40 protein-coding genes and 4 pseudogenes are annotated in these 44,734 nt (G+C 70.7%); 18 read left to right on the top strand and 26 right to left on the bottom strand.

What is annotated here, in order from left to right:
* Positions 1 to 665 precede the first annotated feature (665 nt).
* Positions 666 to 1,691, top strand: a complete 1,026-nt coding sequence (gene trpS / locus AC067M_RS35555) for a tryptophan--tRNA ligase (RefSeq protein ID WP_478701165.1) — start codon at positions 666 to 668, stop codon at positions 1,689 to 1,691.
* Here the strand turns inward: trpS and AC067M_RS35550 are convergent.
* Positions 1,631 to 1,831, bottom strand: a pseudogene (locus AC067M_RS35550) (helix-turn-helix domain-containing protein); the annotation flags it as partial. The gene trpS and the pseudogene AC067M_RS35550 overlap by 61 nt on opposite strands.
* On the opposite strand from AC067M_RS35550, the pseudogene AC067M_RS35545 reads away from it, so the two are divergent.
* A pseudogene (locus tag AC067M_RS35545) lies at positions 1,831 to 2,324 on the top strand (isochorismatase family protein); the annotation flags it as partial. The pseudogenes AC067M_RS35550 and AC067M_RS35545 overlap by 1 nt on opposite strands.
* A 16-nt stretch (positions 2,325 to 2,340) precedes the next feature.
* On the opposite strand, the gene proC reads toward AC067M_RS35545, so the two are convergent.
* From proC to AC067M_RS35530, 3 genes are all read right to left on the bottom strand, one after another.
* A complete protein-coding gene (gene proC / locus AC067M_RS35540; protein WP_478701161.1) occupies positions 2,341 to 3,153 on the bottom strand; it encodes a pyrroline-5-carboxylate reductase in 813 nt (270 codons plus the stop codon).
* 189 nt (positions 3,154 to 3,342) lie between these two features.
* Positions 3,343 to 4,116, bottom strand: a complete 774-nt coding sequence (locus AC067M_RS35535) for an ABC transporter permease (protein ID WP_478701160.1) — start codon at positions 4,114 to 4,116, stop codon at positions 3,343 to 3,345.
* Positions 4,113 to 4,997, bottom strand: a complete 885-nt coding sequence (locus AC067M_RS35530) for an ABC transporter ATP-binding protein (RefSeq protein WP_478701159.1) — start codon at positions 4,995 to 4,997, stop codon at positions 4,113 to 4,115. Before AC067M_RS35530 ends, AC067M_RS35535 begins: the two co-directional genes overlap by 4 nt.
* Positions 4,998 to 5,026: 29 nt before the next feature.
* Between AC067M_RS35530 and AC067M_RS35525 the strand changes: the two are divergent.
* Positions 5,027 to 5,591 (top strand): annotated as a pseudogene (locus AC067M_RS35525) (SulP family inorganic anion transporter); the annotation flags it as partial.
* Here AC067M_RS35525 and AC067M_RS35520 read toward each other — a convergent pair.
* From AC067M_RS35520 to AC067M_RS35510, 3 genes are all read right to left on the bottom strand, one after another.
* Complete coding sequence (locus AC067M_RS35520) at positions 5,589 to 6,362, bottom strand: class I SAM-dependent methyltransferase (RefSeq protein ID WP_478701158.1); 774 nt, start codon at positions 6,360 to 6,362, stop codon at positions 5,589 to 5,591. The pseudogene AC067M_RS35525 and the gene AC067M_RS35520 sit on opposite strands and share 3 nt — an antisense overlap.
* An 81-nt stretch (positions 6,363 to 6,443) precedes the next feature.
* Positions 6,444 to 6,959, bottom strand: coding sequence for an EamA/RhaT family transporter (locus AC067M_RS35515; protein ID WP_478701157.1), 516 nt, complete (start codon positions 6,957 to 6,959; stop codon positions 6,444 to 6,446).
* Between the two features lie 96 nt (positions 6,960 to 7,055).
* On the bottom strand, positions 7,056 to 7,370 hold the full coding sequence (locus AC067M_RS35510; protein ID WP_478701156.1) for an SH3 domain-containing protein: 315 nt from the start codon (positions 7,368 to 7,370) through the stop codon (positions 7,056 to 7,058).
* Positions 7,371 to 7,551: 181 nt separating this feature from the next.
* Here AC067M_RS35510 and AC067M_RS35505 point away from each other — a divergent pair, with 181 nt between their 5' ends.
* The gene (locus AC067M_RS35505; RefSeq protein ID WP_478701155.1) at positions 7,552 to 9,666 is read left to right on the top strand and encodes a serine/threonine-protein kinase; all 2,115 of its coding nucleotides are present in this window, start codon (positions 7,552 to 7,554) and stop codon (positions 9,664 to 9,666) included.
* 55 nt (positions 9,667 to 9,721) lie between these two features.
* Here AC067M_RS35505 and ilvD read toward each other — a convergent pair whose 3' ends face one another.
* From ilvD to AC067M_RS35480, 5 genes are all read right to left on the bottom strand, one after another.
* Entirely contained in the window at positions 9,722 to 11,575 is a 1,854-nt protein-coding gene (gene ilvD / locus AC067M_RS35500) for a dihydroxy-acid dehydratase (protein WP_478701154.1), read from the bottom strand.
* A 150-nt stretch (positions 11,576 to 11,725) separates the two neighbouring features.
* Positions 11,726 to 12,331: a TetR/AcrR family transcriptional regulator gene (locus tag AC067M_RS35495; protein ID WP_478701153.1), complete on the bottom strand. Its 606-nt coding sequence runs from the start codon at positions 12,329 to 12,331 to the stop codon at positions 11,726 to 11,728.
* 40 nt (positions 12,332 to 12,371) lie between these two features.
* Complete coding sequence (locus tag AC067M_RS35490; protein WP_478701152.1) at positions 12,372 to 13,202, bottom strand: sugar phosphate isomerase/epimerase family protein; 831 nt, start codon at positions 13,200 to 13,202, stop codon at positions 12,372 to 12,374.
* Between the two features lie 314 nt (positions 13,203 to 13,516).
* Positions 13,517 to 13,750: a hypothetical protein gene (locus AC067M_RS35485; RefSeq protein ID WP_478701151.1), complete on the bottom strand. Its 234-nt coding sequence runs from the start codon at positions 13,748 to 13,750 to the stop codon at positions 13,517 to 13,519.
* Positions 13,751 to 13,774: 24 nt separating this feature from the next.
* A complete protein-coding gene (locus AC067M_RS35480; protein WP_478701150.1) occupies positions 13,775 to 14,707 on the bottom strand; it encodes a Ppx/GppA family phosphatase in 933 nt (310 codons plus the stop codon).
* Positions 14,708 to 14,778: 71 nt separating this feature from the next.
* On the opposite strand from AC067M_RS35480, the gene AC067M_RS35475 reads away from it, so the two are divergent.
* Positions 14,779 to 15,672, top strand: a complete 894-nt coding sequence (locus AC067M_RS35475) for a DUF3109 family protein (protein ID WP_478701149.1) — start codon at positions 14,779 to 14,781, stop codon at positions 15,670 to 15,672.
* 92 nt (positions 15,673 to 15,764) lie between these two features.
* Here AC067M_RS35475 and AC067M_RS35470 read toward each other — a convergent pair whose 3' ends face one another.
* On the bottom strand, positions 15,765 to 17,465 hold the full coding sequence (locus AC067M_RS35470) for a BACON domain-containing protein (protein WP_478701148.1): 1,701 nt from the start codon (positions 17,463 to 17,465) through the stop codon (positions 15,765 to 15,767).
* Between the two features lie 244 nt (positions 17,466 to 17,709).
* Here AC067M_RS35470 and radA point away from each other — a divergent pair, with 244 nt between their 5' ends.
* Positions 17,710 to 19,119: a DNA repair protein RadA gene (gene radA / locus AC067M_RS35465; protein ID WP_478701147.1), complete on the top strand. Its 1,410-nt coding sequence runs from the start codon at positions 17,710 to 17,712 to the stop codon at positions 19,117 to 19,119.
* A gap of 81 nt (positions 19,120 to 19,200) precedes the next feature.
* Positions 19,201 to 20,325 carry a DNA integrity scanning diadenylate cyclase DisA gene (gene disA, locus AC067M_RS35460; RefSeq protein WP_478701146.1) on the top strand — a complete coding sequence of 375 codons (1,125 nt, stop codon included), beginning with the start codon at positions 19,201 to 19,203 and terminating at the stop codon, positions 20,323 to 20,325.
* 264 nt (positions 20,326 to 20,589) lie between these two features.
* Here disA and AC067M_RS35455 read toward each other — a convergent pair whose 3' ends face one another.
* Positions 20,590 to 21,462: a hypothetical protein gene (locus AC067M_RS35455; RefSeq protein ID WP_478701145.1), complete on the bottom strand. Its 873-nt coding sequence runs from the start codon at positions 21,460 to 21,462 to the stop codon at positions 20,590 to 20,592.
* 175 nt (positions 21,463 to 21,637) lie between these two features.
* On the opposite strand from AC067M_RS35455, the gene AC067M_RS35450 reads away from it, so the two are divergent.
* Positions 21,638 to 22,285, top strand: coding sequence for a phosphatase PAP2 family protein (locus tag AC067M_RS35450; RefSeq protein ID WP_478701144.1), 648 nt, complete (start codon positions 21,638 to 21,640; stop codon positions 22,283 to 22,285).
* A gap of 23 nt (positions 22,286 to 22,308) precedes the next feature.
* Here AC067M_RS35450 and AC067M_RS35445 read toward each other — a convergent pair whose 3' ends face one another.
* Positions 22,309 to 22,962 (bottom strand): response regulator transcription factor, encoded by a 654-nt coding sequence (locus AC067M_RS35445; RefSeq protein WP_478701143.1) that lies wholly within the window; start codon positions 22,960 to 22,962, stop codon positions 22,309 to 22,311.
* A complete protein-coding gene (locus AC067M_RS35440) occupies positions 22,959 to 24,521 on the bottom strand; it encodes a sensor histidine kinase (RefSeq protein ID WP_478701142.1) in 1,563 nt (520 codons plus the stop codon). The genes AC067M_RS35445 and AC067M_RS35440 overlap by 4 nt, the downstream gene beginning before the upstream one ends.
* Before the next feature lie 176 nt (positions 24,522 to 24,697).
* Here AC067M_RS35440 and AC067M_RS35435 point away from each other — a divergent pair, with 176 nt between their 5' ends.
* The 5 genes from AC067M_RS35435 to cseC all read left to right on the top strand — a co-directional run bounded on the left by AC067M_RS35435 (position 24,698) and on the right by cseC (position 29,357).
* A complete protein-coding gene (locus tag AC067M_RS35435; RefSeq protein ID WP_478701141.1) occupies positions 24,698 to 25,651 on the top strand; it encodes an HhH-GPD family protein in 954 nt (317 codons plus the stop codon).
* 326 nt (positions 25,652 to 25,977) lie between these two features.
* The gene (locus AC067M_RS35430) at positions 25,978 to 26,520 is read left to right on the top strand and encodes a SigE family RNA polymerase sigma factor (protein WP_069773156.1); all 543 of its coding nucleotides are present in this window, start codon (positions 25,978 to 25,980) and stop codon (positions 26,518 to 26,520) included.
* On the top strand, positions 26,505 to 27,164 hold the full coding sequence (locus AC067M_RS35425) for a hypothetical protein (protein ID WP_478701140.1): 660 nt from the start codon (positions 26,505 to 26,507) through the stop codon (positions 27,162 to 27,164). Before AC067M_RS35430 ends, AC067M_RS35425 begins: the two co-directional genes overlap by 16 nt.
* A 125-nt stretch (positions 27,165 to 27,289) precedes the next feature.
* Positions 27,290 to 27,994 (top strand): two-component system response regulator CseB, encoded by a 705-nt coding sequence (gene cseB, locus AC067M_RS35420; RefSeq protein WP_478701139.1) that lies wholly within the window; start codon positions 27,290 to 27,292, stop codon positions 27,992 to 27,994.
* Positions 27,995 to 28,064: 70 nt separating this feature from the next.
* Positions 28,065 to 29,357, top strand: a complete 1,293-nt coding sequence (cseC, locus tag AC067M_RS35415) for a two-component system sensor histidine kinase CseC (protein WP_478701138.1) — start codon at positions 28,065 to 28,067, stop codon at positions 29,355 to 29,357.
* A gap of 31 nt (positions 29,358 to 29,388) precedes the next feature.
* On the opposite strand, the gene AC067M_RS35410 is transcribed toward cseC, so the two are convergent.
* From AC067M_RS35410 to AC067M_RS35400, 3 genes are all read right to left on the bottom strand, one after another.
* Positions 29,389 to 29,823, bottom strand: coding sequence for a VOC family protein (locus AC067M_RS35410; protein ID WP_478701137.1), 435 nt, complete (start codon positions 29,821 to 29,823; stop codon positions 29,389 to 29,391).
* A complete protein-coding gene (locus tag AC067M_RS35405) occupies positions 29,820 to 30,332 on the bottom strand; it encodes an AraC family transcriptional regulator (RefSeq protein ID WP_478701136.1) in 513 nt (170 codons plus the stop codon). The genes AC067M_RS35410 and AC067M_RS35405 overlap by 4 nt, the downstream gene beginning before the upstream one ends.
* A gap of 142 nt (positions 30,333 to 30,474) precedes the next feature.
* Positions 30,475 to 32,073 carry an MDR family MFS transporter gene (locus tag AC067M_RS35400; protein WP_478701135.1) on the bottom strand — a complete coding sequence of 533 codons (1,599 nt, stop codon included), beginning with the start codon at positions 32,071 to 32,073 and terminating at the stop codon, positions 30,475 to 30,477.
* A 127-nt stretch (positions 32,074 to 32,200) separates the two neighbouring features.
* On the opposite strand from AC067M_RS35400, the gene AC067M_RS35395 reads away from it, so the two are divergent.
* Positions 32,201 to 32,788: a TetR/AcrR family transcriptional regulator gene (locus AC067M_RS35395; protein ID WP_478701134.1), complete on the top strand. Its 588-nt coding sequence runs from the start codon at positions 32,201 to 32,203 to the stop codon at positions 32,786 to 32,788.
* Between the two features lie 23 nt (positions 32,789 to 32,811).
* Here AC067M_RS35395 and AC067M_RS35390 read toward each other — a convergent pair whose 3' ends face one another.
* Positions 32,812 to 33,366, bottom strand: a complete 555-nt coding sequence (locus AC067M_RS35390; protein ID WP_478701133.1) for a M23 family metallopeptidase — start codon at positions 33,364 to 33,366, stop codon at positions 32,812 to 32,814.
* A gap of 345 nt (positions 33,367 to 33,711) precedes the next feature.
* On the opposite strand from AC067M_RS35390, the gene AC067M_RS35385 reads away from it, so the two are divergent.
* A complete protein-coding gene (locus AC067M_RS35385; RefSeq protein WP_478701132.1) occupies positions 33,712 to 36,657 on the top strand; it encodes an NACHT domain-containing protein in 2,946 nt (981 codons plus the stop codon).
* A 164-nt stretch (positions 36,658 to 36,821) separates the two neighbouring features.
* Positions 36,822 to 37,475 carry an HAD family acid phosphatase gene (locus AC067M_RS35380; protein ID WP_478701131.1) on the top strand — a complete coding sequence of 218 codons (654 nt, stop codon included), beginning with the start codon at positions 36,822 to 36,824 and terminating at the stop codon, positions 37,473 to 37,475.
* Positions 37,476 to 37,553: 78 nt separating this feature from the next.
* Here the strand turns inward: AC067M_RS35380 and AC067M_RS35375 are convergent, their stop codons facing one another.
* Positions 37,554 to 40,079 carry an ATP-dependent Clp protease ATP-binding subunit gene (locus AC067M_RS35375; protein ID WP_478701130.1) on the bottom strand — a complete coding sequence of 842 codons (2,526 nt, stop codon included), beginning with the start codon at positions 40,077 to 40,079 and terminating at the stop codon, positions 37,554 to 37,556.
* A 430-nt stretch (positions 40,080 to 40,509) separates the two neighbouring features.
* Here AC067M_RS35375 and AC067M_RS35370 point away from each other — a divergent pair, with 430 nt between their 5' ends.
* The gene (locus tag AC067M_RS35370) at positions 40,510 to 41,181 is read left to right on the top strand and encodes an SCO3374 family protein (protein ID WP_478701129.1); all 672 of its coding nucleotides are present in this window, start codon (positions 40,510 to 40,512) and stop codon (positions 41,179 to 41,181) included.
* Here the strand turns inward: AC067M_RS35370 and AC067M_RS35365 are convergent.
* The 4 genes from AC067M_RS35365 to AC067M_RS35350 all read right to left on the bottom strand — a co-directional run bounded on the left by AC067M_RS35365 (position 41,160) and on the right by AC067M_RS35350 (position 43,063).
* Complete coding sequence (locus AC067M_RS35365) at positions 41,160 to 41,495, bottom strand: histone-like nucleoid-structuring protein Lsr2 (RefSeq protein ID WP_133933351.1); 336 nt, start codon at positions 41,493 to 41,495, stop codon at positions 41,160 to 41,162. The two genes, AC067M_RS35370 and AC067M_RS35365, sit on opposite strands and share 22 nt — an antisense overlap.
* A gap of 266 nt (positions 41,496 to 41,761) precedes the next feature.
* Positions 41,762 to 42,295, bottom strand: coding sequence for an amino-acid N-acetyltransferase (locus tag AC067M_RS35360; protein ID WP_133933350.1), 534 nt, complete (start codon positions 42,293 to 42,295; stop codon positions 41,762 to 41,764).
* Positions 42,296 to 42,304: 9 nt separating this feature from the next.
* Entirely contained in the window at positions 42,305 to 42,730 is a 426-nt protein-coding gene (locus tag AC067M_RS35355) for a BlaI/MecI/CopY family transcriptional regulator (RefSeq protein WP_478701128.1), read from the bottom strand.
* A 153-nt stretch (positions 42,731 to 42,883) separates the two neighbouring features.
* Positions 42,884 to 43,063 carry a hypothetical protein gene (locus AC067M_RS35350; RefSeq protein ID WP_478701127.1) on the bottom strand — a complete coding sequence of 60 codons (180 nt, stop codon included), beginning with the start codon at positions 43,061 to 43,063 and terminating at the stop codon, positions 42,884 to 42,886.
* A 523-nt stretch (positions 43,064 to 43,586) separates the two neighbouring features.
* On the opposite strand from AC067M_RS35350, the gene AC067M_RS35345 reads away from it, so the two are divergent.
* A complete protein-coding gene (locus tag AC067M_RS35345) occupies positions 43,587 to 43,859 on the top strand; it encodes a hypothetical protein (protein WP_478701126.1) in 273 nt (90 codons plus the stop codon).
* On the opposite strand, the pseudogene AC067M_RS35340 reads toward AC067M_RS35345, so the two are convergent.
* Positions 43,852 to 44,552 (bottom strand): annotated as a pseudogene (locus AC067M_RS35340) (hypothetical protein). The gene AC067M_RS35345 and the pseudogene AC067M_RS35340 overlap by 8 nt on opposite strands.
* Positions 44,553 to 44,734 lie beyond the last annotated feature (182 nt).

Raw genomic sequence — 44,734 nt, 5'->3', positions numbered from 1 at the left:
GCTTCCTTTGTACTCACCCGAGAGACTCTCTCAGGCTTTCCTCCGGGCGCTTCCCTTCGGTCTTGCGTTTCCGACTCTATCAGATCTTTTCTCGATCCGATTTCCTCGGTGCTTTCCAGGTTCCCGCTCTCGCGTTTCCCTTTCCGGCGCTTCCGACTCTATCAGATCCTTTCGGCCCTGATTCCCCGTCAGAGGGGGGTTGTCTTCCCGGCTGTTGGGCCGTTCCGACGAGTGAGACTTTAGCGGATTCCCTGCTCCCGAAGCCAATCGGGGCTGCGTCCTTTCGAACGCGGATTCCTCATTCCGTAAATACGCATGCCAATCAAGCGACGACAGACAGAAGTGACTGTTCGTCGAGTGGTGGTTTGTACTTGCGGAGTGGCTGTCCGGGGACCGACCGGGGTCGGCGCTCACGTCGGACAACCCGGAGAACACTACGTATGGGCAGGGGGTGTGTCAACTCCCGTACGGACGGCACTCTCGGGGCGTACGGTGGAGGCATGACTACGCGTACGTGCACCCAGCTGTGGTGGGCCGCCTGACGGCGGCCGTACTCACGTATGCATGAAACGGCCGCCGCTTCGGCGGCCGTTGGTGTTTCTCCCTCCGCAGCTCCAGAGGGTCGGCCGCCCGGGCGGTGGCCACGACCAGGAGGTGGAGTGGAGATGAAGCGGGTCTTCAGCGGGATCAAGCCGACCGGGCATCTGACGCTGGGGAACTACCTGGGGGCCATGCGGCGGTGGGTCGCGGTCGACCAGCACCAGGCGGACGCGCTGTTCTGCGTCGTCGATCTGCACGCGCTGACCGTGAACCACGATCCCGCGCGGGTGCGCAGGCTCAGTCGGCAGACGGCGACGCTGTTGCTCGCGGCGGGGCTGGATCCGGAGCTGTGCACCGTGTTCGTACAGAGTCATGTGGACGAGCACACGCGGCTGTCGTACGTGCTGGAGTGCGTGGCGACCGACGGTGAGATGCGGCGGATGATCCAGTACAAGGAGAAGGCCGCGCGGGAGCGGGCGCGGGGCGGGAGTGTCCGGTTGTCGTTGCTGACGTATCCCGCACTGATGGCGGCGGACATCCTGGCCTACGGGAGTGAAGAGGTGCCGGTCGGGGACGATCAGACGCAGCATGTGGAGCTGACGCGGGATCTGGCGGTGCGGTTCAACCAGCGGTACGGGCAGACGTTCGTGGTGCCTCGGGCGACGCATCCGGGGGTGGCGGCGAGGGTGATGAATCTGCAGGAGCCGGCGTCGAAGATGGGGAAGAGCGACGACGTGGGACCCGGGGTCGTCTATCTGCTGGATGAGCCGGATGTGGTGCGCAAGAAGGTCATGCGTGCCGTCACGGACAGCGGGCGGGAGGTCGTCTACGACCGGGACGGGCGGCCCGGACTCGCGAATCTGCTGGAGATTCTCGCGGCTTGTACCGGTGGGGAGCCGGAGGAGCTGAGCCGCGCCTACACGTCGTACGGCGCTCTCAAGAAGGACACCGCCGAGGCCGTGGTCGAGGTGCTTCAGCCGCTGCGGGAGCGGCACCGGGAGTTGTGTGCGGACCCCTCTTATGTGGACGGGGTGCTGGGGGCGGGTGCCGAGAAGGCGCGGGGGATGGCTCGGCCGGTCGTGGACGCTGCTTATCGCGCGATCGGACTGCTGCCGCCGGTCGTGGAGCCGGTGCTGAACGTGGCTCGGTAGGCGCGCGGGCTGGTGGCGAGGCGCGAGGCGAAGTGCTGGCGCATCGTGACCTCGCTGCCGAAGCCGGCGCGGCGTGCGACCTCGGGCATGGGGAGGTCGGTGAGTTCGAGGAGCTTCTGGGCGGCGGCGAGGCACTGGTTCCGCCCTCATCGACGTATGGCAGACGACGGGGCGGCCGGTCGTCTTCGTGCGGCACGACTCGCTGAAGCCGGGGTCGCCGCTGCGGCTGGGGTACGAGGGGAACGACTTCAAGGAGTACGTGGAGCAGCGGCGCGGAAAGGGCGCGGGGCCGGAACTGTTCGTCACGAAGACCGTGAACTCGGCGTTTCTCGGGACGCCGGATCCGGGTGCCTGGCTGAAGGCGGAGGGATCTCGCAGGTCGTGATCGCCGGGATCCAGACCGACATGTGCGTGGAGACGACCGCGCGGATGGGCGGGAACCTGGGGTACGACGTCGTGGTCGCGTACGACGCCACGTACACGTTCGGCCTGGAAGGGCCGTTCGGCTGGCGGCGGAGTGCGGAGGAGATCGCGCAGGCCTCGGCGGTGTCCCTGCACGGGGGTGGCTTCGCGCGGAGTGGCTTCGCGCGGGTGGTGACGACGGAGGAGGCCGTGGGCGCGGCGGGCGTCTGACCGCGCCCGGCGGGCGTCAGTCCTTCTTGCCGGAGGCCAGCTCGCGGCTGCGGTCGCGGGCGGCCTCCAGGGCGGCGATCAGGGCGGCCCGTACGCCGTGGTTCTCGAGTTCGCGGATGGCGTTGATGGTCGTGCCCGCGGGGGACGTGACGTTCTCGCGGAGCTTGACCGGGTGTTCGCCGCTGTCGCGGAGCATCGTCGCGGCGCCGATGGCGGACTGGACGATCAGGTCGTGGGCCTTGTCGCGGGGCAGGCCCAGCAGGATGCCGGCGTCGGTCATGGCTTCGACCAGGTAGAAGAAGTACGCCGGGCCGGAGCCGGAGAGGGCGGTGCAGGCGTCCTGCTGGGACTCGGGGACGCGGAGCGTCTTGCCGACGGCGCCGAAGATCTCCTCCGCGTGGGCGAGGTGGTCGGCAGTGGCGTGGCTGCCGGCGGAGATGACCGACATCGCCTCGTCGACCAGGGCGGGGGTGTTCGTCATGACGCGGACGACGGGGGTACCGGCGGCGAGGCGCTCCTCGAAGAAGGCGGTGGGGATGCCTGCCGCGCCGCTGATGACCAGGCGGTCGGCGGGGACGTGGGGGACGAGTTCGTCGAGGAGGGTGCCCATGTCCTGCGGCTTGACCGTGAGGATCAGGGTGTCGGCGGTCTTGGCGGCTTCCGGGTTGGTCACCGGGGTGACTCCGTAGCGGGCGCGGAGTTCTTCGGCTCGTTCGGGGCGGCGGGCGGTGACGAGGAGGTCGGCGGGGGGCCAGCCGCCGCGGAGCATGCCGCTGAGGAGGGCTTCGCCGATCTTGCCGGTGCCTAGGACTGCGACTTTCTGGGTCATGTGGTTCATCCTCGCACCGGGGGTGGGGGATGCGAGGGGGTGTCCGGTGGGCGGAACTGGGCTGGTGGGCGTGGGGTGAGGCCGGGGTGAGGAGGTCGCGCAGCCCGGCGCTTGCGGGGGCCGTCGCGCCCGCCCGTGCCGCCTTGCGGCACGACTGTCGGCGACTGAGCGCGTCAGGCGGGCAGGCGGCTAGGCAGTCCTGCGCCTCAAGGTTGCCGCGCCCAGGGCCAGGACCAGCAGGGCGCAGCCCGCGACGATCAAGGCGTCTCGTACGAATGTGGCTGTCATGTCCGTGTGCCTCAGGACCTCGTTCATGCCGTCCACGGCGTAGGACATGGGGAGGACGTCGGAGATGGTTTCCAGGGCGGGGTGCATGGTGTCGCGGGGGGTGAAGAGGCCGCAGAGGAGGAGTTGGGGGAAGATCACGGCCGGCATGAACTGGACGGCCTGGAATTCGGAGGCCGCGAAGGCGGAGACGAAGAGGCCGAGGGCGGTGCCGAGGAGGGCGTCGAGCAGGGCTACCAGCAGCAAGAGCCAGGGGCTGCCCGTGACGTCCAGGCCCAGGATCCAGACCGCGAGGCCCGTGGCCAGTGCCGACTGGACGATGGCGAGGGTGCCGAAGGCGAGGGCGTAGCCGGCGATGAGGTCGCCCTTGCCGAGGGGCATGGCGAGGAGGCGTTCGAGGGTGCCCGAGGTGCGTTCGCGCAGGGTGGCGATGGAGGTCACCAGGAACATCGTGATCAGGGGGAAGATCCCGAGGAGTGACGCGCCGATGCTGTCGAAGGTGCGCGGGCTGCCGTCGAAGACGTAGCGGAGCAGGAACAGCATCACGCAGGGGATGAGGAGCATCAGCGCGATCGTGCGCGGGTCGTGGCGGAGTTGGCGCAGGACGCGGGCGGCGGTGGCTGCGGTGCGGGAGGCGTTCAGCGCGCCGGTGGGGGCGGGCGGGGTCGTCGTACTCATCGCGTGTGCTCCTTCGTGTGGCTCGCCTCGGCCGCTTCGGTCGTTCCAGTCGCTTCGGTCGTTCCAGTCGCTTCGGTCGTTCCAGTCGCTCCGGTCGCTCCGGTCGCTTCGTCCACGAGGTGCAGGAACGCCTCCTCGACGGAATCGGAGTGCGTACGGCTGCGGAGGGCGTCCGGTGTGCCGTCGGCGAGGATCTCGCCCTGGCGCATGAGGAGGAGGCGGTGGCAGCGCTCGGCCTCGTCCATGACGTGGGAGGAGACGAGGAGGGTCGCTCCGCGGGTGGTCGCGAGGTCGTGGAAGAGGTTCCAGAGGTCGCGGCGCAGGACGGGGTCGAGGCCGACGGTGGGTTCGTCGAGGACGAGGAGTTCGGGGGTGCCGAGGAGAGCTACAGCCAGGGAGACACGGCCTCGCTGGCCGCCGGAGAGGTTGCCGGCGAGGGCGTCGGCGTGGGTGGTGAGGTCGACGTCGGCGATGGCCCGGGTGACGTCTTCGGCGCGGCGGTCGGCTGCTGCCCGGCCGGGGTTCAGGATCGCGGCGAAGTAGTCCAGGTTCTGTCGGACCGTCAGGTCGTCGTAGACGGAGGGGGCCTGGGTGACGTAGCCGATGCGGGTGCGGAGGGTGGGGTGGCCGGCAGGGCGGCCGAGGACGTCGAGGGTGCCGGTGACCTTGGCCTGGGTGCCGACGACGGAGCGCATGAGGGTGCTCTTGCCGCAGCCGGAGGGGCCGAGGAGGCCGGTGATCTGGCCGCGCGGGACGGTGAAGTCGAGGTTGCGCAGGACGGTTCGGGGGCCGCGGACGACGGTGAGGTTCTCGGCGTGTACGGCGGGTGCTTCCGGGGGCTCCGAGCGTGCGGAGGACGCTCCGGGAGAGTAATTCATCATGTGGTGAATAATGCGCTCGGAGCGGAACGCCGTCAAGGCGTCGGGGGGCTCGGCTGGTGCCGGCCGTTGGTCGCGTGGCGTTGACGGCGGCGGTGACCGGTGTGTTCGACCTGGAGGTGCGGCGGGTCGAGGTGCTCGGGCTGCTGGATGCCGTGCGGGTGCCGGAGTTGGCGGATGTCGGGCGGCTGACGGAAGTGCGGGTGATCGGGACGGTCGTGGCGTTCACGCTGATCGCGTCGGCGGAGTCGCTGTTCAGTGCGGCGGCGTGGACCGGCTGCACGAAGGGCCGCGGACGGACCGAGACCGGGAGTTGATGGCACAGGGGGCGGGGAACGCCCTGGCGCTGGCGGTGGCGAAGACCGCGTGAGACACCAGCCATGTGCATATGGAGACCGAGGACCAGGGGGGAGGCCGGGATCGTCGTACGGGTGCTTTGGCCACGCGACGTTCCTGCGGCTGCCGAAGCTGCTGGACGCGTTGGACGCGCTGCCGGGTGACCGGGAGGTGCGGCTGGAGCAGGGCGGGCTGCGGCATGTCGACCACGTGTGCGCGGCGGCCCTGGAGGGGTGGGCCGCCGCGCGGCGCGGGTCGTCAGGGGGTGGCGACGATCAGCAGGACGTCGTAGACCTCCTCGACCTGGCCGTTCGGGAACACCTTCAGGAGGTGTTCGCGCTCGCGGGCGAGGAAGTCCTTCGTGGCCGGCTCGCCCTGCACGAGGAAGATCGAGTGGCTGCCTATGTTGGCGAGGTGCCGGTCGACGGGGACGCTGCGGCTCCAGCGGACGACGCGGTGCTGGTGGGCGGGGACGGTCGGCGCGCCTTCGAATGCCTGTGCCGTTCTGCTCGTGGAGGCGCCCTGCATGTTGCTGTACTCGCCGTTGAAGTGGTGCCTGATGCGCTCCGCCTGCTCGCTGATCCACGGCACGTCGACCGGGCCCATGTTCCACCACAGGGCCAGCGCGCCACCCGGGCGCAGCACGCGCTGCGCCTCCGGCACCGAGCGGGACGGGTCGGTCCAGTGCCAGGCCTGGGCGTAGGTGAGGAAGTCGGCGGAGGCGGTGGCGAGCGGGAGGGCGTTGCCGTCGCCGCGGACGAGCGGTACGTGCGGGAGGGAGCAGTGCAGCTGGGCCGCCATGCCGTCACCGGGCTCCACGGCGATCACGTCGGCGCCCCGGGCGTGCAGCAGGGCGGTCGCGATACCCGTACCGGCGCCGATGTCCGCGACTCGGGCGCCTTCGAGGGGGCGGCCGGCCAGGTCCTCGATCGCGTCGAAGAGGACGGAGGGGTAGGAGGGGCGGTTCGCGGCGTACTGCGCTGCGGCGGCGTTGAAGGAGTGGGCTCGGGTGGTGTGGGAGCTGGCCGTCATGGGGCCATGGTGGCCTCAGTCGACGGCCGGGGAGGTGGGATTTCGGTGAGAAGGCCGGAGCGGGGACGGGCGCGGGGGCTCCTACTGGCGTCCGCGCTTCTTCGACGGGTTGCCCGAGCGGCGGGTGGAGCGGCGTTCGTGCTCCGTGCGTGCCGTCTCGTACTCCTCGCGGAGGAGTTTCTCGCCGGGGGCCTCGGTGAGGGAGCGGAAGAAGTGGGCGAGGAGGGAGCCGACGAAGCCGATCGCGAGCAGGCCGCGCAGGGAGGCCTGGCGGTCGGGGTCGGGACGCTTGCTGAAGCCGCCCCACGTGTGGGCGAAGGCGAGGGAGCTGCAGACCGCGAACATCACGACGACGAGGAGCGTGACCAGGCTGCCGGTGCCGGCGATGCTCAGGCCTTCGAAGGCGAAGCGAAGGACCAGGCAGGAGGCGACGGCCGCGGCGAGGGAGCCCACGGCCACGCCGACACGGCGGACGGTGTAGCCGTTGTCGTGGTTCACCCAGGTGGTGCCGAAGAAGCGCAGGGGCTCGGGGCGGGGGCCGGTGGGGGCGGCCGGAGAGCCCGCGCGGGTGTCCGGGGTGCCGGTTTCGTCGCTCACGGGTCGATTATGGCTCTGGTGTGCGAGCCGCCGTGGCGCAGGCTCCCCTGTCGGCCCGAGGGCCGGCCCGGGGTTGCCTGCGCCCGCGTGCGTGGGTCAGCCGCAGCGCGACGTCACGTAACCGTCGGCGCCCGTCTTGACGTACGCGTCGGAGACGAACTGGCCACTGCCGATGTTGTCCCAGATGTTCGAGGTGCCGTACGGGCCGGCGACGGTCGTGCCCGGGGTCTGGCAGTAGATCGGGACGTAGGCGCCCTCGGCGAGGGTGCGGACGATGCCGTACTGGGTGCCGGGGCCGCTGCGGACGTTGAGGTGGATGCCGGGGGCCACCGGGTAGTAGTGGACGGCCGCCGCCGCGACCGCCGTGGCACCCTCGACGCCTTCTCTCTCTTCCACGTGCTCGACCGACATGAAGATCTCCCCCCGTTGAACCCATGACCGACATGGGATCCCGTTGATTCCCCTGAAACGCGACATGAAACACATGTGCGTAACTCGTACGCGGAGGCTAGCAAGCCGTCTCGGTCTCATACGAGTCATCGACTAGGCTCCGTGCGTCGCGCGCGCGGACGAACAGCACGGGGGTGGTCCCATGGCGCCACGGCAGGACAGCGGAGCGGGCGCGGAAGCGGAACTTCCCGAATACGCCGGTCACTACCGTCTGGATTCGTGTCTGGGCTCCGGTGGCATGGGGGTCGTCCACCTGGCCCGCAGCACCTCGGGCCTGAAGCTCGCGGTGAAGGTCGTACACGCCCAGTTCGCCAAGGACCCCGAGTTCAGGGGGCGGTTCCGGCAGGAGGTCGGCGCCGCGCGGAGGGTCAGCGGCGCCTTCACCGCGCCCGTCGTCGACGCCGACCCGGACGCCGAACGGCCCTGGATGGCGACGCTGTTCATCCCGGGGCCGACCCTCTCCGAGCATGTGAAGCGGAACGGGCCCATGGCGCCCGCCCAGTTGCGCCGGCTGATGGCCGGACTCGCCGAGGCGCTGCGGGACATCCACCGGGTCGGTGTCGTGCACCGGGACCTCAAGCCCAGCAACGTGCTGCTCGCCGAGGACGGGCCGAAGGTCATCGACTTCGGCATCTCGCGGCCCAAGGACAGTGAACTGCGCACGGAGACCGGGAAGTTGATCGGCACTCCGCCGTTCATGGCGCCGGAGCAGTTCCGGCGGCCGAGGGAGGTCGGGCCGGCCGCCGACATCTTCGCGCTCGGGTCGGTGCTGGTGCACGCGGCGACGGGACGCGGGCCGTTCGACTCCGACAGCCCGTACGTCGTCGCCTACCAGGTCGTGCACGACGAGCCGGACCTCACCGGCGTCCCGGAGAGTCTCGCGCCACTGGTGCTGCGCTGCCTCGCCAAGGAGCCCGAGGACCGGCCCACGCCGGACGAGCTGATGCGCGAACTGCGGTCGGTGGCGGCGTCCTACGACACGCAGGCGTTCATACCGGGACAGCGGTCTGTCCACATCGAGGCCGAGGGCGAGATCGACGCGCCGGGGCCGCCCGAGCCCGAGGAGCGACGCCGGGGTGCGGGAGGGCGGCTGCGCAGGAAGGCGGTGCTCGCCGCCGGTGCGGCTGTGCTCGTCGTGATCGGTGTGCTCGGCTCGGTGCTGTGGTTCGGTGCGGAGGCGAGCGCGCCGAAGCCCGCCGCGCCGAAGGCGGTGGCGGCCGCGTTCCAGGCATGGGAGGCGAAGCCGATCTCCGCGGCTCGCGGTCTGCGGCAGTGCTCCCACGGCGCCGGAAAGCTGCTGTGCGCGCAGCCCGGGCTGGTCTTCGCACTCGATCCGGCCGACGGTTCCCTGCTGTGGAAGCACTCCTCCGCCACGTCCCGCTACGACGGGCCGCCGGTCGTGGCGGGCGGGCTCGTACAGCCCTCGGTGGAACACGGGCAGCGGCTGGAGGCGCTCGATCCGGCGTCGGGCAGGCCGCGGTGGCAGCGGAAGGTGCCCGCGTACAACGGGATGCGGGTGGTGGGAGACATGCTGCTGCTCACCGGCGCCGACGGGACGGTCATCGGCGTGGACGCCGCTTCGGGTGACACGAAGTGGAAGCGGGCGGTGCCGGGGCAGGCGACGCCGTCGTTCGTCTCCTTCGCCGGGGATCCGCTCGCCTACACGGTGAGCGCCACCGCCGACGATAAGCGGACGCGGGTCTCGGCGCTGGATCCGGCCACCGGGGACGTGCGCTGGGAGGCGCAGCTCAAGGGGACGCTGAATCCGATCGGCTCGCAGGACGGGTCGGTGTTCTTCCTGTCCATCGACAACGTGTTCCAGCGTGCGGACGCCGTCGTGCGCTACACCCCTGGGACGAAGGCCTCACGCCGGGTGAAGCTGCCGGTCCCCCGCCCGGACGCCCATGCGAGCGTGCGCGGGAACGTGGTGCACATCCTGTCGTTCGGTGGCTCGCTCGAGGCCGTGGACGTCGACTCGGGCAAGCAGCGGTGGCTTCTGGAGACATCCATGAGCCGTGGCTCGGCCCCGGTCGCCGACGCCGCGCATGTGTACGTCGCGGCGGCCGACGGGCGACTGCTCGCCGTCGACGCCCGCACCGGCAGGCTCGTCGGGCAGACGCCGCCCCGGCTGGCCGCCGACGCCGACTCGGTCGCGGCCACGCTGCCCGAGCCGGTGCTCTCCGGGGGACGCGTCTTCGCGAGCGCGCCGGACGGCACGGTGTTCGGGGTGGACGCGCGGGATCCGGCGGGGTGGTGACGTGGGTGAGGGCCGACCCCGGTGGGGACGGCCCTCACGATGCGCTTACGGTGCCTCAGCCCAGCATGCTGACGTCCCGCACCGCGCCCTTGTCGGCGCTGGTCGCCATGGCGGCGTAGGCGCGCAGGGCGGCGGAGACCTTGCGGTCGCGGTTCTTCGGGGCGTAGACGCCGTTCAGGGCCTGCTCACGGCGGGCCAGTTCCGCGTCGTCCACGAGCAGCTCGATCGAGCGGTTCGGGATGTCGATGCGGATGCGGTCGCCGTCCTCGACGAGGGCGATGGTGCCGCCACCGGCCGCCTCGGGCGAGGCGTGGCCGATGGAGAGGCCGGACGTACCGCCGGAGAAGCGGCCGTCGGTGATCAGCGCGCAGGTCTTGCCGAGGCCGCGGCCCTTCAGGTACGAGGTCGGGTAGAGCATCTCCTGCATACCCGGACCGCCCTTGGGGCCCTCGTAGCGGATGACGACGACGTCGCCGTCGGTGATCTGCTTCAGCAGGATCTTCTCGACGGCCTCCTCCTGCGACTCGCAGACGACCGCCGGGCCCTCGAAGGTCCAGATCGACTCGTCGACGCCGGCCGTCTTCACCACACAGCCGTCGACCGCGAGGTTGCCCTTGAGGACCGCGAGGCCGCCGTCCTTGGAGTACGCGTGCTCGACGGAGCGGATGCAGCCGCCCTCGGCGTCCTCGTCGAGGGCCTCCCAGCGCTCGGACTGGGAGAAGGCCTCGGCGGAGCGGACGCAGCCCGGGGCGGCGTGCCACAGCTCGATCGCCTCCGGGGAGGGGGAGCCGCCGCGCACGTCCCAGGTCTTCAGCCAGTCGGCCAGGGACGGGCTGTGGACCGAGTGCACGTCCTCGTTCAGCAGGCCCGCGCGGTGCAGCTCGCCGAGGAGGGCGGGGATGCCGCCGGCGCGGTGCACGTCCTCCATGTAGTACGTGCGGTCCTTCGCGATGTTCGGAGCCACCTTGGCCAGGCAGGGGACCCGGCGGGAGACCGCGTCGATCTCGCCCAGGCCGAAGGGGACGCCCGCCTCCTGGGCCGCCGCCAGCAGGTGCAGGATCGTGTTGGTCGAGCCGCCCATCGCGATGTCGAGGGCCATCGCGTTCTCGAACGCCGCGAAGGTGGCGACGTTGCGCGGCAGGACCGTCTCGTCGTCCTGCTCGTAGTAGCGGCGGGTGATGTCCATCACCGTGTTGGCGGCGTCGACGTACAGCCGCTTGCGGGCCGTGTGGGTGGCCAGGACCGAGCCGTTGCCGGGGAGGGAGAGGCCGATGGCCTCGGTGAGGCAGTTCATCGAGTTGGCGGTGAACATGCCGGAACACGAGCCGCAGGTCGGACAGGCGTTCTCCTCGATACGGAGGATGTCCTCGTCCGAGATCTTTTCGTTCACGGCCTCGGACATCGCGTCGACCAGGTCGAGCGTACGGACCGTGCCGTCGACCAGCGTGGCCCGGCCGGACTCCATCGGGCCGCCGGAGACGAACACCGTGGGGATGTTCAGCCGCAGGGCCGCGTTGAGCATGCCCGGGGTGATCTTGTCGCAGTTGGAGATGCAGATCAGGGCGTCGGCGCAGTGGGCCTCGACCATGTACTCCACGCTGTCCGCGATCAGGTCGCGGGAGGGCAGGGAGTAGAGCATGCCGCCATGGCCCATGGCGATGCCGTCGTCGACGGCGATCGTGTTGAACTCGCGCGGGATGCCGCCGGCCTCGACGATCGCCTCGCTGACGATCCGGCCGACCGGCTGGAGATGGGTGTGGCCCGGGACGAACTCGGTGAAGCTGTTGGCGACCGCGATGATCGGCTTGCGGCCGATGTCCGCACCGGGTACACCGGAGGCGCGCATAAGGGCGCGGGCGCCCGCCATGTTGCGGCCGTGGGTGACTGTGCGGGACCTCAGCTCGGGCATCGTCGCTCGCTCCTTAGGGACTGCAGATTTCCAGGACTGCAGAGACTGCGATCAGAGACTTCTGACTCGTATCGAGCGTACGCCGGTCATCCAGAGGGCGGACAGCTTGTCCGGAATGCGGGATGTACGTCTCACGGTAGCCCGCAGGGCTCAAGGCGCGGTCAGGTGTCCCTGGACCACCGGTGCCACCCGCGCGACGATCTGCTCCAGGTCCGCCGAAGCCAGCGGCTCCACCTTGATCACGTACCGGAGCATCGCGCATCCCACGAGCTGCGCGGCCGCGAGCTCGGCGCGCAGCTCCGCGTCGGGGAGGTCGAGCTGGGTGGCGATGCGGCGCAGCAGCTGGGTGCCGACCAGGCGACGGAAGACGGCGGCCGCGGTCTCGTTGTTGACCGCGGACCGGACGATCGCCAGCAGGGGCTTACGGGTGGTGGGGTTCTCCCAGACGCCGAGGACGAAGCGGGTGAGCCGCTCCCCCACCCCCTCCAGCGGGCCGTCGGCGACCGCCTCGGGCGCGTTGAGGGCGGGCGCGAAGGCGACCTCGATCGCCGCCTCGAAGACCTGCTCCTTGGTGCCGAAGTAGTGGTGCACCAGCGCGGAGTCCACGCCGGCCGCCTTGGCGATGCCGCGCACGGACGTCTTGTCGTACCCACGCTCGGCGAACTCCTCGCGGGCCGCCGTCAGGATACGGTCACGGGTGTCGGCGGCCTCCGTACGCGGGGGGCGACCGCGGCGCCGGGCGGTGGCTCCGGTCATGACCGCGCACCTTCGCGCGGCGCTGCGGATGCGTTGCCGTTCATCGCCGGGGCACCTTCGCTCCCGCGGCCAGGTGGAGGCGGGTGAAGGCCAGGGCCTCGGCGAGGTCGGCCTCGCGCTCCGCGCTGGACATGGCGCGGCGGGTGTTGACCTCGATGACCACGTGGCCGTCGAAACCGGTCACGGCGAGACGTTCCAGCAGCTCCGCGCAGGGCTGGTTGCCGCGGCCGGGGACGAGGTGCTCGTCCTTCGCCGACCCCTTGCCGTCCGCGAGGTGGACGTGTCCGAGACGGTCACCCATGCGGTCGACCATCTGGAGGGCGTCGGCGCGGGCCGTGGAGGAATGACTGAGGTCGATCGTGAAGTGCCGGTAGTCGTCCTTCGTCACGTCCCAGTCGGGGGCGTAGGCAAGCATCTCCCGGTCGCGGTAGCGCCAGGGGTACATGTTCTCGACAGCGAACCGTACGTCCGTCTCGTTCGCCATCCGCCAGATCCCGGCGACGAAGTCACGCGCGTACTGGCGCTGCCAGCGGAACGGCGGATGTACGACGACCGTGGACGCGCCGAGCTTCTCCGCCGCCGTGCGGGCGCGCTGGAGTTTGACCCAGGGGTCGGTGGACCAGACGCGCTGCGTGATGAGCAGGCAGGGGGCGTGCACGGCGAGGATCGGGACCTGGTGGTAGTCGCTGAGTCTGCGCAGCGCGTCGATGTCCTGGCTGACCGGGTCGTTCCACACCATGATCTCGACGCCGTCGTAGCCCAGGCGCGCGGCGATCTCGAAGGCCGTCGCCGTCGACTCCGGGTAGACGGAAGCCGTCGACAGGGCGACCTTCGCATCCGGGATCCGGACCACGTCCCTTGGTTCTGCCACGAGGGACAGCGTACGGGGTGGGGCCCGGGTGAGGCCGTGCTCCAGAGCGCCGTTGTGGCCCGACGCACACACCGGCCGGCCACGGGAGCCCTCCACCGGACGCACGGAAAACGGCAGACGCGCGGCGAAACGGAGCGCATCGGGTGGATGCTTGATGTCGATCACGCCATTTTGTCGGCAAGGCCGATTGACCGCCGCCGACTTGCGGGTCGAGACCGCTCAGCCGATGGACGACCAGGCCCCCGGGCCGGCGACGTGTGGGACCGCTGGTCGGTGAACAACGACTTCGACGGCGTCATGAACGGTGACCCGTATCACTCGATCCTGGCGAGCATGTACGCCTTCGGGGCCACCGGTTTCGACGCGAAGGACGCGCTCGCCTCGAAGGACGCGCTCGCCTCGATGGTGAAGGGCGCTACGACCGTCCAGCCGTCCGGCGCACGGTCCGGACTGGCGACCACGTGGAGGCGACCTCGGGGGCGCGGGAGCGCCCGTTCGCCGTCGTGACCTCTGCCGTCGGCGAGTGCGAGTGGTTTGTGCTCGCTCACGCAGTTCCCCGCGCCCCTGAGGGTCTACAGCGAGCCCATGTGATCAAGGCGCCGCAGGATCACGCCCTCGCGCAGAGCCCACGGGCAGATCTCCAGCGTTTCTATGCCGAAGAGGTCCATCGCGCCCTCGGCCACCAGGGCGCCCGCGAGGAGTTGGCCCGCGCGGCCCTCCGAGACGCCCGGCAGCTCCGCGCGCTGGGCGGTCGTCATGGCGGACAGGCGCGGTACCCAGGCCTCCAGGGACTCCCGCTTGAGATCGCGCTGGACGTAGAGGCCCTCGGTGGAGCGGGCGGCGCCGGCGAGGCGGGCGAGTTGCTTGAAGGTCTTCGACGTGGCGACCACGTGGTCGGGCGCGCCGAAGCGGCTGAACTCACCGACCGTACGAGCGATCTCGGTGCGTGCGTGCCGGCGCAGCGCCCGTATGTCCTCGGGGTCGGGCGGGTCGCCGGGCAGCCAGCCGGCTGTGAGCCGGCCAGCGCCCAGGGGCAGGGAGACCGCGGTGTCGGGCTCCTCGTCGATGCCGTACGCGATCTCCAGGGAACCCCCGCCGATGTCCAGCACCAACAGCTTCCCGACCGACCAGCCGAACCAGCGGCGGGCCGCGAGGAAGGTGAGCCGGGCCTCCTCCGCGCCGGTGAGGACCTGGAGCTCGACGCCGGTCTCGTCCTGCACGCGCGCGAGGACGTCGTCGGCGTTGCTGGCCTCGCGCACGGCGGAGGTCGCGAACGGCAGCAGATCCTCGACGCCCTTGTCCTCGGCGGCCTGGAGCGACTCCTGAACGACCGAGATCAGTTTGTCGATCCCCTCGGGGCCGATGGCTCCGTCCCCGTCGAGGAGTTGGGCGAGGCGAAGTTCAGCCTTGTGCGAGTGTGCGGGCAACGGGCGTGCACCGGGGTGTGCGTCCACCACCAGCAGATGCACCGTGTTCGATCCCACGTCGAGGACACCGAGTCTCATGGAGGGCACGCTACTGCCCGCGAGGCCGTGGACCGTCCCCACTGCGGCCTTCGGCGACTTACCCTGGACGGGTGCCAAAGACGAAAAAGGCGAAGCCTGACAAATCCACCGGCGGTGCTGACGGTTCCGCTCGGGGGAAGTCGACGAAGTCACCGAAGATGTCGAAGAAGGCCGCGGCAGCGAAGGCCCTGGCAGCGGACGAGAAGGGCCTCGACTTCGCGCGCGCGTGGGTGGAGTTCCCGGATCCTGCGGACGACGAGCAGGTCTTCCGCTGCGATCTGACATGGCTGACCTCTCGGTGGACCTGCATCTTCGGAAGCGGCTGCCAGGGCATCCAGGCGGGCCGCGCCGACGACGGCTGCTGCACGCTGGGTGCCCACTTCTCCGACGAGGACGACGAGAAACGCGTCGCCGAACATGTGGCGAGGCTCACTCCGGAGATCTGGCAGCACCACGACGAGGGCACGGAGAACGGCTGGGTCTCGAAGGACGACGAGGGTTCCCGGCAGACGCGTCCGTTCAACGGCTCGTGCATCTTCCAGAACCGGCCCGGCTTCGCCGGCGGCGCGGGCTGCTCGCTGCACATCCTGGCGCTGCGGGAGGGTCGAGAGCCGCTCGAGACCAAGCCGGACGTGTGCTGGCAGCTGCCGATCCGGCGCACCTACGACTGGATCGACCGGCCCGACGACACGCGGGTGCTCCAGGTGTCGATCGGTGAGTACGACCGCCGCGGCTGGGGCCCCGGCGGCCACGACCTCCACTGGTGGTGCACCTCAGCGACTTCGGCACACGGCGCCGGCGACCCGGTCTACGTGTCCTACCGCGCCGAACTGACCGAACTGATGGGCAAGGCCGGCTACGACCGTCTCGTGGAGCTGTGCGAGGCGCGACTGGCGTCGCAGCTGCCGCTGATGGCACCGCATCCGGCGGATCCGGTGGGACCTGAGGGGCCTGCCGGCGTGTAGGGCCGGCAGGCGGTGAGGGGGCGTCGGGGTGAAGGGGGCGTTCCTCAGCCTCTCCCCTGCGCCTGTCCGCCAAGGGACGGACTCGTCCCAGGTCAGGCTCCGGGCGGGCCCGGCTGGTCGCTCTCGCTGGGGGAGGGCGTGGGGTCTGCCGTGGTGGGTGGGGTCGAGGTGTCGGGGGTGGGCTCCGGGGACTGTGGTGGGGGCGTCGGGGTGGGGTCCGTGGTGGGTGGGGTCGTGGGGGTCGGGTCCGGGTGGGGTGGGGGTGGATCGCCGGGGTCCGCGGGGGCGGGGTGGGGGCCGGGGGCGGTGCCGTAGCCCTCGATGGACACGACGGCGCCCGCCGGGGAGATCGCCACGCGCGCGCTCCAGTGCCCGGAGGGCTCGCGCAGGGCGTCGACGTAGACCCTGACCGTCAACGATTCGCCGGGCTGGAGCGTCCCCGAGGACCGGCTCAGGTAGAGCCAGGGCGCCGAGGTGGACGCGGACCAGCGCACCGGCCCGTCACCGCTCGCGGTGAGGGTGACGAGCGTGGTGTCGCCGCTGGTGCCGGCCTCCACCGAGAGGTGCCCCGCTCCCTTCCGGCCCGCGCCCGTGACGCTGATCACCTCTACGGATACGTCGGGCTCGTCGCCCTTGCCGAGGCGACGGTCGGGCTGGGTGCTGACGTTGCCGGCGTTCTCGTAGCCGCCCACCGCCTCGCCGTCGAGGCTGTCGGGCCCCTGGAGCTCGCTCGCGCTGGCCGCGCGGCCGTCCGCCTCGGAGGTCGGCGTGCCCCGGTAGGCGGCCCACAGAGCGAGCACGGGGGCGGCGACGACCGTGGCCACCACGGTCGTCGTGACGGCACGCGCGCGTAGGCGGTCCCTTCGGGCGGCGCGGTCCTTGGGGTCCATCGGGAAGCCGCGCCGGTCGAAGCGGGGGACGGCGGTGCCCCGCGCGCGCGGGTGGTGGGCCAGGGCGCGGTGCAGCGCCGCGCGGGGCGCCGCCAGGACGGGCAGTTCGGCGGGCGTGACGGTGGCGCCGGGCCAGCGGCCCGGGACCGCGCGCTCGGCGGTACGGCGACAGCGCGGACAGTCGTCGACGTGCCGGACGAGTTCGCGGCGCAGGGCCGAGCCGAGCACCGGCTGGTTGTCGCCGGTGAGGCGGGCCACGCTCGGACAGGTGCCGGTCTCGACGACGGCGAGGGCCGCGCGGGTGCGCTCGACCTCGCAGGCGGCGGAGGCCAGCAGGTCACGGGCGGCGGCGAGGTCCATGCCGAGGACGGCGGCGACCTCGTGGGCGGCCAGATGGTGGCGCACGGCGAGTTCGAGCGCCTCACGCTGCTCGGGGGTCGTCCCCGCGGCCTCCGGCCAGGCGAGCTGGGCGAGTTCGCGCCGCCGCTCCTCCTGGACCTCGTCGGGGACGGACGGTCTCGCGGATTGCGCGGCGGGCAGCCGGTGGACGCCGTGGCGTCCCGCCGCGTGTGTGGCCTGACGTTTCTGCTTGGCCTCGGCCAGCTTGCGCAGACACGCCCAGCGGGCCAGCGCGTACAGCCAGGCCCTGCGGTCGCCGGCGGCTTCCGGGAAACGCTGCCCGCGGCGCTCGGCGAGCGCGAGGACGTCACCGAGGGCCGCGGTCGCCGCCTCGTGGTCGCACAGCACGGACAGGCAGTAGGTGAACAGGCCGTCCAGGTACGGCTCGTAACGCGCGGGCGGCCACTGTGCCACGGTGCGCGCCGCACCCCGATCGCGCGCCTCGCGGTGCGCCCGGTGTGCGCCTGTGGTGCGGGTCGAGGTTTCCGGACTGCTGCTCATCACCCGTGCGACCGTAGGTGGCGGGAGATGTCCCGTTCTCGCCCCTTGAGCACTTTTAATTCGTACGGGTGAAACGATCCCTCGTACGGGGAGCGGAACGGTTTATTCCGCGGCTCGGGGTCTCGGAGAGGGTCCGGTCGGGGGTCGGGTGGGGGTCGGGTGGGTCTCCGGGCGGTGGCCGGGTGGGTCTCCGGGCGGGTGGCCGGGTGCCGCCCGCGTTGTCAGTGGTGGCGGCTACGGTTCGTCCATGGCTGCCCGTACGAAGACCACCAAGGACCGCCCGTCCTACCGCTGCACGGAGTGCGGCTGGCAGACGGCCAAGTGGCTCGGTCGCTGCCCCGAGTGCCAGGCCTGGGGGACGATCGAGGAGTACGGCGCGCCCGCGGTCCGTACGACGGCGCCCGGGCGGGTCACCAACTCCGCCCTGCCCATCGGCCAGGTCGACGGCCGTCAGGCCACCGCCCGCTCCACGGGTGTGCCGGAGCTGGACCGGGTGCTCGGCGGCGGCCTGGTGCCCGGCGCGGTGGTGCTGCTCGCGGGCGAGCCCGGCGTCGGCAAGTCGACGCTGCTGCTCGACGTGGCGGCCAAGGCGGCGAGTGACGAACATCGCACGCTGTATGTGACGGGCGAGGAGTCGGCGAGCCAGGTGCGGCTGCGCGCCGACCGCATCAAGGCCCTCCACGACCACCTGTATCTCGCCGCCGAGACCGATCTCTCCGCCGTGCTGGGCCACTTGGACGCGGTGAAGCCGTCGCTGCTGATCCTCGACTCCGTGCAGACGGTGGCCTCCCCGGAGATCGACGGCGCCCCGGGCGGCATGGCGCAGGTGCGGGAGGTCGCGGGCGCCCTGATCCGGGCCTCCAAGGAACGCGGGATGTCCACGCTCCTTGTGGGGCATGTCACCAAGGACGGCGCCATCGCCGGACCGCGCCTCCTCGAACACCTCGTGGACGTCGTCCTGCACTTCGAGGGCGACCGGCACGCGCGCCTGCGTCTCGTGCGAGGCGTCAAGAACCGCTACGGCGCGACGGACGAGGTCGGCTGCTTCGAACTGCACGACGAGGGCATCACGGGCCTGGCCGACCCAAGTGGACTTTTCCTGACTCGTCGTGATGAACCGGTCCCCGGTACCTGCCTGACGGTCACCCTGGAAGGCCGCCGCCCCCTGGTCGCCGAGGTCCAGGCGCTCACGGTCGACTCACAGATCCCCTCCCCCCGGCGCACGACGTCCGGCCTGGAGACCTCCCGTGTCTCGATGATGCTCGCGGTGCTGGAGCAGCGGGGCCGGATCAGCGCTCTCGGCAAGCGGGACATCTATTCGGCGACGGTCGGCGGTGTGAAGCTCTCGGAGCCGGCCGCGGACCTGGCGATCGCCCTCGCCCTGGCCTCCGCCGCCAGTGACACCCCCCTGCCGAAGAACCTCGTCGCGATCGGCGAGGTGGGCCTCGCGGGCGAGGTCAGACGGGTCACGGGCGTCCAGCGCCGGCTCGCGGAAGCGCACCGTCTGGGCTTCACGCACGCGCTCGTGCCGGGCGATCCCGGCAAGATCCCCGCCGGCATGAAGGTCCTGGAAGTCGCGGACATGGGGGACGCCCTGCGGGTGCTGCCGCGCTCCCGTCGACGAGAGGCCCCACGGGACGCGGAGGAGCGCCGGTAGACTTTGCCCAGGTCTCGCCCGTCCGTACGAACCGAGTGCGCGAAACGGGAGCGCCCCAGAACCTGCGACCGGAGGAGTGCAGTGGCAGCCAACGACCGGGCGGCAGCTCCCGGAAAGTCCGGTGGGAGCTCCGGTGCCGACGGCCTGATGCGCGCCTCGCTGAGCGCGGTCGCTCCCGGCACGGCGCTGCGTGACGGCCTCGAGCGGGTCCTGCGCGGCAACACCGGCGGTCTCATCGTGCTCGGCTTCGACAAGACGGTCGAGACGATGTGCACGGGCGGTTTCGTCCTGGACGTCGAGTTCGCGGCGACCCGGCTGCGCGAGCTGTGCAAGCTCGACGGTGGCATCGTGCTCTCCTCCGACCTGTCGAAGATCCTCCGCGCGGGCGTGCAGTTCGTGCCCGACGCGACGATCCCCACGGAGGAGACGGGCACCCGGCACCGTACGGCGGACCGCGTCTCCAAGCAGGTCGGCTTCCCGGTGGTCTCGGTCTCGCAGTCCATGCGACTGATCGCCCTGTACGTCGGCGGCCAGCGCCGTGTCCTGGAGGACTCGGCGGCGATCCTCTCCCGTGCCAACCAGGCCCTGGCGACCCTGGAGCGCTACAAGCTCCGCCTGGACGAGGTCGCGGGCACGCTGTCGGCGCTGGAGATCGAGGACCTGGTGACGGTCCGGGACGTCTCCGCAGTGGCCCAGCGGCTGGAGATGGTGCGCCGCATCGCCACCGAAATCGCCGAATACGTGGTCGAACTGGGCACGGACGGTCGGCTGCTCGCCCTCCAGCTCGACGAGCTGATCGCGGGCGTGGAGCCCGAGCGTGAGCTGGTCGTACGGGACTACGTCCCCGAGCCGACGGCGAAGCGCTCCCGCACGGTCGACGAGGCCCTGTACGAGCTGGACGCCCTCTCCCATGCCGAGCTCCTCGAACTGTCCACGGTGGCCCGCGCGTTGGGCTACACGGGCTCCCCCGAGGCTCTCGACTCGGCGGTCTCCCCCCGCGGTTTCCGCCTCCTCGCCAAGGTCCCCCGCCTCCCCGGCGCCATCATCGACCGGCTGGTGGAGCACTTCGGCGGCCTGCAGAAGCTGCTCGCCGCGAGTGTCGACGACCTCCAGACGGTGGACGGCGTCGGCGAGGCCCGCGCACGCAGCGTCCGCGAGGGGCTGTCGCGTCTGGCGGAGTCGTCGATCCTGGAGCGGTACGTCTGACACAGGAGCGCGCGAGGCCTGTGGCCCCGGCGCCCCTCTCCCCGTGGTCGCGTGGCCGCGCACGCCGCCGGTCGGCTCGCCGACCAGGGCGTGTTGCGCTTAGGGGTCCTTGCACTATGAGCGCCCGATGAGGTCACGTGGTCTGGTGCCGTGCATCGCAAGGCGCCGGAAAGTCCTCGTAGCGGAGCTACTAGGGCTTTCCGGCAACGCGGCGAGGTGCGGTGCCAGACCACGCGACCCGGGCGGGCATAGTGCAAGGACCCCTTAGTCGGCCGACAGCACGAAGGACGCCTGTGCCTTTGCGAACCCCGGCGCCTTCGCCTCCAGGAGGTACGTCCCCGCGCCCGCCGTACCGGACGGCGGCGTCGCGCACTCCGGGGCACTCGGCTTGCGGTCCCACTTCACGGTGTAGGTGATGCTGGTGCCCGCGGGCACCCGGTACAGCAGGCTGCCGGTGACCTCGGGGCAGTCCGCCGAGGACCAGTAGTCGTCCTCGCTGCCCGCCTGAGTAACCGTCAACACCGCCTTCTTCGGGCCGAGATCGACCTTGCAGTCATGTGCGGAGGAGTTCTTCGCGATCAGCTGGAAGGCCGGCGTCTGGTCGGGCGAGTACGTGTTGTGGACGCTGCGCAGGGTCAACGTGACCACGCCGGCGGTGCAGTTGGGCAGGGTCGAGCCGGCCGGCAACGCGGTCCCCGTGCCGCCGGAGCCGACGGTGACCTCGCCCGCCCCGCCGGACCCCGCGGAGCCCGACCCGCTCCCGCCGGCCCCACCGGAACCTCCCGAGCCGGTGCCCGACCCGCTTCCGGAACCGTCGTCGGAGCCAGAGCCAGAGCCGGAGCCGGACCCCGAGCCGGAGCCCGAACCGGATCCGCTGGAGTCCCCGCCGCCCGACTCGTCGCGTCCGCCCGGTGCTTGGCTGATCGCGGGACCGGAGCTGGAGGGGCCCGGCGTGATCGTGGGCGCTGGATTCTTGCCGTTGGAGCCGTCGCCCTGGTTCTTCCCGCCCCCTCCGCCCGCGAGGACGACCCAGGCGACCAACAGCGTCAACAGGGCTACCACGGACAGCAGTACGGCCCTCCGTCGCCAGTAGATGGAGGAGGGAAGCGGCCCGACCGGATTGCGCAGAGATCCCACGGCGCAAACTGTACGAGAGATCACCCGGTTCGCTCGCCTCACCCGCCGCCGGAGAGCACAACTTTTCACGATCATCATTCCGCGAACTGTCGCCCCACCCCTGTCTTTCGTCAGGTGCGGCACGCGACGATCGCAGGGTGTGACGGCGACGACCGGTCGCCTACCGTCCGTGACCATGAACTCCGAGGACGCCGGGCTCTACCGCGACATCACCGCCTTCGCCCATGACACCCCTGTGTGGGTACAGCACTTGACCGAGACCTGGACGGAGGCAGGCCTGCTGCTGTTCGCCGCGCTGTTCGTCACGACGTGGTGGCGGTCCCGCCGCGCCACACCCCACGCCTTCGCGATCGCGGTCCTTGCACCTCTGGCCACTGCTGTGGCGTACGTCTGCAGTGAGGTGCTGAAGTCGGCCGTCACCGAGGAACGTCCGTGCCGAGCGGTCGCCGACGCGGCGGCCTCCCTCACGCCCTGCCCGCCGCACGGCGACTGGTCCTTCCCCAGCAACCACGCCACGATCGCGGGCGCCGCCGCCGTCGCCCTGGCGCTCGCCCGACGCGCACTGTTGTGGCTGACGGCCCCTATGGCCCTCCTCATGGCCTTCTCCCGGGTCTACGTCGGCGTGCACTACCCGCACGACGTCGCTGCGGGGCTCCTGCTCGGCGCGGTCGTCGCCGCCATGGCCGTACGCCTGTGCACACGTCCGGCAGCGCGGGCGGCGGAGGCGATGCGGGGATCGTCGGCGGGCCTCGTACGGTGGCTCACCGGGCCCGGACCGGTGCCGTCCCGCCCCGCCGCGTACGCGTCGGTGGAGCACCCCTGAACCTGGGCCCTGGGCCTCCACCCTCAGCCCTCCACCAGCCCCGCCTCGTACGCCACGATCGCCGCCTGCACCCGGTTGCGGACGTCGAGCCGATCGAGGACCGCGCTCACGTACGCCTTCACGGTGCCCTCGACAAGGTGCAGCCGGGCGGCGATCTCCGGGTTGGACAGCCCCGCGCCGACCAGCGTGAGGACCTCACGCTCGCGCGGGCTGAGCCGTCCCACACGCGCGCGTGCGGCCGACTCACGGGCGAGCCGTCCGCCGCCCAGGCCGTCCACGACGTAGCGGGCCACCTTCGGCGACAGGAAGGCGCCGCCGCCGGCGACCGCCCGTACGCCCGCGATCAGCTCGTACGGGTCGCCGGACTTGAGCAGGAACCCGGTGGCGCCGCCGCCGAGCGCCCGGGCCACGTATGCCTGTTCGGAGAAGGTGGTCAGCATCGCCACGGCGGTCCCCGGCACGGTCCGTACGATCTCCTCCGCGGCGGCGAGCCCGTCCAGGCGCGGCATACGGATGTCCAGCAGGGCCACGTCCGGGCGGTGGGCGCGGGCCAGTTCGACCGCCTCGCGTCCGTCGCCGGCCTCGGCGACGACCTCCGTCTCCCCACCGCTCGCGAGGATGGCGCGCACCCCCGCCCGTACCATCGCCTCGTCGTCGGCCAGCAGTACGCGGATCATCCTGCGAACTCCCTGTACTCCTCGCGCCCCTCGCCGGACAGACCGGCTCTGGGGACCACGTCCTTGGCGACCAGGCGCCCCTCGTCGTCGAAGCACAGTCTGAAGTGGTCGACGGAGACGAAGAGTTCGCCGCTCGCCCGGTAGTAGCGGCAGTGGGTGCCCTTCGGCGGCGTCGGCGCCCGTTCCGTGGGCGGGTCCGTGACGGCTCGCTCCGGCAGTAGGCGCGTGACCTCTCCGGCCGACGCGCCGAGGCGCAGCTTCGCGTACGCGGCGGGAGCCAGTACGGAATGCGTCTTCGTGTAGGCGTACCAGCCGAAGCCGCCACCGAGCAGGACGACACCCGCGCAGGCGGCGCCCGCGAGGGCGAGGACGAAGCGGCGGCGGGCCCGGGTGAAGGGGGCCGAGGGGGCGGGGCGGGTCGTGGGCGGCGCGGGTTGTGCGGGGACGTGGGCCCGCACCCGGAAGCCGTCCTCGTGCGGACCGGCCTCGAAGTCGCCGCCCAGCGCGGTCACCGCGGCGCGCAGGCCGCGCAGGCCCGAGCCGCCGGAGGACGCCGAACGTTCCTGTGTGGCAGACCCGTTGGTGACCGTGACGGTCGTGCCGTCGGCGCCCTCGGCCGCCGCCACGGTGACCGGGGCGCCCGGGGCGTGGCGGGCCGCGTTGGTCAGTGCCTCGCGGACCACTCGGTACAGGATCCGCTCGGTGGTCCCGCCGGGTGTCACGGCCGGGGCGGCTCCCGTCGGCTCCCAGCGCACCGGCAGTCCCGACTCGGCGGCGCGGGCCACGAGTTGTTCGACGCTCTCGCCCGCGGGGGTCAGCGGCGCCGGCTCGTCGTCCTCCCGCAGAACGCCGATGATGCGGTGGAGGCGGTCCGTGGCGTCGGCGGCGGCCGCGCGCAGGTCGGCCACGGCGGCGCGGTGGTGCTCGGGGAGGTCCGCGGCGACCTGGAGGGCACCCGCGCGCAGGGCGATCAGGCTCAGTTCGTGTCCCAGGGAGTCGTGCATGTCCTGGGCGATCCGCGCGCGTTCCCGCAGCCGGGCGCGCTCCTCGGCGCCGCGCCGCTCGTCCTCCAGCCGGGCAGCCCGGTTCCAGCCCGCCTCGGCCAGCTCACGGCTCTGCCGCCAGTAGCGGCCGCCCAGCCACGGGAAGACGCAGCCGAAGAGCAGTGTGGCCATCAGGACCACCCATTCCGGCGCCGGGTCGACCCCGACGAGGGCGATCTTCGCGACGCCCGCACAGGCGACGGCGGCGAAGACGAGGGCCGCCGGGCGCGGGCGGTCCGCGCGCAGGCCGAGCAGCAGGGCGAGGACGCCCAGGGCGGGGCCGTAGGACACGTCGAACAGGGCGGGGGAGGCGGCCAGGTTCAGCGCTGCCGTCAGGGCGAAGGCCGCCAGGGGCCGGCACCGCGACACGGCGACGGCCACGGCCAGCGAACCGAGCCCGGCCGCCTGCTGCCAGGCCGGGCGCGGCTCGTTCAGCCCGAGGCGGTCCGCGCCGAGCGCCGGGAGCGCGAGGGCGGCCCACAGGAGGGCGACGCCACGCGGGCGAGGTCGTTCCATCCGCCCGACGCTACAAGCGGGGGGCGGGGCAGCACTGCTGTCGATCGTCAGGTGCTGCGAGGGGTGGCCGTGGGGCGCGGGGTGTGACGTACGGGCGCGTGCGGTCGACCGCGAACCGCGGGAGCGGGTGGCGGTGCACGCGCGTGTGCCTGTCGTCGTGGGAGGATCGGAGGGTCATGACTGCGCCCACGAAGCCCCCGTACAGCAGCCCCGCCGACGCCGTCTCCGGCCCGCGCCGCGGCGAGGACCCGTCCCCCGGAGAGAGCCTGCACGCCCCTGTCATCGACTGGTTCGAGGAGCACGCCCGCGATCTGCCGTGGCGGCGTCCCGAGGCCGGTGCCTGGGGTGTGATGGTCAGTGAGTTCATGTTGCAGCAGACGCCGGTGAGCCGCGTCCTGCCGGTCTACGAGCAGTGGATGGCCCGCTGGCCCCGCCCCGCCGACCTGGCCCAGGAGGCGCCCGGCGAGGCGGTGCGCGCCTGGGGCCGGCTCGGCTACCCGCGCCGTGCCCTGCGCCTGCACGGCGCCGCGGTCGCCATAACGGAGCGGCACGGCGGTGACGTACCGGCCGACCACGCGCAGCTCCTGGCGCTGCCCGGCATCGGCGAGTACACGGCCGCGGCCGTCGCCTCCTTCGCCCACGGGCAGCGGCACGCCGTCCTGGACACCAACGTGCGGCGCGTCTTCGCGCGCGCGGTCAGCGGTGTGCAGTACCCGCCGAACGCCACCACCGCAGCCGAACGCAGGCTCGCGCGCGCGTTGCTGCCCGAGGACGAGAAGACCGCGGCGCGCTGGGCCGCCGCCTCCATGGAGCTCGGCGCCCTGGTGTGCACGGCGAAGAGCGAGACGTGTCACCGCTGTCCGATCGCCGCGCTGTGTGCCTGGCGGCTCGCGGGCAAGCCGGAGCACGAGGGCCCGCCGCGGCGCGGGCAGACGTACGCGGGCACGGACCGGCAGGTCCGCGGCAAGCTGCTCGCCGTACTCAGGGAGGCCCACGCGCCGGTGCGGCAGGCCGCGCTCGACCGGGTGTGGCACGAGCCGGTGCAGCGCGCCCGGGCCCTGGACGGGCTCGTCGCGGACGGTTTGGTGGAGCCGCTGCCGGGCGGGTTCTATCGGCTGCCGCTGAGCTGACGCACAGACACATCACAGGCGTACGGGCCGTCGTCACGGCGACCCGGACCGCCAAATCACCCATAAACACTCGAAACGGTGTGGCGCCTTACCCGTTTCGTGCTTTCGTTACACAACCGACGGACAGCCGAGCGCTGTCCGCAGGCTGCTTCGGACAGCGCCGTGACAACCGCTCCGTAACTTCTTCCTCGTGCCCGACGGGCACGGGACGGTTGCGGACCACACGGCCACACCGGCAGACCACACGCACCGCGAGCCGTCCCCCAAGAAGTGAGAAACCGGCCCGACGAACAGGCCGGGAAAACGGGGAGCGGAGGCGGTTGATCATGGCGCAGGGCGAGGTGCTCGAATTCGAGGAGTACGTGCGCACCCGGCAGGACGCGCTGCTGCGCAGCGCCCGCCGGCTGGTCCCGGACCCGGTCGACGCCCAGGACCTCCTCCAGACGGCGCTGGCGCGGACGTACGGCCGCTGGGACGGCATAGCGGACAAGCGGCTGGCGGACGCCTACCTGCGCCGCGTGATGATCAACACGCGGACCGAGTGGTGGCGAGCCCGCAAGCTGGAGGAGGTGCCGACCGAGCAGCTCCCGGACGCCTGCGTGGACGACTCCACCGAGCAGCACGCGGACCGCGCCCTGCTGATGGACGCCATGAAGGTGCTCGCTCCGAAGCAGCGCAGTGTCGTGGTGCTGCGACACTGGGAGCAGATGTCCACGGAGGAGACGGCCGCCGCCCTCGGCATGTCGGCCGGAACGGTCAAGAGCACGCTGCACCGGGCGCTCGCCCGGCTCCGCGAGGAGCTGGAAGCCCGCGATCTGGACGCACGCGCGCTGGAGCGTGAGGAGCGGGAGCGTTGCGCGGCGGCCTGACCGGGGCCGGGCCCACACCGGCCCGAGGAACCTTCCAGGCGGCGATCACGGCGGTGGCCGTGCTCGCCGCCCTCGCCCTTTTCGTCGCCGCGTGCGCCACCGGCGGCACCGGAGCCCGTGACGAGGGACCGGCGGACGCGGTGGCGGGCGGCGCGGCGTCGCCCGCCGCGGCGCCCTCCCCCACCACCAGCCCCGACCGGGCGGAGGCGGTCCGGCTCGTCAAGGGCGACCCGCGGGTCTCGGCGGAGGTCAAGCGCGAGCTGAAGCCGTGCGTCGCCGACGAGTACCCGGTCGAGGTGTCCTACGGCGAGCTCACCGGAGGAGCCGCCGAGGACATCGTGGTCAACGTGCTCACGTGCAGCGACGCCGTCGGCGTCGGTTCGTACGTGTACCGCGAGGCCGACGGCCGGTACCAGAACGTCTTCAAGGCCGAGGCACCCCCGGTCTACGCCGAGATCGACCGCGGCGACCTGGTCGTGACCAAGCAGGTGTACGAGAGGGGCGACCCGGTGTCGAATCCCTCCGGCGAGAACGTGATCACGTACCACTGGGCGGCGGGCCGCTTCGCCGAGAGGTACCGCGCGCACAACGACTACAGCAACGCCGTCGACGGGGGTCCCACGGTGGCGCCCGAGAGCAGTTGAGCAACAATTTCCCGACTGAGTGAACCGATCGGCCCACTCGATCCGATGCATGGGTGAAGGCAGGCGACACGAGGGTCCGCACCGAGACCGACACCAAGACCGACACGAGGACTGAGAGCACCGGGATGGCAGACCAGACCCACGTCCTGTTCGTCGAGGACGACGACGTCATCCGCGAGGCCACCCAGCTCGCCCTGGAGCGGGACGGCTTCGTCGTCACCGCCATGCCCGACGGGCTGTCGGGCCTGGAGGCGTTCCGGGCGGACCGGCCCGACATCGCGCTGCTGGACGTCATGGTCCCCGGCCTGGACGGGGTGAGCCTGTGCCGGCGCATCAGGGACGAGTCCACCGTGCCGGTGATCATGCTGTCGGCGCGCGCGGACTCCATCGACGTCGTGCTGGGCCTGGAGGCGGGCGCCGACGACTATGTGACCAAGCCGTTCGACGGCGCCGTCCTGGTGGCCCGGATCCGCGCGGTGCTGCGCCGCTTCGGGCACGCGACCGGCGGCGAGAGGGCGGACGAGGGCGGCTCGGCGGCGCACGGCGGTGTGCTGACCTTCGGCGAGCTGGAGATCGACACCGAGGGCATGGAGGTGCGCCGCGCCGGCCAGCCGGTGGGCCTGACGCCCACCGAGATGCGGCTGCTGCTGGAGTTCTCCTCCGCGCCGGGGACGGTCCTGTCGCGCGACAAGCTCCTGGAGCGGGTGTGGGACTACGGCTGGGGCGGGGACACCCGTGTGGTCGACGTCCATGTGCAGCGGCTGCGGACGAAGATCGGCCAGGACCGTATCGAGACGGTCCGTGGCTTCGGCTACAAGTTGAAGGCCTGAGCGGGGCGTCATGCGGGGGATCTTCCGACACCTGAGTCCGACGCGCGGGGGGCGCGTGGAGCACGCGGGCATGCGTACGGGCCTGAGGTGGAAGCTGAGCGCGGCGATCGCGCTGGTCGGTGCGCTGGTGGCGATCGCGCTCAGTCTGGTCGTGCACAACGCCGCGCGCGTGTCGATGCTGGACAACGCGCGTGATCTCGCCGACGAGCGGGTCCGGATCGCCCAGCGCAACTACGAGCTGTCGGGGCGGCCCAACTTCCCCAGCATCAAGATCGACGACCCGGATCTGCCGTCCGCGCTGCGACAGAAGGTCGAGGAGGGGCGCCGGGCGACGTTCGTGTCCGACCGGACGGGCGGTGTTCCGGACATCTGGGCTGCCGTGCCGGTCAAGGACGGTCATGTGCTGTCCCTGCACACCGGGTTCACCGACCGCAGCATCGACATCCTCAAGGACCTCGACCAGGCCCTGGTGATCGGGTCCATCGCGGTGGTCTTCGGCGGCAGCGCGCTGGGGGTGCTCATCGGCGGGCAGTTGTCGCGCCGGCTGCGCAAGGCGGCCGCCGCGGCAAACCAGGTCGCCCGGGGCGAGACGGACGTGCGGGTGCGGGACGCGATCGGCGGGGTCGTGCGGGACGAGACCGACGACCTCGCGAGCGCGGTGGACGCGATGGCGGACGCGTTGCAGCTGCGTCTGGAGGCGGAGCGCCGGGTCACCGCCGACATCGCCCATGAGCTGCGCACTCCGGTGACGGGTCTGCTGACGGCGGCCGAGCTGCTGCCGCCCGGCCGGCCGACGGAGCTGGTGCTGGACCGGGCGAAGGCGATGCGCACGCTCGTGGAGGACGTTCTGGAGGTGGCCCGGCTGGACGGCGCGTCCGAGCGGGCCGAACTGCAGGACATCGTGCTGGGCGAGTTCGTGGCGCGCCGGGTGGCGGCGAAGGACCCCGCCATCGAGGTGCGCGTGGTGCACGAGTCGGAGGTCACCACCGACCCGCGGCGCCTGGAGCGGGTGCTGTTCAACCTGTTGGCCAATGCCGCTCGGCACGGCAAGCCCCCCATCCAGGTCACCGTGGAGGGCCGGGTCATCCGGGTCCGCGACCACGGCCCCGGTTTCCCCGAGGACCTCCTCGCCGACGGCCCGAGCCGCTTCCGTACCGGCAGGAGCGACCGCTCCGGCGCGGGCCACGGCCTCGGCCTGACCATCGCGGCGGGTCAGGCGCGGGTGCTGGGCGCCCGGCTGACGTTTCGCAACATCCGGCCGGTCGGCGCGCCCGAGCACATACCCGCGGAGGGCGCGGTCGCCGTCCTGTGGCTGCCGGAGCACGCGCCGACGAACACGGGCAGCTATCAGATGCTGCCGTGAGGACCCGCCAGGTCCGGGCGAGGGGCCGGGTTCAGCCGAAGTCCTTGGAGAAGTCGAGTTCCTCACTGCGCTCGGTCAGCGAGAACCAGTTGCCGTTGTCGTCGCGGAAGATGGCCTCGACGCCGTAGGGGCGCTCGGCCGGTTCCTGGATGAACTCGACACCGCGCGCCTTGAAGGTCTCGTAGTCGCCACGGCAGTCGTCCGAGTGGAATGCTCCCCCGCCGATGACCCCCTTGCCGACGAGCTTCTTCAGCGCCTCCGCGGACTCGGGGTCGAGGCCCGGGCCGTCCAGGCTCATCAGGGCGAGCTCGACGTCCGGCTGGTCCTTGGCGCCCACGGTGATCCACGTCATGTCGCCCAGGGCGAGCTCGGTGCGCACCTCGAAGTCGAGCTTGTCGGTGAAGAAGGCCTTGGTGCGCTGCTGGTCGAAGGTCCACACGGTGGTGATGCCCAGTCCCTTGATCATGGCTCTGCGCTCTCCTCTGGTGCTTGCTCTGGTGCTTGCTCTGGTGCTTGCTCTGCGGCTTGCGGTTCCTGTTCATCACCGTAGACAGCAGGGAAGTCGGGGCGCTTCTTCAAAGTTGCCCTCCTGAATCCCCCGGCCCAGAGCATCGCGTAGCACCCGGGAATGAGGGAGGCGCCGCGGCCCACATGCTTGATCCGGTACTCGCTCGGCGTGAGTCCGGTCCGTGCCTTGAAGCGGGTCGAAAAGGTTCCGAGGCTGCTGAAGCCGACCAGGTGGCAGATCTCGGTGACCGTCAGGTTGGCGCCGCGCAGCATCTCCTCGGCACGCTCGATGCGGCGGTGCGTGAGGTACTGGCCCGGGGTCTCGCCGTACGCCTCCTTGAAGGCCCGTACGAAGTGGAAGCGCGAGTACCCCGCGTGCGCGGCCACCGCGTTCAGGTCGAGCTCGGGGTCAGCCCAGTCGCGGTCCATGGCGTCCTTGGCGAGCCGCAACTGCCGCACTTTGTCCATACGGCCGATGGTGGCACGCGGGACTGACACCGGCACCGGCCTCGTACCGGGCATCGGGACCGACACCGGAACCGGCACCGGCCCGGCACCGGGCACGACGAAGGCCCCCGACACGCGCCGGGGGCCTTCGGGGTTCGGTCGGTCAGACGGTCTCGGCCACGGGCGGCTGTGCCGGGGCCGCGCCGTCCGCCGGTCCCTCGTCAGCCTTCTGGGGTCCCGCCCCCTTGAGCGGGACCTCCTTCACGAACACGGCCGCCACCAGCGCGCCCACCGCCACGATCGCTCCCAACAGGAACGCCGAGTGGGTACCGGCCGACACCGCGTGCTGGTACGCCTCCCGCGCCGCCACCGGCAGCATCTTCAGGCTCGCCGCGTCCAGCTGGGCGGACTGCTCGGTCACCTTCGAGCCCAGCGCGCCGGCCCGCTCGGCCATGACGTCCTGGACTCGGTTGTTGAACAGCGCGCCCATGATCGCGACGCCGAAGGAGGAGCCGAGCGTACGGAACAGGGTGGTGGACGAGGAGGCGACGCCCATGTCCTTCATCTCGACGCTGTTCTGCGCGACGAGCATCGTGATCTGCATCAGGCAGCCCATGCCGAGACCGACGACCGCCATGTACACACCGGACGTGAGGCGGCTCGTGTCGGTGTCCATGAGCGACAGCAGGTACAGACCGACGATCATCAGCGTGCTGCCGATCAACGGGAAGACCTTGTACTTGCCGGTGTTCGTGGTCACCCGGCCCGCGATCATCGAGGTGACGAGCATCGCGCCGAGCATCGGCAGGAGAAGCAGCCCGGAGTTGGTCGCGGACGCGCCCTGCACGGACTGCTGGTACAGCGGCAGGAAGAGCGTCGCGCCGAACATCACGAAGCCGGTGATGAAGCCGATGATCGACATCAGCGTGAAGTTGCGGCTGCGGAAGATGTGCAGCGGCACGACCGGCTCGGCGGCGCGGGTCTGCCAGAACACGAAGCCGACGAGGGCGGCCACGCCGATCCCGATGAGCTCCATGATCCGCGCGGAGCTCCACGCGTACTCCGAGCCGCCCCAGGTGGTGACGAGGACGATGGCGGTGATGCCGATGGTCAGCAGCGCGGCGCCCAGGTAGTCGATCCGCGCCTTGGCCCGCTTCTTCGGCAGGTGCAGCACCGCGCTGATGGCGAGCAGCGACACCACGCCGAGCGGCAGGTTGATGTAGAACGCCCAGCGCCAGCCCCAGTGGTCGGTGATGGTGCCACCGACCAGCGGGCCGCCGATCATCGCCAGCGCCATGACGCCGGCCATCATGCCCTGGTACTTGCCGCGCTCCCGGGGCGGGATCAGGTCACCGATGATCGCCATGACGCCGACCATCAGCCCACCGGCGCCGAGCCCCTGAACGGCACGGAAACCGATGAGCTGCCCCATGTTCTGCGCCATGCCGCTGAGCGCGGAGCCGAGCAGGAAGATCACGATCGACGTCATGAAGGAGCCCTTGCGGCCGTACATGTCGCCGAGCTTGCCCCACAGCGGGGTGGAGGCCGCCGTCGCCAGGGTGTACGCCGTGACCACCCAGGACAGGTGCTCGAGCCCGCCGAGCTCGCCCACGATCGTCGGCATCGCGGTGCCCACGATCATGTTGTCGAGCATCGCCAGCATCATGGTGATCATGAGCGCGAGCAGGACCACCCGCACGCTCTTGGGCTGTTTGCCCGGTTCTTCTTCTGTCTTCGTGTCCACAGCCTGTGTGTCCGCCATCGCCTTCTACTCCCCCCGGGACACGGCCTACTTACTTGCCGCCCGGCTAGTTCAGTACACTCAGAAAAGTAGCCCCGTAACTAGCCGGGCGTCAAGTAAGTTTTGAGTGGGGTACGGGAGCACCAGAATGGGCGGCACGATGGACGGCACCAAGCGACAGCGGCGCGGCAACACGCGCCAGCGCATCCAGGACGTGGCGCTGGAACTCTTCGCCGAACAGGGCTACGAGAAGACCTCGCTGCGCGAGATCGCCGAGCACCTGGACGTCACCAAGGCGGCGCTCTACTACCACTTCAAGACGAAGGAAGAGATCATTGTCAGCATATTCCAGGACCTGACGAAGCCGATCGAGGATCTGATCGAGTGGGGAGCGGCCCAGCCCCACACCCTGGAGACCAAGCACGAGATCGTACGGCGTTACAGCGAACACCTCGCCGGCGCGACCCCGCTCTTCCGCTTCATGCAGGAGAACCAGGCGACGGTGCGGGAACTGCAGATCGGCGACTCGTTCAAGGACCGCATGCGCAGCCTGCGCGACATCATCATCGACCCGGACGCCCCCCTGGTCGACCAGGTCCGCTGCGTCAGTGCCCTCTTCACGCTGCACGCCGGCATGCACTTCCTGAACGACCTCGAAGGCGACCCGGAGGACAAGCGCAGGGCCGTCCTCGAGGTCGCCGTCGATCTGGTGACCCAGGCACATCAGGGCACCTGATCAGCTGGGGCCGGTCAGGCCGGTCAGACCTTCACGCCCTTGGAGTGCAGGAACGCGACCGGGTTTATCGCCGAGCCGTAGTTCGGGGACGTACGGATCTCGAAGTGCAGGTGCGGGCCGCTGGAGTTGCCGGTGTTGCCGGACCGCGCGATCTCCTGACCGGTCTTCACGATCTGGCCGACCTTCACCTCGATGCGGGAGAGGTGGGCGTACTGGGAGTACGTCTTGTTGCCGTGCTTGATGACGATGGCGTTGCCGTAGGCGGGGCCGTCACCGGCGCCGTTGCCGCCGGCCTTGACGACCGTACCGCCGTGCGCGGCCATGACCTTGGTGCCGCTCGGCACGGCGAAGTCCTGCCCGGAGTGCTTGTGCGCCCACATGCCGCCGGCCTGGTTGAAGCTCGCGCTGAGCTTGTACTTCGCCACGGGGTCGATCCACGAGGCGGCCGACGGGGCCCCCGCGGCCGACGCGACCCCGGTTCCCAGCACGACGGACACACCGACGGCGGCGGTCACACCGGCCACCCGGGTGCGGAGCGTGGACGTACGAGCAGAACGGGACGAGACGCGCTGGAACATCGAGACCTCATGGGGAAGGGGACAGAGGAAACCACGCGGCGGACGGACATCCGCCGAATGGGCCATCCCTTGGTAACCCCGGGGCGTGAATACGCCCAAATGTGTGACCTACGACGAAATCTAGTACTAAACGTCTAGATCACACCTTTATTGACATAAGGCCTATCCGGCACCGAGCCGCTCAGGGCACGGGAATTGCGGCATGGGACCTATGCATAAAGTCCGTTTTGCCCTTATTTTCGCCATCACTATTCCGCGTAGTACCGGACAAATCGGCTGTGCGGCATGTCACCGGTGCACCGAATCGAAAGACTCCTGAATGTGACGGGGACTACGCTGCACGGCATGGATCCCGCGGTCATCGGCACGCGCCTGGCATCGAGCGTGATGGGCCCGCTGGTGAAGCGGCTGTTCGTACGCCAGGACCCCGGGGCAGGGCTGGTCGACCGGCCCGTACGACTGTCCTCGCTGGTGTCCTTCCGGGGCGAGAAACGGGCGCTGACCGAAACGGACGTACGGAAGATCGCCGCCGTACTGGTCCGGCAGGCGGTGGAGTCGCCGGGCGAACCGCCCTTCCCCGCGGACGAGGTGACGGCCGTCACGGACGCCCTCACCGCCAAGCTGCTCGCACTGGGCGACCTCGACATGGACGACGTACAGGCCGTCCGCCTGGGCCATCGCGAGCTGGCCCGCGAACTCCACCGCCGCTCACCCACGCGCGATCTGACCGCCGACGCCTCCCTGTTCCTCGACTCCCTCACCGAGTGGGCCTGCGCCCACGTCGTGAACTTCTTCACCCAGCGGTCCACCTTCGTGGCGCGCACGCTGGTCGAGCAGAGCCGTGGACAGGCCGAACTCATCGCCAAGCTCGACGAGTTGATCACCCGCACACCCCGCCGGGACACCCGCGACACGGCCTTCGAACGGCAGTACCTCGCGTACGTCGGCCGCAAGCACGGCAAGTTGCTGATCTACGGGGTGGACCTGGTGAACTCGCCGGGGAAGTGGCCGTTGGACGTGGCGTATCTGAGCCTGGAGACGCGCGGCACGTGGTGGACCATGTCCTCGCCGATGCAGTGGGAAGACTTTCTCCCGCCTCAGCGCATCGTCGTCGAAGAGGTCGACCCCGCCGACCCGTGCCACGCGGTGATCCCCGTCGAGGATCTCCCCCTGGGCTCACTTCCGCCGGAGACCGCCCCCCGCCCCGCCGACGAGGCCCTTGCCGCTCACGACCGCGTCCTCCTGCGCGGCGAGGCCGGGTCCGGCAAGACGACCCTGGTGCAGTGGCTCGCCCTCTCCACCGCCCGCCAGGACACCGATGGCCGTATGGCCTACCTGCGCGACCGGATCCCCTTCGTGCTGCCGCTGCGCACCCTGACCCGGCACGGCGAACGCCTGCCCGCCCCGCGGGACTTCCTCACCGCCGTCGGCGCCCCGCTCGCCGGGGAGCAGCCGGACGGCTGGGAGTCACGCGTGCTCGGCGCCCGACGCGGACTCGTCCTGGTCGACGGCCTCGACGAGATACCCGAAGGCGAACGGGCCCTCGCCCGCACCTGGTTGGCCGACCTGATCGAGGCCTATCCGGGCAACCGATGGCTGGTCACCTCCCGCCCGTCGGCCGTGCGCGAGGACTGGCTCGCGAACGAGGGGTTCACCGAGCTCACGCTTTCCCCGATGCGGGCGCAGGACGTGGCGTCGTTCATCAGCCGCTGGCACGCGGCCGCGCGGACGGGCGGCGGCCCCGAGGAGGACGCCGCCCTCACGGTGTACGAGAACCAGCTCCTGCACGCCGTCCGGGCCAAGCCGGACCTCGGGCGGCTCGCCACCAACCCGCTGATGTGCGGCCTGCTCTGCGCCCTGCACCGCGACCGGCGCGGTTTCCTGCCCATCGGCCGCAAGGAGTTGTACGAGGCCGCGCTCACCATGCTGCTCGCCCGACGCGACCGCGAGCGCGGCCTGCCGGGCCCCGAGCTGCGGGAGGAACCGCAGTTGCAGATCCTGCAGCGCCTGGCCTACTGGCTGATCAAGGACGGCCGTACGGAGATGGCCCGCGACCGCGCGCTCGCCGAGATCGGCAAGGCGCTGCCGGCGCTGCCCGAGATGGCGGCGCTCGGCGATCCGGGTGCCGTCCTCGCCCATCTCCTCGCCCGCAGCGGCCTGTTGCGCGAGCCCTCAGGCGACACGATCGACTTCTGCCACCGCACGTTCCAGGACTTCCTCGGGGCCCGCGCGCTGCTCGACGAGGGCACCTTCGGGATGGTCCACAAGCACGCGGCGGACGACCAGTGGGAGGACGTCATCCGCATGGCGGTGGCCCAGGGCCGTCCCCGCGACCGGGTGGAGATCCTGCGCCAGCTGCTGCGCGACGACTCCCCGCGCGCGCTGCTGCTGGCCGCGTCCTGCCTGGAGCAGGCCACTGAGCTGGACCCGTCGGTACGGGCCGAGATAGAGAACGGTGTCGGGCGCCTGGTTCCGCCGCGCACGGCGGAGGCGGCCTACGAACTGGCCTCCGCCGGGCCCCTCATCCTCGACCTCCTCCCGGGCCCCGAGGAACTGGCTGCGCCGCAGGCCGACGACGCCGATCCGGCGCGCCTGTGCGTTCTGACGGCGTCCCTGATCGGAACCGACGCGGCCATCCCGTACCTGGCACGTTTCTGCGACCACCCTTCCTGGCGAGCGCGCAAGCAACTGTCCGGGAGCTGGCACCGGTTCGACACCGAGGTATACGGCCGCGAGGTCATCGCCCGCCTCCGCCATGACGACCTGTACCTGGTCGCGCACTCTCCCGCGGAGCTCGCCTGCCTCCACGGCATGGGCGGCCGCCCCTGGCTGCAACTGGAGGGGGACTTTCCGGCCGAGGCCCTCACCGCCCACCTGGAACCGGCCCAGCTCACCCGTCTCGACCTGCGGGGCAGCATCACGGACATGTCCGTGCTGGGGCGGTACACCCGCCTGGTGGCCGCGTACGTCACCAACTGCGCGAGCGACGCCCCGCTGACCGCCCTTGAGCGGCTTCCCCGGCTGCTCCAGCTGGGCCTGTCCGCCGAGCACGCCACCGAGGCCGCCCACGCGGGGCTCTGTCTTCCCCAGGTCCGCACCCTTTACCTCTATGACCTTTCCTCGGGCGGTCAACTGGCTTCCTTGCCCGGCGCCTTCCCGTCCCTGGACGTCCTCAGCGTCTTCGCCCGGGACGGATACGAACCCCGGGGGGAGCGCGCCCTCCTGGCCGAACTCTTTCCGGGCACGTCCGTGCGCGTCACTGAGGCCGCGCACCGCAGGACGTACGAGTGAGGCCCAAACCCTTTGTGAGCCTCACCACAAACGCTGACCGACCCATGTGAGCGCTCTCCGACCTGCCGCTACCGTCCAGTAACCCGCTGGTTCCCCTCAAGCCATTCCCATCCACCAGCATGCCCACGACATCGGCAGCGCACGGACGCGAGAGGACCCCCACCATGACCAGAGGCACCTGGACGCGCAGAATTGGCATGACCGCGATAAGTGCGGTGGCCGTCACGGCGATGGCCGTCCCCACCGCCGCCCAGGCCGCGACGACCACCGGCACCTCCACGGTCGCCGCCACCACCACCACCGCCACCACCGCCGCCGCTGAGGACGTCGACTACGACACCTGGCAGAAGGACTGCCAGGCCGTCATGGGCCAGGCCCTGCCGTACCTCAAGCAGCGCATCGCCGCCACCAAGCCCGGCGAGAAGCAGGCGATCGTCCTCGACATCGACAACACGACCCTGGAGACCGACTTCGGCTTCAGCTACCCGCAGCCGGCCAACAAGCCGGTCCTCGACGTCGCCCAGTACGCCCAGGATCACGGCGTCTCGCTGTTCTTCGTCACCGCCCGCCCCGGCATCATCTCCGGCGTGACCGACTACAACCTCAAGTACGTCGGCTACAAGGTCTCCGGCCTCTACGTCCGCGGCTTCCTCGATCTCTTCAAGGACGTCGCCGCCTACAAGACAGCCCAGCGCGTCAACATCGAGAACAAGGGCTACACGATCATCGCGAACATCGGCAACAGCGCCACCGACCTCTCGGGTGGCCACGCCGAGAAGACGTTCAAGCTGCCGGACTACGACGGACAGCTGTCGTAACGCGGGCTGTCGCCACTCTGGGCACGCGAAGGGGGCCGGTGCTCGAAAGCACCGGCCCCCTTCGGGCGTTCGGACCGCTTACACGTCCTTGCTCAGGTTCGGCCCGGCACCGCCGGCCGCCTGCTCGATCGGCGGGACGTCGGGCAGCGCCGACTTCTCCTCACCCCGGAAGGTGAAGGTCTTGGCGTCGCCGTCGCCCTCGGTGTCCACGACCACGATGTGACCGGGGCGCAGCTCGCCGAAGAGGATCTTCTCCGAGAGCGTGTCCTCGATCTCGCGCTGGATGGTGCGGCGCAGTGGACGCGCACCCAGCACCGGGTCGTAGCCCTTCTTGGACAGCAGCTCCTTGGCGGTCTGGGAGAGCTCGATGCCCATGTCCCGGTCCTTGAGGCGCTCGTCCACCTTGCTGATCATCAGGTCGACGATCCGCAGGATGTCCTCCTGCGTCAGCTGCGGGAAGACGACCACGTCGTCGACGCGGTTGAGGAACTCGGGGCGGAAGTGCTGCTTGAGCTCGTCCGACACCTTGTTCTTCATGCGCTCGTAGTTGGACTTCGTGTCGCCCTGGGCGGCGAAGCCCAGGTTGAAGCCCTTGGAGATGTCCCGGGTGCCGAGGTTGGTCGTCATGATGATGACCGTGTTCTTGAAGTCCACGACCCGGCCCTGGGAGTCGGTCAGGCGACCGTCCTCCAGGATCTGCAGCAGCGAGTTGAAGATGTCCGGGTGGGCCTTCTCGACCTCGTCGAAGAGGACGACGGAGAACGGCTTGCGGCGGACCTTCTCGGTCAGCTGACCGCCCTCTTCGTAGCCCACGTATCCGGGGGGCGAACCGAAGAGACGCGACACCGTGTGCTTCTCGCTGAACTCCGACATGTCGAGGGAGATCAGCGCGTCCTCGTCGCCGAAGAGGAACTCGGCGAGCGCCTTGGACAGCTCGGTCTTACCGACACCGGAGGGGCCGGCGAAGATGAACGAGCCACCGGGACGCTTCGGGTCCTTCAGACCGGCGCGCGTACGGCGGATCGCCTTCGACAGCGCCTTGACGGCGTCGACCTGGCCGATGACCCGCTTGTGGAGCTCGTCCTCCATGCGCAGCAGGCGGCTCGACTCCTCCTCGGTCAGCTTGAAGACCGGGATACCGGTCGCCGTGGCGAGGACCTCGGCGATCAGCTCGCCGTCGACCTCGGCGACGACGTCCATGTCGCCGGCCTTCCACTCCTTCTCCCGCTTGGCCTTGGCGGCCAGGAGCTGCTTCTCCTTGTCGCGGAGGGAGGCGGCCTTCTCGAAGTCCTGCGAGTCGATCGCGGACTCCTTGTCACGGCGGACGCCGGCGATCTTCTCGTCGAACTCGCGCAGGTCCGGCGGCGCGGTCATCCGGCGGATACGCATCCTGGAGCCGGCCTCGTCGATCAGGTCGATCGCCTTGTCCGGCAGGAAGCGGTCCGAGATGTACCGGTCGGCCAGGGTGGCGGCCTGGACCAGTGCCTCGTCCGTGATGGAGACGCGGTGGTGGGCCTCGTACCGGTCACGCAGACCCTTGAGGATCTCGATCGTGTGCGGCAGGGACGGCTCGGCGACCTGGATGGGCTGGAAGCGGCGCTCGAGGGCCGCGTCCTTCTCCAGGTGCTTGCGGTACTCGTCCAGCGTGGTCGCACCGATGGTCTGCAGCTCACCACGGGCCAGCATCGGCTTCAGGATCGAAGCCGCGTCGATGGCGCCCTCGGCGGCACCCGCACCGACCAGCGTGTGCAGCTCGTCGATGAACAGGATGATGTCGCCGCGGGTGCGGATCTCCTTGAGCACCTTCTTCAGGCGCTCCTCGAAGTCACCGCGGTAGCGGGAGCCGGCGACCAGCGCGCCGAGGTCCAGGGTGTAGAGGTGCTTGTCCTTGAGGGTCTCGGGCACCTCGCCCTTGACGATGGCCTGGGCGAGGCCCTCGACGACGGCGGTCTTGCCGACGCCGGGCTCACCGATCAGGACCGGGTTGTTCTTCGTACGGCGGGACAGCACCTGCATGACCCGCTCGATCTCCTTCTCGCGCCCGATGACCGGGTCGAGCTTGGACTCACGAGCGGCCTGGGTGAGGTTCCGGCCGAACTGGTCGAGGACCAGGGACGTCGAGGGCGTGCCCTCGGCAGGCCCGCCGGCGGTGGCGGTCTCCTTGCCCTGGTAACCGGAGAGCAGCTGGATGACCTGCTGCCGCACCCGGTTGAGATCTGCGCCCAGCTTGACGAGGACCTGGGCGGCGACGCCCTCGCCCTCGCGGATCAGGCCGAGCAGGATGTGCTCCGTGCCGATGTAGTTGTGGCCCAGCTGAAGGGCCTCGCGGAGCGACAGCTCCAGGACCTTCTTGGCACGGGGGGTGAAGGGGATGTGCCCGGACGGGGCCTGCTGGCCCTGGCCGATGATCTCCTCCACCTGCTGGCGGACCGCCTCGAGCGAAATCCCGAGGCTCTCAAGGGCCTTGGCGGCGACACCCTCACCCTCGTGGATCAGGCCCAGGAGGATGTGCTCGGTGCCGATGTAGTTGTGGTTGAGCATCCGGGCTTCTTCCTGAGCCAGGACGACAACCCGCCGCGCGCGGTCGGTGAACCTCTCGAACATCGTTAATCGCTCCTCAGAGCGGTCAGGCAGTGGGGGGAACTTCCCCTCCCTGTCCTTCCGCAGCTTAGTCCCGCAAGCGGGGACCGCTCATTCCAACTGCCGACACCGTCGATGGCCTCCTGACCCCGAACGCCGACATCTGCTCCAACCCGATGGTGCGAGACGATGTTCCCGCAGGCCAGACAGTTACCCCAGTCGCCAGTACGCCGATGGCGAACGTGAGACGTCCTTTCCTGCATGTCGCCCCCTCCCACTAGGGATGTCTTACCCGCTGGGACTGACACTCCATGCCGCACGCCCCGGTTCCCTCCGCTATGGGCGAACAACCTTGCGTCCCCTCACGCCCCCGCGGGCCGCCCCGTTCGACACGCTGCGCATCCTTGTGAACACCCAGCGTAACTTCGAGGCTCTTTCGACGGTTGGACTTGGCATGACTGGTTCAGTCCCCACGCTCTCCACCACCTCTCTCCCCGTCCCTCTTCCCCGTCGGCCGCTCGACCCGACCGACAGAATCCGGCGGTGGTACGAGAACGAACTGGGATGGACAACGGTGCCCGGGGGCCCGGGGACTCCGCTGAGGCTCGCCACGGGCCTCAGCTTCGACGTGCTGGACGTGCCGGCCGAGGCGGGTGTCGCGGCCCTACGGCGGCTGGGGCCCGGGGCGCCGGTGGCCGTGCGGGCCGACCGGATGCAGCTGCTGGTGGCCGCGGGCGGCGCGGAGGAGGTGCCGGGGCTCCTCGACTGGCTGGAGTGGGGCGAGCTCCCGCTGGACCTGGTGCCGATCGGCGCGGGCGGGGCGATGGAGGCGCCGTTGGAGGTGCCTCTGGGAGCGCCGTTGGGCGGGTCACGGGACGCGCCGCTGGTGGTGCCGTCGCCTCATGCGACGCCCCCGCCTGCGAGGGCGGGAACGGCAACGGGGGCCGCCAGGTGGCTGCGGCCCCCCGTCCCGGGGTGCGAGGCCGAGGCCGCGCTGCCGACGCTGTCGGCCCTGGGGGGCGGTGGGGGCGCCCCCGATCTCGTGCGAGTGGTGAACACGGTGGCGACGCAGTGCCACCGAATCCGGCTTCAGCGCGCGTGCGCTCAGCCGTTGGCCTTCTCGTAGGCCTCGCGAATGGTCGCGGGAACACGGCCGCGGTCGTTGACCTCGAATCCGTTCTCCTTCGCCCATGCGCGGATCTGAGCGGTGTCCTGGCTGCCGCTCGAAGCGGCGCGCGCCTTTCCACGCCCACCCGAAGCACGGCCTCCGGTACGACGCCCGCCCTTCAGATAGGGATCGAGAAGGCTGCGCAGCTTGTCCGCATTGGCAGTCGTCAGATCGATCTCGTACGTCTTGCCGTCCAACGCGAACGTCACGGTCTCGTCTGCCTCGCCGCCGTCGAGGTCGTCGACAAGAAGGACCTGAACCTTCTGTGCCACCGGATTTCCTTTCATCGATAACGTGAGGGCCCGGGGGTGCGCGGCGTCCCCGTTTCGCCGTCCCCTGTTATATGCAGTACTGCAGTACGTCGGAAAGCAAACCGCTTTTCCCTGAAAAACACAAACCCCCGACAGAGACCGGCAGCCCTCCCCCGGCCCGGAAACGTACGCGTTTCGGACATAGGGCACCTCGGCCCGGGCGTCCGGGCGAATACGTCCTTGTCGACGTTGCCTTGTCGACGTTCCCTTGTCCGTGTCCTTGTCGATCACAGATGCAGAAGCATCCGGCTGTTGCCCAAGGTGTTCGGTTTCACTCGTTCGAGACCGAGGAACTCCGCGACACCCTCGTCATAGGAACGCAGGAGCTCCGCGTAGACATCGGTGTCGACGGGGGTCTCACCGATCTCCACGAAGCCGTGCTTGCCGAAGAAGTCCACTTCGAAGGTGAGACAGAAAACGCGGCGAACGCCCAGCCATCGCGCGGTGTGCAGCAACTTCTCCAGCAACTGGTGGCCGACGCCGGCGCCCTTCAGGCCCGGCTTCACCGCGAGTGTGCGGACTTCCGCGAGGTCTTCCCACATCACGTGCAGTGCGCCGCAGCCGACCACCTCGGCGTTGTCGTCACGTTCCGCGACCCAGAACTCCTGGATGTCCTCGTAAAGGGTCACCGTCGCTTTGTCGAGCAGGATGCCGCCGCGGACGTACGCGTCAAGGAGACGACGCACGGCGGGGACATCGCCGGTCCGGGCCCTGCGGACGGTGATGGCTTTAGCGGGGACTTCGGGGCTCTCTGCGGACATGAGCGGACGCTATCGCCCGCCCGCCTCCGTTGCCGAGCCGGGGTTCTCCTCGGTGGCTTCACTCGGTTGTGCGGGTTCGGGTGTTTCCGGGCCTTGGACGATCCCTACAGCGACCCGCAGGGCCTGTCGCTGTTCCTCGCTCATCATGCCGAAGAAGGCGACGAGAGCGGCGGCGGGGTTGTCGCTCTGCGACCAGGCGTCGTTCATCAGGGCGGCCGCGTAGGCGGCCCTGGTGGAGACCGCCTCATATCGATAGGCCCGGCCTTCCGCCTCGCGGCGCACCCAGCCCTTCTGATGGAGATTGTCCAAAACGGTCATCACCGTGGTGTACGCGATGGACCGTTCCTGCTGAAGGTCTTCCAGGACTTCTCGAACGGTCACCGGGCGGTTCCACTTCCACACCCGCGTCATGACCGCGTCTTCGAGTTCTCCCAATGGGCGAGGCACACCTCAGAACAATAGTGGGAGATCTCGCCAATGGCGTGCCGGACGTGCACTTTCAGCAGCAAACAGGAACAAAAAGGGCGTACGGCTCGGATGGGGCGGCGATTTCGCCCCGGGAGCCGTACGCCTCAGAAGCGGGCGCCGTCAGGCGTCGATGCCGGCGGAGTTCTGCCTCGCACCCTCCGCCCGCGCGAGCGCGGCGTCCACGACGGCGTCCTCCTTGGCCTTGTTTGCGCCGCCCTGGGTCTTCACGATCACCCTGATCACACCGATGAAGAACACGGCCATCACAACCGGGGGCACGAGCGCGGAGACGTAGTCCATGGATCCAGAGTAGCTACGGCGGGGGTGGGGGTTGGCTCGGGGGGAGCAAAGCGGAGGGGGTGGGCAGCGGCAGGGGCCGGGCAGCGGGATGGGGCTGAGCCGCCCCGGGGGCCAGCCAGCAGCGGGTGACGGTGCCCCCTGGGGTCGACAGCGGGGCGACACCGCGCACCCGGCCCGCGCCGGCCCTGCGCGCAGGAGTGCATCCTCGGCTGCGCCGCCGCACGCGGGCCGGCACGGGCCGGGGGGCAGGGGGTGACCACAGCCGGGGGCAGGGGCACTGGGCGGGGGCATACGAGCCGGGGCGTCCGATGCCCGCTGGTCGAGGGAGTCAGCCGGCTGCCAGTTGCTGCGGAGGGTTGCCCGGGGGCGGAGTCGGCTTGCGACGGGGGAAGACCTCGCCCGGGGTGGGGATCGGGCGGCGGGCCGGGCCGGGCTCGGCGGGGGCCGGCTTGGGGGTGGGGGCGGGAGCAGCGGGCTTCTCGGCGGGCTTCTTCTGCGGCTTCGGCGTGGGGCGTTCCGCCGCGTGGGACAGGTCACCGTGACGGCCGTCTGGGACACCGTCAGGAATGCCGCCGGGAACTCCGCCGAAAGGGCCACTGGAAAGGTCACCGGAAAGACCTCCTGGAAGGGCCAGGAGGCGGGTGCGGGACCCCGGAACGGCCGGGGCGGGCCGCGCTACCGTACGGGGCGGCTCGGCGGCCTGACGGAGCGGCTCGGCGGCCTGACGGACAGGCTGGGCCGTCTCGGCAGGAGGCCGGTCGGCCCGAGGGGCAGACTGGAAGTCCTGGTCAGGTGACTGCGCGACCTGGCCGGGAGGCTGGACGGCCCGGCGGGGCAACTCGTTGGCCTGGCGGGGCGGAGCGGCCCGGTGAGGCTGCTGGATGACCTGACCGGGAGGCTGGACGGCCAGGTGAGGCTGCTGGATGACCTGGCCGGGCTGTTGGACAGCCCGTTCGGGCTGAGCGCCGTGGTGAGGCTGCTGGACAGCACGGTCGGGCTGAGCGCCATGGCGAGGTTGCTGGATGACCTGGCGGGGCTGAGCGGCCTGGCGAGGCTGCTGGATGACCTGGCGGGGAGGCTGGACAGCACGGTCGGGCTGGGCGCCCTGGCGTGGTGTGCGGTGGGCCAGGCGGGTGCGTGCGTCGCGTTCGGCGAGGGTTTGGCAGCGGGGGAGGAGGGTGGCCGCCTTGGGGTTGCCGCGCAGGGCACGGAGGGCGGCGAGGTCGTCGGGGGCGGGGCAGTAGCCGGTGCCCAGGACCTCCTCCAGGAGTGCGAGGTATCCGGCGACGGCGCCGGGCAGGGCGGCGCGGTACCGGGCGAGGTCGGCCACCAGGAAGGCCCGCAGCCGGGCGCCCTCGCGCATCGCCTCGTCCAAGGACTCGGCGAGACGGTGACAGTCCTGTACGTCCTCGGGCGAGGCGGGGCCGGGGTGAAGGGCGAGGGCGAGAGCGCGGCGGAGCACACGCAGCTCCTCCGCGCCGAACGCCATGCCGCCGCGGGATCCATATGGCGTGGGCATGCGGCGACGATACGCGCTAATCGGACAAATCAGACAGAGGGGACCGGGTGTGGGGGGGGGGGGGGGGGGGGGGGGGGGGGGGGGGGGGGGGGGGGGGGGGGGGGGGGGGGGAGGGGGGGGGGGGGGGCGTCCCGAGGGCGGAAAGGCGCCGC

This window comes from Streptomyces sp. NPDC043427, assembly GCF_056436655.1.
This window is presented reverse-complemented; position numbering and strand designations above follow the sequence as displayed.

What these genes read in the sequence shown, in the direction of transcription:
- trpS (WP_478701165.1), top strand. Translation starts at nt 666, where the DNA reads ATGAAGCGGGTCTTCAGCGGGATCAAGCCGACCGGGCATCTGACGCTG.
- proC (WP_478701161.1), bottom strand. Translation starts at nt 3,153, where the DNA reads ATGACCCAGAAAGTCGCAGTCCTAGGCACCGGCAAGATCGGCGAAGCC.
- AC067M_RS35535 (WP_478701160.1), bottom strand. Translation starts at nt 4,116, where the DNA reads ATGAGTACGACGACCCCGCCCGCCCCCACCGGCGCGCTGAACGCCTCC.
- AC067M_RS35530 (WP_478701159.1), bottom strand. Translation starts at nt 4,997, where the DNA reads ATGATGAATTACTCTCCCGGAGCGTCCTCCGCACGCTCGGAGCCCCCG.
- AC067M_RS35520 (WP_478701158.1), bottom strand. Translation starts at nt 6,362, where the DNA reads ATGACGGCCAGCTCCCACACCACCCGAGCCCACTCCTTCAACGCCGCC.
- AC067M_RS35510 (WP_478701156.1), bottom strand. Translation starts at nt 7,370, where the DNA reads ATGTCGGTCGAGCACGTGGAAGAGAGAGAAGGCGTCGAGGGTGCCACG.
- AC067M_RS35505 (WP_478701155.1), top strand. Translation starts at nt 7,552, where the DNA reads ATGGCGCCACGGCAGGACAGCGGAGCGGGCGCGGAAGCGGAACTTCCC.
- ilvD (WP_478701154.1), bottom strand. Translation starts at nt 11,575, where the DNA reads ATGCCCGAGCTGAGGTCCCGCACAGTCACCCACGGCCGCAACATGGCG.
- AC067M_RS35495 (WP_478701153.1), bottom strand. Translation starts at nt 12,331, where the DNA reads ATGACCGGAGCCACCGCCCGGCGCCGCGGTCGCCCCCCGCGTACGGAG.
- AC067M_RS35480 (WP_478701150.1), bottom strand. Translation starts at nt 14,707, where the DNA reads ATGAGACTCGGTGTCCTCGACGTGGGATCGAACACGGTGCATCTGCTG.
- radA (WP_478701147.1), top strand. Translation starts at nt 17,710, where the DNA reads ATGGCTGCCCGTACGAAGACCACCAAGGACCGCCCGTCCTACCGCTGC.
- AC067M_RS35450 (WP_478701144.1), top strand. Translation starts at nt 21,638, where the DNA reads ATGAACTCCGAGGACGCCGGGCTCTACCGCGACATCACCGCCTTCGCC.
- AC067M_RS35445 (WP_478701143.1), bottom strand. Translation starts at nt 22,962, where the DNA reads ATGATCCGCGTACTGCTGGCCGACGACGAGGCGATGGTACGGGCGGGG.
- AC067M_RS35440 (WP_478701142.1), bottom strand. Translation starts at nt 24,521, where the DNA reads ATGGAACGACCTCGCCCGCGTGGCGTCGCCCTCCTGTGGGCCGCCCTC.
- AC067M_RS35435 (WP_478701141.1), top strand. Translation starts at nt 24,698, where the DNA reads ATGACTGCGCCCACGAAGCCCCCGTACAGCAGCCCCGCCGACGCCGTC.
- AC067M_RS35430 (WP_069773156.1), top strand. Translation starts at nt 25,978, where the DNA reads ATGGCGCAGGGCGAGGTGCTCGAATTCGAGGAGTACGTGCGCACCCGG.
- cseB (WP_478701139.1), top strand. Translation starts at nt 27,290, where the DNA reads ATGGCAGACCAGACCCACGTCCTGTTCGTCGAGGACGACGACGTCATC.
- cseC (WP_478701138.1), top strand. Translation starts at nt 28,065, where the DNA reads ATGCGTACGGGCCTGAGGTGGAAGCTGAGCGCGGCGATCGCGCTGGTC.
- AC067M_RS35410 (WP_478701137.1), bottom strand. Translation starts at nt 29,823, where the DNA reads ATGATCAAGGGACTGGGCATCACCACCGTGTGGACCTTCGACCAGCAG.
- AC067M_RS35405 (WP_478701136.1), bottom strand. Translation starts at nt 30,332, where the DNA reads ATGGACAAAGTGCGGCAGTTGCGGCTCGCCAAGGACGCCATGGACCGC.
- AC067M_RS35400 (WP_478701135.1), bottom strand. Translation starts at nt 32,073, where the DNA reads ATGGCGGACACACAGGCTGTGGACACGAAGACAGAAGAAGAACCGGGC.
- AC067M_RS35395 (WP_478701134.1), top strand. Translation starts at nt 32,201, where the DNA reads ATGGGCGGCACGATGGACGGCACCAAGCGACAGCGGCGCGGCAACACG.
- AC067M_RS35390 (WP_478701133.1), bottom strand. Translation starts at nt 33,366, where the DNA reads ATGTTCCAGCGCGTCTCGTCCCGTTCTGCTCGTACGTCCACGCTCCGC.
- AC067M_RS35385 (WP_478701132.1), top strand. Translation starts at nt 33,712, where the DNA reads ATGGATCCCGCGGTCATCGGCACGCGCCTGGCATCGAGCGTGATGGGC.
- AC067M_RS35380 (WP_478701131.1), top strand. Translation starts at nt 36,822, where the DNA reads ATGACCAGAGGCACCTGGACGCGCAGAATTGGCATGACCGCGATAAGT.
- AC067M_RS35375 (WP_478701130.1), bottom strand. Translation starts at nt 40,079, where the DNA reads ATGTTCGAGAGGTTCACCGACCGCGCGCGGCGGGTTGTCGTCCTGGCT.
- AC067M_RS35370 (WP_478701129.1), top strand. Translation starts at nt 40,510, where the DNA reads ATGACTGGTTCAGTCCCCACGCTCTCCACCACCTCTCTCCCCGTCCCT.
- AC067M_RS35360 (WP_133933350.1), bottom strand. Translation starts at nt 42,295, where the DNA reads ATGTCCGCAGAGAGCCCCGAAGTCCCCGCTAAAGCCATCACCGTCCGC.
- AC067M_RS35350 (WP_478701127.1), bottom strand. Translation starts at nt 43,063, where the DNA reads ATGGACTACGTCTCCGCGCTCGTGCCCCCGGTTGTGATGGCCGTGTTC.